General features: G+C 48.8%; 57 protein-coding genes, 1 tRNA gene, 1 other RNA gene and 1 pseudogene (1 of these 60 running past the window's edge). 43 read left to right on the top strand and 17 right to left on the bottom strand.

Translation table 11 applies throughout. The features are described 5' to 3' along the window. Together G5B47_RS23340 and G5B47_RS23335 are read left to right on the top strand one after the other, a co-directional pair. Positions 1-624, top strand: partial view of a DUF3298 and DUF4163 domain-containing protein gene (locus G5B47_RS23340; RefSeq protein ID WP_165103609.1) — the 3' portion only. Its footprint begins 474 nt before the window's first position; the window shows 624 of its 1098 coding nt (coding positions 475-1098); its start codon lies beyond the left edge, outside the window; it ends in the stop codon at positions 622-624. Positions 625-716: 92 nt separating this feature from the next. Continuing rightward, positions 717-1358 (top strand): GDSL-type esterase/lipase family protein, encoded by a 642-nt coding sequence (locus tag G5B47_RS23335; protein WP_165103606.1) that lies wholly within the window; start codon positions 717-719, stop codon positions 1356-1358. A 61-nt stretch (positions 1359-1419) separates the two neighbouring features. Here the strand turns inward: G5B47_RS23335 and clpP are convergent, their stop codons facing one another. Further along, complete coding sequence (clpP, locus tag G5B47_RS23330; RefSeq protein ID WP_025332704.1) at positions 1420-2016, bottom strand: ATP-dependent Clp endopeptidase proteolytic subunit ClpP; 597 nt, start codon at positions 2014-2016, stop codon at positions 1420-1422. Positions 2017-2197: 181 nt separating this feature from the next. Then, positions 2198-2272 (bottom strand) — tRNA-Arg (locus G5B47_RS23325). Between the two features lie 272 nt (positions 2273-2544). Between G5B47_RS23325 and G5B47_RS23320 the strand changes: the two genes are divergently transcribed. The 12 genes from G5B47_RS23320 (at position 2545) to ssrA (ending at position 16506) form a co-directional block, all read left to right on the top strand. After that, positions 2545-3609, top strand: coding sequence for a sugar-binding transcriptional regulator (locus G5B47_RS23320; RefSeq protein ID WP_165103604.1), 1065 nt, complete (start codon positions 2545-2547; stop codon positions 3607-3609). 102 nt (positions 3610-3711) lie between these two features. After that, positions 3712-4722, top strand: a complete 1011-nt coding sequence (gap, locus tag G5B47_RS23315) for a type I glyceraldehyde-3-phosphate dehydrogenase (protein ID WP_165103601.1) — start codon at positions 3712-3714, stop codon at positions 4720-4722. 236 nt (positions 4723-4958) lie between these two features. After that, positions 4959-6140, top strand: coding sequence for a phosphoglycerate kinase (locus G5B47_RS23310; protein WP_165103598.1), 1182 nt, complete (start codon positions 4959-4961; stop codon positions 6138-6140). Between the two features lie 27 nt (positions 6141-6167). Beyond that, positions 6168-6923: a triose-phosphate isomerase gene (gene tpiA / locus G5B47_RS23305; protein WP_165103595.1), complete on the top strand. Its 756-nt coding sequence runs from the start codon at positions 6168-6170 to the stop codon at positions 6921-6923. Beyond that, positions 6923-8467 (top strand): 2,3-bisphosphoglycerate-independent phosphoglycerate mutase, encoded by a 1545-nt coding sequence (gpmI, locus tag G5B47_RS23300; protein WP_165103592.1) that lies wholly within the window; start codon positions 6923-6925, stop codon positions 8465-8467. Before tpiA ends, gpmI begins: the two co-directional genes overlap by 1 nt. A gap of 74 nt (positions 8468-8541) precedes the next feature. Further along, the gene (gene eno / locus G5B47_RS23295) at positions 8542-9828 is read left to right on the top strand and encodes a phosphopyruvate hydratase (protein WP_025332710.1); all 1287 of its coding nucleotides are present in this window, start codon (positions 8542-8544) and stop codon (positions 9826-9828) included. A gap of 266 nt (positions 9829-10094) precedes the next feature. Continuing rightward, on the top strand, positions 10095-10328 hold the full coding sequence (gene secG, locus G5B47_RS23290) for a preprotein translocase subunit SecG (RefSeq protein ID WP_025332711.1): 234 nt from the start codon (positions 10095-10097) through the stop codon (positions 10326-10328). 170 nt (positions 10329-10498) lie between these two features. Beyond that, on the top strand, positions 10499-13252 hold the full coding sequence (gene rnr / locus G5B47_RS23285; RefSeq protein ID WP_165103589.1) for a ribonuclease R: 2754 nt from the start codon (positions 10499-10501) through the stop codon (positions 13250-13252). Between the two features lie 279 nt (positions 13253-13531). Further along, positions 13532-14053 (top strand): sigma-70 family RNA polymerase sigma factor, encoded by a 522-nt coding sequence (locus tag G5B47_RS23280; RefSeq protein WP_165103587.1) that lies wholly within the window; start codon positions 13532-13534, stop codon positions 14051-14053. Continuing rightward, positions 14050-15183: a DUF4179 domain-containing protein gene (locus G5B47_RS23275; RefSeq protein WP_165103585.1), complete on the top strand. Its 1134-nt coding sequence runs from the start codon at positions 14050-14052 to the stop codon at positions 15181-15183. The genes G5B47_RS23280 and G5B47_RS23275 overlap by 4 nt, the downstream gene beginning before the upstream one ends. Before the next feature lie 249 nt (positions 15184-15432). Then, positions 15433-15912: an SsrA-binding protein SmpB gene (gene smpB, locus G5B47_RS23270; protein WP_165103583.1), complete on the top strand. Its 480-nt coding sequence runs from the start codon at positions 15433-15435 to the stop codon at positions 15910-15912. Between the two features lie 230 nt (positions 15913-16142). Then, positions 16143-16506, top strand: a transfer-messenger RNA (tmRNA) gene (gene ssrA / locus G5B47_RS23265). A gap of 151 nt (positions 16507-16657) precedes the next feature. Here the strand turns inward: ssrA and G5B47_RS23260 are convergent. The 7 genes from G5B47_RS23260 to G5B47_RS23230 form a co-directional block, all read right to left on the bottom strand. Continuing rightward, the gene (locus G5B47_RS23260) at positions 16658-17053 is read right to left on the bottom strand and encodes a VOC family protein (RefSeq protein WP_165103581.1); all 396 of its coding nucleotides are present in this window, start codon (positions 17051-17053) and stop codon (positions 16658-16660) included. Between the two features lie 302 nt (positions 17054-17355). Beyond that, on the bottom strand, positions 17356-18120 hold the full coding sequence (locus tag G5B47_RS23255; RefSeq protein WP_165103579.1) for a DUF817 domain-containing protein: 765 nt from the start codon (positions 18118-18120) through the stop codon (positions 17356-17358). A 16-nt stretch (positions 18121-18136) separates the two neighbouring features. Further along, positions 18137-18355: a helix-turn-helix domain-containing protein gene (locus G5B47_RS23250; RefSeq protein WP_165103556.1), complete on the bottom strand. Its 219-nt coding sequence runs from the start codon at positions 18353-18355 to the stop codon at positions 18137-18139. 10 nt (positions 18356-18365) lie between these two features. Next, complete coding sequence (locus G5B47_RS23245; RefSeq protein WP_165103577.1) at positions 18366-18839, bottom strand: DUF2975 domain-containing protein; 474 nt, start codon at positions 18837-18839, stop codon at positions 18366-18368. Between the two features lie 374 nt (positions 18840-19213). Continuing rightward, entirely contained in the window at positions 19214-20713 is a 1500-nt protein-coding gene (locus G5B47_RS23240) for a tripartite tricarboxylate transporter permease (RefSeq protein WP_165103575.1), read from the bottom strand. 24 nt (positions 20714-20737) lie between these two features. Continuing rightward, the gene (locus tag G5B47_RS23235; protein ID WP_165103573.1) at positions 20738-21199 is read right to left on the bottom strand and encodes a tripartite tricarboxylate transporter TctB family protein; all 462 of its coding nucleotides are present in this window, start codon (positions 21197-21199) and stop codon (positions 20738-20740) included. 11 nt (positions 21200-21210) lie between these two features. Further along, positions 21211-22041, bottom strand: a complete 831-nt coding sequence (locus G5B47_RS23230; protein WP_165103571.1) for a Bug family tripartite tricarboxylate transporter substrate binding protein — start codon at positions 22039-22041, stop codon at positions 21211-21213. Between the two features lie 537 nt (positions 22042-22578). Here G5B47_RS23230 and G5B47_RS23225 point away from each other — a divergent pair. The 5 genes from G5B47_RS23225 to G5B47_RS23205 all read left to right on the top strand — a co-directional run bounded on the left by G5B47_RS23225 (position 22579) and on the right by G5B47_RS23205 (position 26010). After that, on the top strand, positions 22579-23025 hold the full coding sequence (locus G5B47_RS23225; protein ID WP_165103569.1) for an Lrp/AsnC family transcriptional regulator: 447 nt from the start codon (positions 22579-22581) through the stop codon (positions 23023-23025). Between the two features lie 207 nt (positions 23026-23232). Beyond that, positions 23233-24498, top strand: coding sequence for an acyltransferase (locus tag G5B47_RS23220; RefSeq protein ID WP_165103566.1), 1266 nt, complete (start codon positions 23233-23235; stop codon positions 24496-24498). A gap of 167 nt (positions 24499-24665) precedes the next feature. Then, complete coding sequence (locus G5B47_RS23215) at positions 24666-24959, top strand: AbrB/MazE/SpoVT family DNA-binding domain-containing protein (RefSeq protein WP_165103564.1); 294 nt, start codon at positions 24666-24668, stop codon at positions 24957-24959. 1 nt (position 24960) lies between these two features. Beyond that, on the top strand, positions 24961-25353 hold the full coding sequence (locus G5B47_RS23210) for a type II toxin-antitoxin system death-on-curing family toxin (protein WP_165103562.1): 393 nt from the start codon (positions 24961-24963) through the stop codon (positions 25351-25353). A 93-nt stretch (positions 25354-25446) separates the two neighbouring features. Next, positions 25447-26010, top strand: coding sequence for an RBBP9/YdeN family alpha/beta hydrolase (locus G5B47_RS23205; protein WP_165103560.1), 564 nt, complete (start codon positions 25447-25449; stop codon positions 26008-26010). Between the two features lie 341 nt (positions 26011-26351). On the opposite strand, the gene G5B47_RS23200 is transcribed toward G5B47_RS23205, so the two are convergent. From G5B47_RS23200 to G5B47_RS23190, 3 genes are read right to left on the bottom strand one after another with little or no spacing between them, the layout of a single operon-like run. Continuing rightward, on the bottom strand, positions 26352-27116 hold the full coding sequence (locus G5B47_RS23200; protein WP_165103558.1) for a DUF817 domain-containing protein: 765 nt from the start codon (positions 27114-27116) through the stop codon (positions 26352-26354). Positions 27117-27132: 16 nt separating this feature from the next. Continuing rightward, entirely contained in the window at positions 27133-27351 is a 219-nt protein-coding gene (locus tag G5B47_RS23195; protein ID WP_165103556.1) for a helix-turn-helix domain-containing protein, read from the bottom strand. A gap of 10 nt (positions 27352-27361) precedes the next feature. Continuing rightward, positions 27362-27835, bottom strand: a complete 474-nt coding sequence (locus G5B47_RS23190; protein ID WP_165103554.1) for a DUF2975 domain-containing protein — start codon at positions 27833-27835, stop codon at positions 27362-27364. Positions 27836-28002: 167 nt separating this feature from the next. Between G5B47_RS23190 and G5B47_RS23185 the strand changes: the two genes are divergently transcribed. Next, positions 28003-28302 (top strand): hypothetical protein, encoded by a 300-nt coding sequence (locus G5B47_RS23185; RefSeq protein ID WP_165103552.1) that lies wholly within the window; start codon positions 28003-28005, stop codon positions 28300-28302. Here G5B47_RS23185 and sstT read toward each other — a convergent pair. After that, on the bottom strand, positions 28299-29528 hold the full coding sequence (sstT, locus tag G5B47_RS23180) for a serine/threonine transporter SstT (protein WP_165103549.1): 1230 nt from the start codon (positions 29526-29528) through the stop codon (positions 28299-28301). The two genes, G5B47_RS23185 and sstT, sit on opposite strands and share 4 nt — an antisense overlap. 137 nt (positions 29529-29665) lie before the next feature. Next, positions 29666-30028, bottom strand: coding sequence for a winged helix-turn-helix transcriptional regulator (locus G5B47_RS23175; protein ID WP_165103546.1), 363 nt, complete (start codon positions 30026-30028; stop codon positions 29666-29668). 140 nt (positions 30029-30168) lie between these two features. Between G5B47_RS23175 and G5B47_RS23170 the strand changes: the two genes are divergently transcribed. The 3 genes from G5B47_RS23170 (at position 30169) to G5B47_RS23160 (ending at position 33006) form a co-directional block, all read left to right on the top strand. Then, positions 30169-31041, top strand: coding sequence for an alpha/beta fold hydrolase (locus tag G5B47_RS23170; protein ID WP_165103543.1), 873 nt, complete (start codon positions 30169-30171; stop codon positions 31039-31041). A 14-nt stretch (positions 31042-31055) separates the two neighbouring features. Beyond that, positions 31056-31571 carry a dihydrofolate reductase family protein gene (locus tag G5B47_RS23165; protein WP_165103541.1) on the top strand — a complete coding sequence of 172 codons (516 nt, stop codon included), beginning with the start codon at positions 31056-31058 and terminating at the stop codon, positions 31569-31571. A gap of 169 nt (positions 31572-31740) precedes the next feature. Then, entirely contained in the window at positions 31741-33006 is a 1266-nt protein-coding gene (locus G5B47_RS23160) for an acyltransferase (RefSeq protein ID WP_165103538.1), read from the top strand. A gap of 110 nt (positions 33007-33116) precedes the next feature. Here G5B47_RS23160 and G5B47_RS23155 read toward each other — a convergent pair whose 3' ends face one another. Then, on the bottom strand, positions 33117-34904 hold the full coding sequence (locus G5B47_RS23155; RefSeq protein WP_165103535.1) for a helix-turn-helix domain-containing protein: 1788 nt from the start codon (positions 34902-34904) through the stop codon (positions 33117-33119). Positions 34905-35150: 246 nt separating this feature from the next. Here G5B47_RS23155 and G5B47_RS23150 point away from each other — a divergent pair, with 246 nt between their 5' ends. Next, positions 35151-35603 carry a hypothetical protein gene (locus G5B47_RS23150; RefSeq protein WP_165103532.1) on the top strand — a complete coding sequence of 151 codons (453 nt, stop codon included), beginning with the start codon at positions 35151-35153 and terminating at the stop codon, positions 35601-35603. 105 nt (positions 35604-35708) lie between these two features. Then, a pseudogene (locus G5B47_RS23145) lies at positions 35709-35981 on the top strand (aldo/keto reductase); the annotation flags it as partial. A gap of 82 nt (positions 35982-36063) precedes the next feature. Here the strand turns inward: G5B47_RS23145 and G5B47_RS23140 are convergent. Next, positions 36064-36918 (bottom strand): HDOD domain-containing protein, encoded by an 855-nt coding sequence (locus G5B47_RS23140; RefSeq protein WP_165103529.1) that lies wholly within the window; start codon positions 36916-36918, stop codon positions 36064-36066. Between the two features lie 296 nt (positions 36919-37214). Here G5B47_RS23140 and G5B47_RS23135 point away from each other — a divergent pair, with 296 nt between their 5' ends. The 16 genes from G5B47_RS23135 to G5B47_RS23060 all read left to right on the top strand — a co-directional run bounded on the left by G5B47_RS23135 (position 37215) and on the right by G5B47_RS23060 (position 55746). Further along, positions 37215-38180, top strand: coding sequence for a S8 family peptidase (locus tag G5B47_RS23135; RefSeq protein WP_165103526.1), 966 nt, complete (start codon positions 37215-37217; stop codon positions 38178-38180). Then, positions 38177-38980, top strand: a complete 804-nt coding sequence (locus G5B47_RS23130; protein WP_165103523.1) for an endonuclease I family protein — start codon at positions 38177-38179, stop codon at positions 38978-38980. The genes G5B47_RS23135 and G5B47_RS23130 overlap by 4 nt, the downstream gene beginning before the upstream one ends. Before the next feature lie 331 nt (positions 38981-39311). Continuing rightward, positions 39312-40298 (top strand): ABC transporter substrate-binding protein, encoded by a 987-nt coding sequence (locus G5B47_RS23125; RefSeq protein ID WP_165103520.1) that lies wholly within the window; start codon positions 39312-39314, stop codon positions 40296-40298. A 70-nt stretch (positions 40299-40368) separates the two neighbouring features. Beyond that, positions 40369-41379, top strand: a complete 1011-nt coding sequence (locus G5B47_RS23120; protein ID WP_165103518.1) for a FecCD family ABC transporter permease — start codon at positions 40369-40371, stop codon at positions 41377-41379. Next, positions 41379-42416, top strand: a complete 1038-nt coding sequence (locus G5B47_RS23115; protein ID WP_165103515.1) for a FecCD family ABC transporter permease — start codon at positions 41379-41381, stop codon at positions 42414-42416. The genes G5B47_RS23120 and G5B47_RS23115 overlap by 1 nt, the downstream gene beginning before the upstream one ends. 19 nt (positions 42417-42435) lie before the next feature. Beyond that, a complete protein-coding gene (locus G5B47_RS23110) occupies positions 42436-43260 on the top strand; it encodes an ABC transporter ATP-binding protein (RefSeq protein ID WP_165103512.1) in 825 nt (274 codons plus the stop codon). A 97-nt stretch (positions 43261-43357) separates the two neighbouring features. Next, positions 43358-43942, top strand: a complete 585-nt coding sequence (locus tag G5B47_RS23105) for a glycerol-3-phosphate responsive antiterminator (protein ID WP_165103509.1) — start codon at positions 43358-43360, stop codon at positions 43940-43942. 143 nt (positions 43943-44085) lie between these two features. After that, a complete protein-coding gene (locus G5B47_RS23100) occupies positions 44086-45453 on the top strand; it encodes an alkaline phosphatase family protein (RefSeq protein ID WP_165103506.1) in 1368 nt (455 codons plus the stop codon). Continuing rightward, positions 45447-46400, top strand: a complete 954-nt coding sequence (locus G5B47_RS23095; RefSeq protein WP_165103696.1) for a carbohydrate ABC transporter permease — start codon at positions 45447-45449, stop codon at positions 46398-46400. The genes G5B47_RS23100 and G5B47_RS23095 overlap by 7 nt, the downstream gene beginning before the upstream one ends. Before the next feature lie 30 nt (positions 46401-46430). Next, on the top strand, positions 46431-47258 hold the full coding sequence (locus G5B47_RS23090; protein ID WP_165103503.1) for a carbohydrate ABC transporter permease: 828 nt from the start codon (positions 46431-46433) through the stop codon (positions 47256-47258). A 59-nt stretch (positions 47259-47317) separates the two neighbouring features. Further along, complete coding sequence (locus tag G5B47_RS23085; protein WP_165103500.1) at positions 47318-48625, top strand: ABC transporter substrate-binding protein; 1308 nt, start codon at positions 47318-47320, stop codon at positions 48623-48625. A gap of 18 nt (positions 48626-48643) precedes the next feature. Then, positions 48644-49465: an HAD-IIA family hydrolase gene (locus G5B47_RS23080; protein ID WP_165103497.1), complete on the top strand. Its 822-nt coding sequence runs from the start codon at positions 48644-48646 to the stop codon at positions 49463-49465. A gap of 303 nt (positions 49466-49768) precedes the next feature. Then, on the top strand, positions 49769-50485 hold the full coding sequence (locus G5B47_RS23075) for a hypothetical protein (RefSeq protein ID WP_165103495.1): 717 nt from the start codon (positions 49769-49771) through the stop codon (positions 50483-50485). Beyond that, positions 50454-51170, top strand: coding sequence for a response regulator transcription factor (locus tag G5B47_RS23070; RefSeq protein ID WP_407945242.1), 717 nt, complete (start codon positions 50454-50456; stop codon positions 51168-51170). The genes G5B47_RS23075 and G5B47_RS23070 overlap by 32 nt, the downstream gene beginning before the upstream one ends. 1 nt (position 51171) lies before the next feature. Next, positions 51172-52503, top strand: a complete 1332-nt coding sequence (locus G5B47_RS23065; RefSeq protein ID WP_165103492.1) for a HAMP domain-containing sensor histidine kinase — start codon at positions 51172-51174, stop codon at positions 52501-52503. 126 nt (positions 52504-52629) lie between these two features. Further along, entirely contained in the window at positions 52630-55746 is a 3117-nt protein-coding gene (locus G5B47_RS23060; protein WP_165103489.1) for an MMPL family transporter, read from the top strand. Positions 55747-55822: 76 nt separating this feature from the next. Here G5B47_RS23060 and G5B47_RS23055 read toward each other — a convergent pair whose 3' ends face one another. Next, positions 55823-56131, bottom strand: coding sequence for a TetR family transcriptional regulator C-terminal domain-containing protein (locus G5B47_RS23055; RefSeq protein WP_165103487.1), 309 nt, complete (start codon positions 56129-56131; stop codon positions 55823-55825). Positions 56132-56587: 456 nt separating this feature from the next. Between G5B47_RS23055 and G5B47_RS23050 the strand changes: the two genes are divergently transcribed. Together G5B47_RS23050 and G5B47_RS23045 are read left to right on the top strand one after the other, a co-directional pair. After that, positions 56588-56983, top strand: a complete 396-nt coding sequence (locus G5B47_RS23050; RefSeq protein ID WP_165103484.1) for an RNA polymerase factor sigma-54 — start codon at positions 56588-56590, stop codon at positions 56981-56983. A 26-nt stretch (positions 56984-57009) separates the two neighbouring features. Then, on the top strand, positions 57010-57494 hold a 485-nt coding region (locus G5B47_RS23045), incomplete at its 3' end, for an RNA polymerase factor sigma-54 (RefSeq protein ID WP_456238597.1).

Here is a 57494-nt window from a genome sequence, read left to right as displayed (position 1 = left end):
AACCGGCCGCTGAACAAGGTGACGGTAACGACGGAGACGTATGCCAAGGAGATCGGGGACTCGGCCATCAGGCTGGATTATCCGCAGATTGCGGGCCTTCCGGAAGCCTCCGCGCAGAAGAGCATTAACGATACGCTAAGACAAGCCGCAATGAGCTTTGCCGAAGACGCCGACAGGGCGATTGCCGAGAAAAGCGAGCAGGACCGTCCGTATGAATTCGACTCGAATTACGTTGTGACCTATAACCAGAACGGTGTGCTGAGCCTGGTCATGGACCAGTACACCTACACCGGAGGCGCTCACGGCATGACGCTGCGCCAAGCCTTTACGTTTTCGCTGAAGGATGGCAAGCGCCTGCTGCTCAAAGACTTGTTCGGAGCCAATCCGAATTACAAAAAGCTGCTGAACGAGAAGGTCGGCAAGCTGTTAAGGGCGGATGAAGGCTATTTTGGCGGTTTCACCGGCCTGAATACGGAGAAATATTTTTACCTTAAAGACGGCCGTGTGGTGCTCTTCTTTCAATTATATGAATATACCCCGTATGCTGCAGGCTTTCCGGAGTTTACCTTTACCTTTAATGAGCTGCTGCCAGACGGAAGCAATCCGTTCACCCGTTCAAAATAGTTGACTGGACTGGATATTCTCCCGTTGCGAGAACGGCTTGCCGTTCATATGCTGAATGGTGACCGAGCCATAAGCGGGGAGGGGAGAATGTAATGGTTTACCACTATGCGGCGATTGGCGATTCGCTGACCACCGGCTTTGGAGCAATGCCCGGAAATGGCTTTGTTCCCGTCTACAGGCGGATGTCGGAAATATCGCTCCGTACTTTTGTCGCTTATACGAACCTGGGAATCAACGGCTTGACTACAGCCGAGCTGAAGAAGCTAGTAAAATACAACCCGCTGTTTCGCCAATCGCTGCGCGAGGCGGATATCATTACGATTTCGATCGGCGGCAACGACCTGATCCAAGTTGCGAAGGCGGGGGGGCAGTCCCACTTGCCGTCTTCGGTCTATCAAAAAGCCCTGAAAGAATCCGGGCGCCATTTTGCCGGTATCATGGGGCAGATTCACCAAGTGAAGGCAGGCGCCGGCAAGCCCTATATTATACGAATTGTCGGATTGTACAATCCGTATCCTACGCTGGAAGAGGCTTCGGGCTGGGTCCGGCAGTTCAACCGCCAACTGGCGCAGTATTGCAGCAAGGAATGCGGTTTTGCCGATATTTACGAAACATTTGCCGGACACGAGCGGGAATTGCTCTCGATCGACCATCTTCACCCGAACGGAAAAGGCTACCGCGTGATTGCCGAGCGGCTGCACTCGATGGGGTATGGAAATCTGCACTCCAATTAACAAAACAAAACACCCTTTGCCCACAATTGTGAACAAAGGGTGTTTTCATTTTTATGGAAGGTTAGGCGCCGACGGAGGTTGTATTCTCGATGACTTTGTCGACAAGGCCGTATTCGGCTGCGTCCGCTGCACTCATGAAGTAGTCGCGGTCCGTGTCCTTTTCGATGCGCTCTAGCGGTTGGCCAGTGCGTTCCGCCAGAATCTTGTTCAGCTTGTCGCGCATTTTCAGGATGCGACGGGCGCGGATCTCGATGTCCGTAGCTTGTCCTTGGGCTCCGCCCAGCGGCTGGTGAATCATAATTTCGCTGTTCGGCAGCGCATAGCGTTTGCCTTTGGCTCCGGCGTTGAGCAGGAAGGCGCCCATGGAAGCGGCGAGACCGACGCAGATCGTGGAGACGTCAGGCTTGATGTACTGCATCGTATCGAAAATCGCCATGCCGGCGGTGATGGAACCGCCCGGACTGTTAATGTACAAGGAAATATCTTTCTCCGGGTCCTCGGCGGCCAGGAAGAGCATTTGTGCGATGATGGAATTGGCTACCACGTCATTGACCTCGGTTCCAAGGAAAATGATGCGGTCCTTCAGCAGGCGGGAATAGATGTCATACGCCCGCTCGCCGCGGTTGCTTTGTTCTACGACCATAGGAATGTAACTCACGTGGAAAACCTCCTTAGAATTAGATCTTCAAAATGGATGTTTCTTCATTAACTCTTACCGTATTACCCACATGATAAACAAATTCAAACAAAAAGTCAAAGAAAGTCAAACTGTCCTCACAAAAAAAGCGCCATCTCATGGCGCTGGGTTAAATACACAAGGTTTGGTTAATCAAATAATGTGGCGCGCCCGCCAAGAATCGAACTTGGATCTCAGGCTTCGGAGGCCTACGTCATATCCATTGGACCACGGGCGCAACAGAAATTATTATAATATAAAATTCGAAGCATTGCAACTCCCAATTATTGATACAGATCTCTGGCAGCGATCTTTCGTCAACGCAATGCCAATGTCGATGCGGATGTCGATGCATAAGAAGAAAAGAGGTTGTGAATTCTAGTTTCGGAGCCCTTGCGTTCAGGGCAATATTTGGGTAGAATATTGGTGGGACTTAAAAAGTTAACCCGGGACGTTTTAAGACCATAGAGAAGGGGAAGACGAGAAAGACGAAGTTGCAGGAGTGAAAGCATGCGTAATTTATTGGAAATCCAAAAGCAGCTTCTGCCTGATCTCATGGAAACCCTCAAAAGACGGTATACGATTCTTCATCAGATCCTGTTGTCGGATATTATCGGCCGCAGAACGCTTGCCGCTTCGCTTGATATGACCGAGCGGGTGCTTCGTGCGGAAACGGACCTTCTGAAGTCGCAGGGGCTCATTGAGATCGAGAGTGTTGGCATGCGCATCAGCGATGCCGGACGGAAACTGCTTGATTTGCTCGAGCCTGTGGCCAAAAGCCTCTTTGGCCTTGATGATCTGGAAGAGAAAATTCGTTCAAGCTACGGTTTGAAGAAGGTTATCGTGGTGCCGGGAGATTGTGAGGCTTCACCTTTTACCAAGAGAGAGCTGGGAAGAGCCGGGGCCAGAGCGCTGCTGAGCGTGCTGAATACCGACGATACGGTTGCCGTTACCGGCGGTTCGACATTGTACGAATTGGCGGAGCAGATGACCTCTCCAATGTCCTTGTCTTACAAAGAAGTCTTGATTGTACCGGCAAGAGGCGGGCTTGGAGAGAGTGTGGAATTTCAGGCCAATACCATCGCTTCAACGATGGCCAAGCGGATCGGAGCGCATTACCGGCTGCTGCATGTGCCGGACTTGCTAAGCGAGGATGCCTATCAATCGCTGGCGCATGAACCGAATATTTCAGAAATTGTACAGATTATCCGCCGTTCGAGAATTATCGTGCATGGAATCGGAGATGCTGTGGAAATGACTCGCCGCAGAAACCTGGACGAGGAAACCGTTAGTAAGATCAAGGATGCGGGCGCCGTTGCCGAATCCTTCGGTCACTACTTTAACGAACAGGGCAAGGTCGTTCATTCCATGCTGACCATGGGACTTCGTCTTGAGGATATTCTTCGGACGGAAGTCGTTATCGGCATAGCCGGAGGAAAGCGCAAGGCTAAAGCCATCCACGCCGTGCTAAGGTTCGGCCAAGAGGACATACTCGTCATAGATGAAGCCGCAGCGGCTGAAATCGTCAGGGAGATCGACGAATATAGCGCTGCCTCCGAGCAGATTCGGCATTAGACGAGCATTGGCATTTTTTATGCTTTATACTTAACTTGTTGTCTTGATAAGCCTTAGGCTTGTCTTGAATAAATAAAAACGAATTTTAGGAGGAACTATTCAATGACTGTAAAAGTAGGTATTAACGGATTTGGACGTATTGGCCGCCTCGCATTCCGCCGTATTCAAGACGTGGAAGGAATCGAAGTTGTAGCGATCAATGACCTGACCGATGCCAAGATGCTGGCGCACTTGTTGAAATATGATACAACTCAAGGCAAATTCCAAGGCGAAGTTGAAGTTCATGACGGATTCTTCAAAGTGAATGGCCAAGATGTTAAGGTTCTGGCTAACCGCAACCCTGAAGAACTGCCTTGGGGCGACCTGGGCGTAGATATCGTTCTGGAGTGCACAGGCTTCTTCACTTCCAAAGAAAAAGCTGAGCTTCACCTGAAAGGCGGAGCGAAAAAAGTTGTTATCTCCGCACCTGCTACAGGCGACATGAAAACTGTTGTATACAACGTTAACCATGACGTTCTCGACGGTTCCGAAACTGTTATTTCCGGCGCATCCTGCACAACGAACTGCCTGGCTCCTATGGCCAAAGTTCTGAACGACAAGTTCGGTGTGGTTGAAGGCCTGATGACTACAATCCACGCCTACACTGGCGACCAAAACACACTGGACGCTCCGCATGCCAAAGGCGACTTCAGACGTGCCCGCGCTGCTGCCGAGAACATTATCCCTAACACGACTGGCGCTGCAAAAGCAATCGGCCTGGTTATTCCTGAGCTGAAAGGCAAACTCGACGGTGCCGCTCAACGCGTACCGGTACCTACAGGTTCCCTGACAGAGCTGGTTACTGTTCTGGAGAAGAACGTAACGGTAGACGAAATTAATGCGGCAATGAAAGAAGCTTCCGATCCGGAAACTTACGGCTACACGGAAGACGAAATCGTATCCTCCGACATCAAAGGCCTGACTTTCGGTTCCCTGTTCGATGCTACGCAAACTAAAGTTCTGTCCGTTGGCGACAAGCAGCTCGTTAAGACTGTAGCTTGGTACGACAACGAAATGTCCTACACTGCCCAGCTCGTTCGTACGCTGGAACACTTCGCAAAACTGACTAAATAATTTAAAGATTTTAAATAGCATCATCCATAGAGCGGAAACAGCAGTTCATTGTTTCCGCTCTTTTCCGAAATACAAGACAATCGCAGCACATTTCGCCTAATCGTATGTTATAGTTCTTTCGGAAAAACGGATGCCATCCTTTAGAAGGTCGCAGCCGTTTCTTCTTGATGCAAACTCTATGCGGTGCCCCTGTAATTCCAAGAGTGGAACAATTTCGGGTGTGGAGGTTAAAAGTCATGAGCAAAAAAAGTGTCCGTGATGTAGAAGTAACAGGTAAACGCGTATTCGTGCGCGTGGATTTCAACGTGCCGCTGGAAGATGGCAAAATCACCGACGACACGCGTATCCGCGAGACGCTGCCGACGATCAAATATTTGATCGAGAACGGAGCCAAAATCATTCTGGCGAGCCATATGGGCCGTCCTAAAGGCCAATTCGTCGATTCCATGCGTCTGACTCCGGCTGCGGAGCGTCTGTCCGAGCTTCTGGGCAAACCGGTTGCCAAAGCTGACGAAGCGGTTGGCGATGCGGTAAAAGTGAAAGTTGCCGAACTGAAAGACGGCGACGTTCTGGTACTTGAAAATGTCCGTTTCTATCCGGGCGAAGAGAAGAACGACCCGGAGCTTGCTAAGCAGTTCTCCGAGCTTGCCGATCTGTTTGTCAACGACGCATTCGGCGCGGCGCACCGCGCGCATGCTTCGACCGAAGGCATCGCCCACTATCTGCCAGCTGTGTCCGGACTTCTGATGGAGAAAGAATTGTCCGTACTCGGCAAAGCCCTGTCCAATCCGGAACGTCCTTTCACCGCAATCATCGGCGGTTCGAAAGTTAAAGACAAGATTGACGTTATCGACAACCTGCTGACGCTGGCCGACAACGTGCTGATCGGTGGAGGTCTGTCTTATACGTTCTCCAAAGCTCAAGGCTATGAAGTCGGAAAATCCCTGCTTGACGAGGAAAAAATCGACACCGCTCTTGGCTTTATCGAAAAAGCTAAGAAGCTCGGCAAGAACTTCCTGCTGCCGGTTGACGTTGTAGTGGCCGACAAATTCGGAGCCGATGCGAACACGAAGACCGTCGACATTAACGAAATCCCTGCTGACTGGATGGGCCTGGATATTGGTCCGAAGACCGCCGCACTGTATGCGGACGTCATCAAGAACTCCAAGCTGGTCGTTTGGAACGGACCGATGGGCGTATTTGAAATCGATATTTTCGCAGAAGGTACGAAAGCAGTTGCTGAAGCCTGCGCGAAAACCGAAGGCTACACCGTTATCGGCGGCGGCGACTCCGCAGCTGCGGCTGAGAAGTTCAAGCTGGCCGATCAAATGGACCATATCTCCACCGGCGGCGGCGCATCGCTTGAATTTATGGAAGGCAAGGCTCTTCCTGGTGTAGTGGCGCTGAACGACAAGTAAGAGTTATAAAGGGAGGCAAGCTTTGCTATGAGTAGAACACCAATCATTGCCGGCAACTGGAAGATGTTCAAGACAGTTCCGGAAGCTGAAAGCTTTTTCGCCGAGGTTAAAGGCGCGGCGGAAGTTGAAGGCGTAGAGACGGTAATCTGCGCTCCATTCACCAATCTGCCGGCTCTGACGAAAGCGGCTCAAGGTACGAGCATCAAAATCGGCGCCCAAAACCTTCATTTCGAGGACAACGGCGCTTACACAGGCGAAATCAGCGGTGTGATGCTGAAGGATCTTGGCGTGGACTATGTTATTCTCGGTCACTCCGAGCGCCGCGCTTACTTCGGTGAAACCGATGAAATCGTGAACAAGAAAATGCATGCGGCATTCCGCCACGGCATTACTCCAATCGTATGCGTAGGCGAGAAGCTCGAAGAGCGTGAAGCCGACCAAACGAAGGAAGTTTGCAAAGTGCAAACTGAAGGCGCGTTCCAAGGACTGAGCGCGGAGCAGGCAGCTCAAACCGTTATCGCTTATGAGCCAATCTGGGCGATCGGTACCGGCAAATCCTCCACTTCGGCGGATGCCAACGAGGTTATTGCCTATATTCGCAGCCTGATCAAGGATCTGTATGATGAAGCGACTGCCGAAGCGATCCGCATCCAGTACGGCGGCAGCGTGAAGCCGGAGAACGTTACTGAATATATGGGCCAAAGCGACATCGACGGCGCTCTTGTCGGCGGCGCAAGCCTGCAGCCAGCTTCCTTCATCCAATTGGTTGAGGGGGCGAAGTAATGTCAGCTCCAAAACCTGTAGCGCTGATTATCATGGACGGGTTCGGTCTGCGTAATACTGTAGAAGGCAATGCCGTAGCACAGGCGAACAAACCTAACTACGACCGTTACCTGAAGCAGTATCCTAATACGACCCTTACCGCCTCCGGCGAAGCCGTAGGACTTCCGGAAGGCCAAATGGGCAACTCGGAAGTGGGACATCTTAACATCGGCGCAGGCCGAATTGTTTATCAAGATTTGACCCGTATTGATAAATCCATTCGCGAAGGAGAGTTCTTCGAGAATGAAACGCTGGTGGCAGCGGTAAGACACGCCAAATCGACCGGTAAGAAGCTTCACCTGTATGCGCTGGTATCCGACGGAGGGGTACACAGCCATATCAATCACCTGTTCGCTATGCTGGAGCTGGCCAAAAAGGAAGAGTTGAACGATGTATTCATTCACGCCTTCATGGACGGCCGCGACGTACCTCCAAGCAGCGGTCAGCAATTCATTGAAGCTCTTATTGCTAAAATCGAAGAGGTTGGCGTAGGCAAAATCGCCACAGTATCCGGACGTTACTTCGCGATGGACCGCGACAAACGCTGGGACCGTGTGGAAAAGACCTACCGAGCCATGGTGTATGGCGAAGGGCCGAAATTTTCGGACGCATTGCAGGCGATCACAGCCTCGTACCAGAATTCCGTGTATGATGAATTTGTTGAGCCTTGCGTAATCGTGGACAGCGAAGGCAAGCCGTTAACGACTGTTGAAAGCGGCGATTCTGTTGTGTTCCTGAACTTCCGCCCGGACCGTGCTATCCAGCTGTCTCAGGTATTCACGAACGCTGATTTCCGCGGCTTTGACCGCGGCCCGCTGTTCCCGGAAAACCTTCATTTTGTCTGCTTGACCACGTTCAGCGAAACGGTTCAGGGCTATGTTGCCTACAAACCGAAGAATCTGGACAACACGCTGGGCGAAGTGCTCGTTCAGCAAAACAAGAAGCAGCTGCGTATTGCGGAGACCGAGAAATATCCGCACGTAACCTTCTTCTTCAGCGGCGGACGTGACGTAGAGCTTCCGGGTGAGACTCGTATTCTGATCAGCTCCCCGAAAGTAGCGACTTATGATCTGCAACCGGAGATGAGCGCTTACGAAGTGGCTGCGGCTTGTGTGGCTGAGATCGAAGCGGACAAACACGATGCTATCATTCTGAACTTCGCCAATCCCGACATGGTCGGCCATTCCGGCTTGCTGGAACCGACGATCAAGGCGGTCGAAGTGACGGACGAATGTGTAGGCAAAGTGGTAGAAGCCGTTCGTGCCAAAGGCGGCGTAACAATTATTATTGCCGACCACGGCAACGCCGATATGGTATTCGATGAAGAGGGCCGTCCGTTTACGGCACATACGACCAACCCGGTTCCGTTTATTGTAACGGATGAGAATGTGGTGCTTCGCGAACACGGCATTCTCGCGGATGTGGCGCCAACGATTCTGGATCTGATGGGCCTTCCGCAGCCTGCGGAAATGACCGGTCAATCCATGATTGCCAGCCGCAAGTAATACGGGCAAGCTTTTACGATGTACCGCAAGGCTTATTAAGACTAAATCTTTGTTGAAAAGGAGATTGAATTGAAATGACTATTATTTCCGACGTTTACGCACGCGAGGTACTTGACTCCCGCGGTAATCCTACTGTAGAGGTTGACGTTTACCTGGAATCCGGCGCGAAAGGCCGCGCTATCGTTCCTTCCGGCGCATCCACAGGCGCTCACGAAGCCGTTGAGCTTCGCGACGACGACAAATCCCGCTACCTGGGCAAAGGCGTTCTGAACGCAGTTAAGAACGTTAACGAAATCATCGCTCCTGAAGTGATCGGCATGGACGCTCTGGACCAACTGGGCATCGACAAAGCCATGATCGCTCTGGACGGAACGCACAACAAAGGCAAACTGGGCGCCAACGCTATCCTGGCTGTTTCCATGGCCGTAGCCCGCGCTGCAGCCGCAGCTTTGGACGTGCCTCTGTACACTTACCTTGGCGGATTTAACGCTAAGCAGCTTCCGGTTCCGATGATGAACATCGTGAACGGCGGTGCTCATGCCGACAACAACGTTGACGTGCAAGAGTTCATGGTTCTGCCGGTAGGCGCTCCTTCCTTCAAGGAAGCTCTGCGTACAGGCGCTGAAATCTTCCACAACCTGAAATCCGTACTGAAAGGCAAAGGCCTCAACACTGCGGTTGGCGACGAAGGCGGCTTTGCTCCTAACTTCACCTCCAACGAAGACGCATTGTCCTCCATCATGGAAGCCATTGAAAAAGCCGGCTACAAACCGGGCGTTGACGTATTCCTGGGCATGGACGTTGCTTCCACCGAATTCTTCAAAGATGGCAAATACCACCTGGAAGGCGAAGGCAAATCCTTCACTCCTGCTGAATTCGTAGACCTGCTCTCTTCCTGGGTTGACAAATACCCGATCATTACAATCGAAGACGGCTGCTCCGAAGACGACTGGGAAGGTTGGAAGCTGCTCACCGAGAAACTGGGCAACAAAATCCAACTGGTTGGCGACGACCTGTTCGTAACCAACACCGAGCGTCTGGGCAAAGGTATCGAAGAAGGCATCGGCAACTCCATCCTGATCAAAGTTAACCAAATCGGTACGCTGACTGAAACATTCGACGCAATCGAAATGGCAAAACGCGCAGGCTACACTGCTGTTGTATCCCACCGTTCCGGTGAGTCCGAAGACAGCACAATCGCCGACATCGCCGTAGCTACCAACGCTGGCCAAATCAAGACGGGTGCACCTTCCCGTACAGACCGTATCGCCAAGTACAACCAATTGCTTCGCATCGAAGACGAACTGGGCGAACTGGCTCAATACAACGGCCTGAAATCCTTCTACAACCTGAAAAGATAATAAGGTTCTCCGAACCTTTGATTCGGTTTAGAATCCAAGAGACTGCTTCCCGGTCATTTCATGATCGGGGGCAGTCTTTTTTTATAAAAATAGTCTGCAGCGTGTACTGCCATTCAGAAATTGGAAGAGACCGGGCAAGTCCGTTTGTTTTGCCATCAATTAAGTTGTCTTGCTTTGGGCTGTATGGTACAATAAAAGTGCTGTTTATGAAACGTGAGTAGTGAATATCCATAGATAGTGATGCTTAGGCGTAGGGGGTGGAAGGAATGGATATTTTTCTGAAAGTGCTGCTTCTGATTTTTTCTATTGGTCTGATTACGGTGGTTCTGCTGCAAAAGGGCAAGAGCGCAGGCCTTGCAGGCGCCATCTCCGGCGGTGCTGAGCATCTGTTCGGCAAGACGAAAGCGCGCGGCATGGAGCTCGTACTGCAGCGTGTAACGGTTGCACTGGCGGCGGGATTCTTTATTCTGTCCATTATTGTTGCCGTCGTGGTTAAATAACATAGACGAATGGAAAACCTTCGCTCTTCACGATGGAGCGGGGGTTTTTTTGTAACCGGCGGGAAGGGATGCCGGGGATTGATTTCGTGTATACTAGGGTATGAAGTATATAAGACATAAAGTACATACCAGCCGTCGGCCTCCCGCCGCGGCGGGCCGAGGTGACGAAGATGATAACACAAGAGAATCTGCTGAATTTCATGCGGGAAACCGCTTATAAACCAATGACGTATGAGGAATTGATCGACCATTTTCATTTCGCGGAAGAAGAGAAGCTGAAGGAGTTCAACGTGCTGCTGAGCACCCTGGAGCAGGAGGGGCGGATCGTGCTGACCCGTACCCGGCGCTACGGCGTGCCGGAGCGGATGGACTTGCTGCGCGGCCGTCTGCAGGCCCATGCGAAGGGCTTTGCTTTTCTCATTCCCGACGACCGGGACCATCCCGACGTGTATATTCATGCCAACGATATCAAAAGCGCCATGAACGGCGACATCGTGCTTGTCCGGATTACATCGCGCAGTCATGCCGGTGGCCGGATGGAGGGCGAAGTGGTGCGTATTGTGCGCCGGGGCGTGCTGCAAACGGTCGGCGTGTTTCAGAATCTGGAGACTTATGGCTTTGTGCTGCCGGATGATAAGCGGATCAACCGCGATATTTTTATCCCGAAGGAATCGTTTAACGGTGCGGTAGACGGTGAAAAAGTCGTGGTCCGCATCGTGAATTATCCGGAAGGCCGTGCGGCGGCGGAAGGGGAAATTATCGAGATTCTGGGACATAAAGACGATCCCGGCGTCGATATTTTATCGGTTATCCGCAAGCATCAGCTGCCGGAAGCTTTCCCCGAAGAGGTTATGGCCGAAGCGCTTACCGCTCCCGACTCCATTACGGAAGAGGAAATTGTAAGACAGAACCGCCGCGACCTGCGGGGCCTGAATATCGTCACTATTGACGGAGAAGACGCCAAAGACCTGGATGACGCGGTCAACGTCGCCCGTCTGGAGAACGGCCATTACAAGCTTGGCGTACATATTGCCGACGTCAGCTATTATGTGCGCGAGAACTCGGCGCTGGATAAGGAAGCATATGACCGGGGCTGCAGCGTCTATCTGGTCGACCGGGTAATTCCGATGCTCCCGCATCGTCTGTCGAACGGCATCTGCTCTTTGAATCCGCAAGTGGACAGGCTTACCATGTCGTGCGATATGGAATTTGACGAGAATATGAAGGTTGTCAAGCATGATATTTTTACCAGCGTGATCCGCACCAAGGAACGCATGACTTACACCAATGTGCGCAAGATTCTGCTGGATGAAGATCCCGAGCTGCTGAAGCGCTACGCCCCGCTGATTGAGGACTTCCGGCTGATGCAGGAAATTGCGATGAAGCTGCGGGATGCGCGGATGAAACGGGGAGCCGTTGACTTCGACTTTCAGGAAAGCAAAATCATCGTCGACGAGAACAGCAAAGCGGTCGATATCGTAAAAAGAGAACGTTCCATCGCCGAGCAGATCATTGAGGAATTCATGCTGGCAGCGAACGAGACGGTGGCGGAGCATTTCCACTGGCTGAAGGTGCCGTTCCTGTACCGGATTCATGAGGACCCGGACCCTGAGAAGCTGCAGAACTTCATGGCTTTTGCGGCCAATTTTGGTTATCACGTTAAGGGCCGGGGCAATTCCGTCCATCCCCGCGCGCTGCAAAAGCTGCTGGAGGATATTCATGGCACGAAGGAGCAGACGGTCATCAGCACGATGATGCTCCGTTCCATGAAGCAGGCGAAGTACGATGCGGAGAGCACGGGGCATTTCGGGCTGGCTGCCGAATATTATTCGCACTTCACATCACCGATCCGGCGTTATCCCGACCTCGTGATTCACCGGGTCATCCGCGAGGTGCTGGAGAGCGGCGGAGCGCTCGGCGAGAAGCGCCATGAATATCTGGCGAGCCGGATGCCGGATATTGCCCAGCAGTCCTCCGAGCGCGAGCGCGTCGCGGTGGAAGCGGAGCGGGATACGGAGCAGCTCAAGAAGGCGGAGTACATGCTGGACAAGGTCGGCGAGGAATTCGAGGCGATGGTCAGCAGCGTGACCAGCTTCGGCATGTTCGTCGAGCTGGAAAATACCGTCGAAGGGCTGATCCGTCTGAGCAACCTGACGGATGATTACTACCACTTCGACGAGGGTCATATGGCGCTCATCGGGGAGCGCACCTCGAAGGTGTTTCGCATCGGCGACGAGGTGAAGATCCGCGTCGCCAAGGTGAACATGGACGACCACACGATCGACTTCGAGCTGGTCGACATGAAGCCGCGCGCGGCTGGCGAGCGGCGCAGCGGAGGTTTTAGCGGCGGCGGCCGGAACGGCAAAGGTGGCCGCGACCGCAGAGGCGGCCACGGCGCGGCGGCCGCAGGCGCCGGGAGCGGCAAGAGCCGCGGCGGCGGTAAGGGCGGAGCCGCCGCCGCAGCGGGCGGCCGTGGCAAGCGTGGCCGTGGCGGGCGCGTGCACGGCGGCGGCCAGGCCGGAAGCGGCGCGGCATTCGGTGGCGCCGAGCGTGGCGGCCGGGGCAATGGCGCCGTCGCCACCGGCGGTGAACCGGGCGCCGGGGCTCGCGGCCGGAAGGCCGAAGCTGGGGATGCCGGCGGTTCCCGCGGCGGCATCAGCTTCAGCTTCGGCTCCGGCAAGGGCGGCTACGGCGCGCCGCCAGGGAGCCGCGGCGACGTGTACACCGGTGTCGACGGTGAAACGAAGTTCCGCACCCGCGAGGATCTCGGGGGCGATTTCGGCGGCGGCGGAGGCAAGAGCCGCCGCAAGAGAAAATCCCAAAACGGCGTCTTCATCGGCGACTCCGTAACCCCGGGCAACGTGGAGCTGTCGGCTCCGCTCGGCGAGAAGCGAAAGAAAAAGAAGAAGAAGAAGCAAAACTAACCCGAACATAAAAGCGGAAGCGCCAAGCTCCGTATGAGATCCCGTAACGATTGCGTGCCTCTTGGATAATGACCGCCGCCGAGGAGTCGGGCGGGTCATTGGCCGCGAAAGACCCCATTTACCGTCGCTAGATGGATAATGGGGTCTTTGTTTTGTACTGTCATCCGATGTGGGATGGCGGAGGACAGCCGTCTTCATGATGTTTTTTAGAGTATGTACAACGTTTTATGGCGCTGCTCCGTCTTATCTGTAGAAAGGCTGGAGAGAGAGGGGGAGGCCATGTTCAGTGGGGAGATGACAAAGGTCACTTTGGCCAGCGTGGGGACCGAGGCGCAGTTTAGCGATGCGGTCAGGCTTCACCGGGAGCTGCTGTATGGGATTGCCTGCAGCTACTTGCGCAACCGAAGCGACGCGCTGGAAGCGGTCCAGGAGGCGATTTGCCGGGCTTGGATCAAACGAACAACGCTGAAAGATTCCAAGGCGTTTAAATCATGGATCATTCGGATTCTAATCTACGTCTGCATCGATGAGCAGCGGCGTAGGAAGCGAATGGTTCCGTTGGAGGACAAGGATCTGGCCGGACAGGTGACGGATATCGGACACGGGCGGCTGGAGATGCTGTCGGTGCTGGAGCGTATCAGGCCCAAGTACCGGCATGTGCTGCTGCTCAAATATTATAATGACCTGACGATCCCGGATATAGCGGCGATTCTGCAGAAACCGGAAGGAACGGTGAAGACCTGGCAGCATAAAGGACTGAAGCAGCTGCGTGCGATTATGGAAGAGGAGGAACGAGCATGACGATGAACCGGGAAGAGCGGGCGATGCTCGCGGAGGCGGCGGATCTGCATGGAAGCAGGCCGCATGGGGACGACGCGATTCAGATGCGGGACATTGAGGAAGCCATCCGGCGGGCCGGAGAAAGAGTAAGGAAACGGAGGCGTGCCGGGGGTCTTGCGGCGGCGGTCGTCACGGCAGCGGTGGCAGCTGGGTTGTTCGCAGGGCCCGGTAGCCTTTTGCCCGCAGCGTTCCAGGCTACGGAGGCCGGTCCAGCCAGTGATGTGCCGAAGGGGCTGGCGCCATTTTTCTCGTGGAATCCGGATGCCATTCCGAGTACGCTGACCTACGCCTGGAGGCATCGCTATGTTCAGCCGCTTGATGTAAAAGCCAGTCAGGACGGATACGGCATTGTCGTCCATGGCGTGATTGCCGACCGCAATCAAATCATGCTGCTGTATACGGCGACGTCCGCGCCCAATCGGGAGATCTACGGCATCTCTAATCTGAAGCTGAGCAGCAGCTCCACCGGAGCGGCGATGGGCAACGGGAACTATGGCTCATACAGCAATCAGCGGGAGCGGAGCAGTCTGCAGTCTTACCGGGGCATCAGCAAAATCAGCCTCGACCCCGCCGCCATCGCCGACCGGCCGAGCCGGATTTGGGCCGATTTTCAGATCGGGGCGGTGCCGGCCGGCCGGACGAAGGGCTGGAACCACTCGGACATGTCCATCGTCAAATTCTCGCCGAGGCTGAAGGTGGCGATCGACCTCGATCCGAGGTTCTGGCAGGCCGAGCCGGTGACGGCGCTGTCGGAGCAAACCGTGACCATTCAGGGTCACGCCTTCCGGGTCAAACTGGAGGCGTACCCGATCAGCACCAAGGTAACCTTCCTGATGGATGATACGCTGCTTAAGGATGCTGATTTCAAAAAGTCCTTCGTGCTCTCCAACGAGCTCCAGTTCTCGATATATACCCGGGATAAGGGGAATCGGGAAGTGCAGCAGATCGGGTCCCAGACCGGCGGCTGGATGGAGGAAGGGTTCCAATTCGTGATGGACAGCCGTTTTTCCATGGATAAGCCGAAGTCGGTCCGGCTGAACTTCCCGAAGGTTCCGGGAACGCCGGATCTGATCTTTAACCTTAGCCCGTAAACCGGCGCTGCTTGCTGTGGTGAGGCATTCATGCCGAAGTGATATGGCTACCTTACCTGAGGCGAGGTAAGCCCATGCTCCCTGTAATCTGGATGCTGTCCGGATGCCGCTGGCGGGTTAGGGCTTTCCTTGCGTTTATGGGAACGCTTTTGATACAATATAATTCTAGTGCCTACGGTCCTTAACGTATATGAAGCGACTGGATGTGGGGGCGGCTTGTTTTAATATTCGATTCAAGGAGTGATTGTCATGGGTAAAAAAGCAGACGGGAAAGTGCTCGCCCAGAACAAAAAGGCTTCCCATGATTATTTTATCGAGGACACCTACGAGGCGGGCATGGTGCTGACGGGAACGGAGATCAAATCGCTGCGCAATGGCCGTGCGAATATCGGGGATGCGTTTGCCACGATACGCGGCGGCGAGATTTTTGTGCATAACATGCATATCAGTCCATTCGAGCAGGGCAACCGCTCCAACCCGGACGACCCGACGCGCACGCGCAAGCTGCTGCTGCATAAAGAACAGATCAGCAAGCTGCTCGGGCATTCCAAGCAGGAAGGATATACGATTGTGCCGCTCAAGGTCTACGTGCGCAACGGCTACGCCAAGCTGCTGCTTGGCATCGGCAAAGGGAAGAAACAGTATGACAAACGCGACTCCGCCGCCAAACGCGACGCGCAGCGCGATATCCAGCGGGCACTACGCGAGAAGCAGAAGATCGCAAGATAAGCGGCAATTCTGGGATGGAACCTCGGGCGCTCTCTTTGTTCGGGCAGCGTCGGTGGCAATCTAAACCTAAGTTTCCTGCAAGATCTATGTGATTAAGCTGCAAAATGTGATATACTCTTTTATGTAAGACTTAATGCTTCAGTTTATCTTTTGGCCTTATGGCGTGAAGGATAATGGATATGGATCGCTCTTGCCGGCGGTTCCCTTGATCCAGGAAGCCCTTTTAATGAGGGGCCGTTTTTGGATTCGACGGGGGTAGTTCGAGCATGGGTAGCGAGTAGTGGGGACGCGTCCGCTTCATCAACGCTAAAGCCAATTAAACGGCAAACAAAACAACAACTTAGCTTTCGCAGCTTAATAACCTGTGAGCTAGCTCCTACCTTCCATCGCCCATGTGGCGGGCTAGGGGCTCAACTTTAGTGGGATACGCCGCTTGGTCTCCGCCTGGGGTCAACGGAAGAAGATAATCAGGCTGACCTGAAGGGAATCCGGTGACAGGGAGTCTCTAGGGTGACATCAAATCTGTCACTACACTCGTAGAAGCTTATGTGGCGTTATCTTCGGACAGGGGTTCGACTCCCCTCGGCTCCATATGGAGAAGAAAAGACACCTTGAGGGGTGTCTTTTTTGATAGCTACAGGGTTTGAATCGTTTAAGCTTGCCAAGACTTCATCTGTCGTTTCCGCGGAGTGGAAAGGACATGGGGACTCTCCGGGACGGTCTCCCGTGCATGGATGGTTTAACTCTATTTTGCATGTTCATCTGGCTGATGAATACCAAAAAGGTTCCCTTCGGTATCCATGTAATACCCTTGCCACGCCATTCCGGGCAGAGCATACTTGGGCAAGGCGACCTGGCCTCCGAGCCGGAGGATTTTGGCTTCAGTCGCATCATAATCTCCTACTCCCATGGTACATGCATATCCATTCACAGCCTGACCGGGTTGTGGGGAAGCACCTTGACGCTGCATCAAAGCCCCGTTGATTCCGGGTTCCTTTGCATCACCTGTTACGGCTCCCCAATAAGGCATTCCGGCATAGTCACTCCAGTCCTCAAAGGTCCATCCAAATACTTCGCCATAAAACTTCTTAGCACGCTCCATGTCATCTACATGAATTTCGAAATGAATGAGTCTGCCCATGATTTCCTCCTATAGTTTGACTTCCTGCCTTCTTCTATTATACTTTCCTTTTTTGTAAAATATATAAAATTTAATTCAAAATATATCGTGGTCCGTGCGAGAATGTGTAATAGGTCATGAGCATCTCCTCATGTAAAATATGAATGAAATCAATTTGCTTTACTGTATAATGAAAATTATCTTAAAACAAGAAGAGTAAAAAGATTAGCAGAATCGAGAATGATGCAGTCATAATTTTAAACGGGGAGCGGATTTTTGACATGTAGGGCCTTAGAGACACCGAATTGTCGCAGGCGTACCGATCATGGATTTCTCCCCTTAACCTGTTTTAACGCCGCTACAATAAGAAAGCTAACAATCACTAATAAGAGCCATGAACTCACCTTTCCCAGATGAACGAGACTCCATGCCTCGGTTTGGTTCGGGTATTGCCAGGCTCCGAAGAACGTTGCGATATTTTCGGCGATCCATATAAAAAATCCGATAAGCACAAAAGAAAGCGCGAGCGGAATACGGTAACGGGCTTCGCCAACCTCATATATGACCCAAGACTTCCAAAAGACGATAATCACAAGTCCGGATAACCAAAAGCGGACGTCCATCCAATAATGGTGGGTAAAAAAGTTCAAATAAATCGCTGTTGCAAGAGGTACAACTATCCAAAACCGTGGCCACTTCACCAGTTCAACTTTAAATCTCCTCCACGCCTGGCATAGATAACTCGCTACGCTTGCGTACATGAATCCGCTGTACAAAGGGACTCCCCTGATTTTGAAATAGCCTTCCTCCGGATACGACCAAGAGCCCATATGTACCTTGAAAAGTTCAAGAGTAAGCCCGATCAGGTGGAACAAGGTGATCACCTTTAGTTCATCCCGTGTCTCAAGACCGGAACGTACCATCCACCACTGCATCAGAAGACAGAGGATGAGCAGCCAGTCATACCGCGGCAGGAAGGGAAGCGGCAGGTTTTGTGTCAAAGCCAAAGAGGAAAAAATCACGACAGGAAACAAACAGGATTGGGCCTGCTCTGAGCCAAAACGAACGAGTTGTTTTAGTGCTCTCATGATTTGGGTCTCCAGCTTACTGTGTGTCTTCATCGCTTCGGTATTCTAAAAGATCTCCGGGTTGACATGCCAAAGCCTCGCAAATCGCCTCTAAAGTGGATAATCGGATCGCCTTTGCCTTTCCATTTTTCAATATCGAAAGATTAGCCATCGTGATTCCGACCCTCTCCGAAAGTTCGGTAACGCTCATTTTCCTTTTAGCCAGCATCACATCAATATTGATGATAATCGCCATTGTTTTCACCTCAGACCGTTAAATCATTTTCTGATTTTATATCGATGGCATTTCTCAATAGCTTTTGAAGAACGGCAGCAAAGACCGCAACCACAATGGAGGCAAAAACAATGACCAATCCGAGTACGATGAGACCCGGGGCGTCGTCTTTCTCCGCTATGAGATATACAAGTGGCATGCCTGCCGCATACAAGATGCTGATTGTGATTGCACAGTATTTGATAATCTTTAGAGCACTTACGGATCGTTCCGAGAAAGCCTTGTTCTTGTCAATATAGCTTAAAAGTCTTAAAGCCTGAGCCAAGGCAACGAAAAACGGTATCGCCGATGCATACATAACGCTTAAAAGGGGATATACCCAATAAGCTGGATAATGTTCTACTGCTTCATTAGCGATGGAAGGCAACCCCAATATACACAAAGCAAGAATTGGCAATCCAATAAGAAACACAGCTGCCTTTAAAAAGAGTGTTTCCCGTTTCATAAAAAGCACCTCACTTGTTTATTGTCAAATAGGACTTTAACACATTATTTATCGATTTACAATAAATAATTATTGATTTTAATTACATCATTGTTGTTATTAAATAGTTTAGACGACAGAATGAAACCATTTTTGAAAGGAGGGTGTGGCGGGATAGGGGCGGGGCTTTAGTGGGACACGCTTTCTAGTCTCCGCCAGGGGTTATTGCTGTTCATTTTTTCTTGCGCCTGCAGGGAATTGTTGAGCGTATCACGGCGAGTGATCAATCCGGGTAACAGCAGACTTAAATAAACAAGCCCAGATTCATCTGGGCTTGTTTATTTAAGTCTAAAAGTCAACCTGCATCGAAACCGCATTCCCGCTGCAATGGGAGTTTATTCTTCTTTTATTATCGTTTTACTCTTTCTGCTTTTCCAAATGGTAACCACAATGGAGGAAACGGTTAGAAGCAAAAAGATTAATGAAATGGGATGAGTGAAGAAAGGGGTGATTTCCGAATTGATCTGCAAAGCCTTCATTAGTTCCTCTTCCGCTTTTGGACCCAGGAGCAGGCCCAAAATGATCGGACCTATAGGGACGTCTATTTTATCCAATACATAACCAATTAATCCGAAAATGACGACCATCCATACATCAACCATCTGGTTGTTCAATGCAAATGCTCCCAAGCAGCTGAACACAATAACGCTCGGAACGAGTACCGCCATCGGAATGTAGGAAATGCGGACCAGTAAAGGCAGCAAGGCGGTTTGGGTAATCAGCAGCATAAAGGCGCTGAGCAAGAGGGCGACGAAAATGGATTGGGCCAGAACCGGCTGGGCTTGAAACAATCCGGGTCCTGGTGTAATTCCGTGCAAAATCAGGACACCCAGCATGACCGCTGAGGCCATGTCTCCGGGAATGCCAAGCGTAATCGAAGGGATAAACGATCCCCCGGCGTTTGCATTGTTGGACGCTTCAGATGCGATAATTCCGCCCGGATGCCCTGTGCCGTATTTTTCCTTGTCTTTGGCAAACTTTTTAGCCTGGTCATAGGCAATGAAGGCGGCGGTTTCCGCTCCGGCGGCAGGCAGCGCTCCGATCAAGACGCCGATAATCGATGATTGTACGACGACAAATTTCTCCCGAATCATATCTTTACATACTTGCAGCATCGGGATGCGAATGTTTGCTTTCGTTTTGGGTTTACTAATTGGATTTCGCAATTCTTCTATATTTTTCAGCAGCGTGGATAATCCAAAAAGTCCCATGAGAGCGGGCAGTGGTGCAATTCCCGAAGCCAGACTGTCCATACCGAAGTCGAATCGGAGCTGACCGTTCGGATCATATCCGATTGTGGCAATCAATAAACCGAACAATCCCGCGATTAGCCCCTTAAGTAGCGATGCACCGCTCAACCCGGCAATGAGCGTCAATGCGAATACCATGAGAGAGAACACTTCCCAGGGACCGAATTTAAGTGAAATTTTTGCCACCAGAGGACCAAAGAAAAACAAAATGATCGCTCCGAATATTGTACCGAAAACCGACGCTATGATGCCCAGGCCAAGCGCCCGTCCCGACTCTCCCTTCTGAGACATGGGGTGTCCGTCGAACATGGTGGTCACCGCCGACGGCGTTCCGGGGATACCGATAAGAGTGCTTGTTACCAAACCGCCGGACGCGCCGCCGGTATAGATGCCGATCATCAAGGTCAAGCCTGAGATCGGGTCCATGCCAAAAGTAAAAGGCAAAGCAAGTATGATAGCGGTCGTAAAGGTGAGCCCCGGTATGGTGCCGGCAATGATTCCAGCTAACGTTCCGATAAACAAATAAAAAAGATTGGCCGGTTTAAGGACCTCATAAAAAGCCTGTAGGACGTGTACGTAATCCATGCGTATTCACTCCTGTGTATCATACTAAGGCAGGATAACCTGCAATTCATTCTCGAAAATAAACTGAATGACAAAAGTTAAAATCAAAGACAAAGGAATATATAAGAAAAGCTTTTTCTTGACAAACGAGACATTGAGTACAAGATATCCGACAAAAAGGAACAAAACCGTGCTTGGAAAAAATCCTAGAGTCGGCATCAAGATCAAATAAATCATAAACCATGCGAACATAAAAGGTACGCGCCAATGATGCCGCAAGAAAGCGATTGAAGCTCCTTTAGCGCCTTTGCCCTGTTGATTACTTTTTTTTAGGAAGCTTGATACTAGAAGGATTAGCGAAGAGAAGATGAGCGCATAAATGATTATTCTTGGGAAAAAAGCGGAGGAAACGGCTTGTATGCCAGATTTCTCCGCAAAAAGCCGGGAATTGAAAAGAAAAATCCCGGCTATGGTTAATGTAACGATTGAAAAGATTTTGTCTGCCATAGAAATACCCCTTACTTCATTTTGTCTGCAAGCTTGGCCATTTCCGCGTCGAGATCTTTCACAAAGGTGCTGAACTCGTCATGCGGCACGAACTTCGGATTGCTGCCCAAGTCTTTAATTTTCTTCTGCAGCTCCGGATCTGCCAAAGCTTTCTCGTATGCGTTGTCCAGCACATCGAGAATTTCGGCCGGAGTTCCTTTCGGTGCAAACATTCCACGGGATACCGGAAGGGAGAAATCGATACCCTGTTCAATCATTGTAGGCACATTCGGCAATGCGGCATCGCGCTCCGTGTTTACGATACCGAGCGGTACCAGATCGCCCGACTCAAAATACCCTTTACCGGATGCGTAGTCGGCAACCATACCTTCGACCTGATTGGCGACCATGGCGGCATATTGTGGCCCGGTACCCGGATAGTTTACGTATTTCAACGATTTCGTATCTACGCCCGCTTTGTCCAAAAGCGACGCAATGGTGTAGTGGTCCTCGGATCCGACCGTATAGGCCCAAATCACTTTACCGGGATTTTTTTTCACATAATTGATAAAATCGGTCATGTTTTTGACATTGTTCTTTTGGGAGAATTCTTTGGTGACTGCAGGAATGTGCGGGGTGGACGTAATCTGGGCGATGCCTTCGAAAGAAGAAAAGCCGTAATCTACAATTCCGGTATGCTGCGCTGCGGCAACAACCTGGTGAGATCCGAGAATCGTATAGCCGTCCGGAGCGGCATCTTTTACATACCTGGAACCAACAGTTGCCGATGCGCCTGCCATATTGACAGGTACAATCGGTTTGCCCAGATGCTTCTCGGCGTAAGAGGCGACCAACCGGAACAATACATCGGAACCACCGCCCGGCGGATAAGGGATAACCATTTTAACGGGTTTTTCAGGAAACTTAGTGCTAGTCTCTTTTGCAGACCCGGCTGCAGAACCTGTCCCAGAGTTAGATCCCCCGGATGATACTGAGTTATTGGAACAAGCGGTAATAAGAATCAAGCACAAAACTAACATACCAACCAGCTGCAACCTCTTCATGAGTGTACCATCTCCCCTAAATGTGATATTTATCATTACAATATAAGTCATATTACATTACGTCAATACTTTTTTGATAAAAAGTAACCAAATTTGAAAAAACACATACATTTTGATTGATATATAATAAATTTATTACAAAAGGTAACCGTTTTCATATATTTTGTTTCATGTTGGATATAAATGGTTGATCGATATTGGTCAAAATGTATAAATAAGGTGGCGGTAATGGTTTGAATGTGATAGAAAACATGACATTATAGAGAACGCTTCTTTTCAACTTCCTTCTTTATTTGCTACAATCCTAAATATGAGGATAATGGGGTGATACCAAATATGTTGGATCAAATAGACACGCTTATTTTGCACCAGCTTTCCAAAAACAGCAGATTGTCTTACGTCGATCTAGCCAAAGAAGTCGGTTTGTCGAGGGTGGCAGTCCGGGAACGGATCGACAGGCTTATAGAAGAAGGAATTATTGAGCAGTTCTCCATCGTCATCAATGCGGAGAAGTTAGGAAAGAAGGTTTCCGCTTTTCTGGAAATTGATGTAGAGCCGAAATATTTCGAAAGTGTAGCGGAAATGTTGATGGCAAACCAGAAGGTTGCCGTTCTGTATCAAATGACAGGCCCCTGCACGCTCCATATGCATATCCTTGTGGAAGATCATCAGGCTTTGGATCGATTTCTGCGGGATTCGGTATATTCCATCGAAGGAATTGTCAGAGTGGAAAGTCATATTTTGTTGAGGAGATTCAAAGCTCAGGATGGTCTTAATATTTGAGGGAGTGAATCGTGGATTTAAGATTTGGCTCCATACCATGCGAAAAACACCGATCCGTTGGACCGGTGCTTTTTTGCATCTAAACTAGTAGAGGGGAATTTTTTTTGCGGGGATTATTTAATCGAATTCCGTTTTTTAAGCTTCTGCTAATATTGATAGGTTAGAATCGTTGAATGTTACCCAGAAATAAGGGGGGAGGACAATAAAATGCCGCAACGAACCTTGACGACATTGGATTTGCAGGCTGCCCCGCAGACCGACTTGCTCCCGACGAAAAAGAAAGAACGGATCGAAGAAATAACCCTGTTAAGGGCGTTTGCGTTTCTCGCCATTACCATGCAGCACAGTATAGCGGAATATATTTACCGAAGCGATATTTTACAGTCCGATGCTATCATGCTGACGATGCTTTTTGATTTCACACGTTTCGGGACGCCGACATTTGTGTTTCTTTCCGGGCTGCTGCTGTTTTACAAGAACAACGGCAAGCTTTCCTATTGGCCTTTTGTTCGAAAAAGGCTGGTGGATATTTACTTACCGTTTGTATGCTGGACGGTCATTTATTGGATCGCCGTACAGGGGGTTGCATTCGGTCAATTGGGAAATCCGGCAGACTGGCCGAGGACGCTGCTCCATGAGCTGTTCCTGCCGACCTACGGTTATCATCTGTGGTTTATTCCAATGATTTTCCAATATTATCTCTTATTCCCGCTGTTTGTGCTTGCAATCCAGAAGGTGCGCCAAAAGCTTCAAGCGATGCCGGGAGGAGCATCCTTCCCCCGCGTGTTTATGATCGTTGCCGCGATAGGTGCGTTATACGGCATCCTGATGTGGTTATCCAGTAACCGGATGCCGGACTGGGCGACCGATTGGGGCGGGATCTGGGCGAGCGTACTCTCTTACCGGTCGTACTATTTTGTTTTTTACTTTTTCTACTTTCTGCTTGGTGCGGTTTGCGCCTTTGGACTTCAGCGCTGGCGGCGTTTTGTGGAAGATGGCTTTATCTGGTACGGATTTGCATTTATTGCTCTGTACATCTGGCAAGGTTATGAGATCCTTAACCATTCCACGGAAACCATAAACCTGAACTATGCCGGATACTTGAGGCCTTTTACCTTCGTTCTTATCGTGTCCCAGCTGCTACTGCTGTACGGTATTATACGGTTCGTGCAGACAAGGGGAGGAGCAGCGTGCAGTATCTTCCGCTTTATCGGCACGTATTCCTTTGGCGGTTTTCTCGCGCATGCCTTCGTTCTGATGCTGATCAGCTTCATCACCAGGCCGCTTTCGCTCACCGGGTACCATCTGCCTGCGGCTGTCCTTACCTTTGCGCTAACGGCGGCGGGTTCGATCGCGCTTGCCAAGCTGCTCAGCAAGCTGTCTTTCGGGCGGTGGCTTGTCGGACCGACAGGGAAGCAGGCGAACCGAAACCAGGTAAACGCCAGGCCAGCGCAGCAAACCTTTCCTCAATAAAGGCCACGCCCCGGCTCCATATAGCAGCGAAAGACACCCGGAAGGGTGTCTTTTTTTGTTGATTTCTTTTTCGGACATGATAAACTATACAAAAAGTTATAAAGTTATAACTGTTATAAGGTATAACTTATTAGAGTGTGATCATAATATGAAGGGAGGGTATCAAAGTGAATGGAGCGATCAAATTGAGCCAGGAGAAATCGGTAACGAAACGTTATTCCCGAAAAATAGGTCGAATGGGAAATAGCCTTGGTGTGAGCCTCCCTAAAAGTCTTGCCGACAAAATGAATGTGGTGCAAGGCGATGAGATCGAGTTTATTGAGACGGACGAAGGTGAGGTTTTGCTGAGAAAAGTCCGGCATGTGGAGCTGCCTGAACATGTCCGCCCTGAGGTGCTTGAGGCATTCTACGATATTTTTGAAGAAGATAGACAAATATTTGATGATCTAAGGGATCGGTAATATGACTATTTTTTTGACGAAAGAAGAAATCGTTGCAGCCCACTATTATATGATGAGAAAAATGAATGACGCGGATCAGGCAGGCATTAAAGATCATGCCTTGCTTGACTCTGCTGTACATAGACCTGAGCAAAGTCTGTTTGGTGAAGATGCTTACCCGTCATTGTTTGAAAAAGCAGCCGCTCTATTGGAATCCTTAGTTAAAAATCATTGTTTTCATAATGGGAATAAGCGAACGGCTTATCTTGCAGTTAAGTCTTTTTTGATGGTAAATGGATATCTTTTAAGGATGGAGCGTTTGTTTGCTGTTGAGTTCATCGTGGATATTGCCAAAGGCGAATATACATTTGGACAGATAGCCAGTATTCTCCGTGAACACTCGATAGAAATATAGTAGTTCTATTAGGCTTGGGTAAAACCACAACTTAGCAGAATCGAGAATGATGCAGTCATAACTTTAGACGACCATTGTGGAGGTATTTTTATCATGAGTAGAAGCTTTCTCATTTTGTATGGAGTCGGCGGCAGTGGACCCGATCATTGGCAAACATGGTTGCAGCAAGAGCTGGTGAAGCAAGGTGAAAAAGTCCGGTTTCCTGACTTTCCAGACAAAGATCAACCAGACAAGGATGTTTGGCTCGACTATTTATCTTCTGTTTTTGAAGAAGTTCCGCAAGATGAAGAAGTAATCGTTGTGGCTCACAGCTTAGCGTGCATCATGTGGTTTCACTACGTGGCTTCACATCCGAAACGAAAAATTCAGAGAGCCATTCTGGTAGCGCCACCTTCACCATTTTTGGAATATGAGCCTGTGATGACGTTTTTTCCTGTACCGGAAAACTTGGTTGAGATTGCAACGGTGGCGGAAAAGACGCTGTTTGTTTTATCCTCAACAGACCCTTATTGTTCGGTAGAAGATGCTTCTCAATATTTAGATTTAGGGATTCCTTGCGTTATGCTGCCTAAAATGGGACACATCAACGTAGAAGCGGGCTACGGTCCATGGCCGTGGATTCTCGATGTATGCTTGAACCAGCAGGTTACTCTATGAAAGAGAGGATGAACAAGCTGCTTAATGATCAGTGATTATGATCAAGAGGTTACAGCCGGGCATTGTAAAAAAACTTTTGGTAAAAAAACGAGTCGAACAATTAAGTTTAAATGCTGGGTTTAGGCATTTTTTGCACAAAGGGACCTTTAAAAACCATCGCACGCTCGTTGATTTCGGCGTATTTTCAAGCAGCCTTGGCTTGACCCTGCGAATTGTGGATTTGGTACACCACGATTTCGGCCCCATACAAAAACCCGCTCCGGGAGCGGGCTTTTTACATGTAAGGACTCAAAATATAACCGGATTGTCGCCCCCAGATTGTCGGAGTTCCAACGTACCTATCATAGATTTTTCCCCTTAACCTGCTTTAACGCTGCTACGATAAGAAAGCTGACAATCACTAATAAGAGCCATGAACTCACCTTTCCCAGATGAACGAGACTCCATGCCTCGGTTTGGTTCGGGTATTGCCAGGCTCCGAAGAACGTTGCGATATTTTCGGCGATCCATATAAAAAATCCGATAAGCACAAAAGAAAGTGAGAGCGGCATACGGTAACGGGTTCCACCAACCTCATATGTGACCCAAGACTTCCAAAAGACGATAATCACAAGTCCGGATAACCAAAAGCGGACGTCCATCCAATAATGATGGGTAAAAAAATTCAAATAAATCGCTGCTGCAAGAGGTACAACTATCCAAAACCGTGGCCACTTCACCAGTTCAACTTTAAATCTCCTCCACGCCTGGCAAAGATAACTCGCTACACTGGCGTACATAAATCCGCTGTACAAAGGGACTCCCCCAATTTTGAAATAGCCTTCCTCCGGATACGACCAGGAGCCCATATGTACCTTGAAAAGTTCAAGAGTAAGCCCGATCAGGTGGAACAAGGTGATCACCTTGAGTTCATCCCGTGTTTCAAGCCCGTAATGCACCATCCACCACTGCATCAGAAGGCAGAGGATGAGCATCCAGTCATACCGGGGCAGGAAGGGGAGCGGCAGGTTTTGTGTAATAGCCAAAGAGGAAAAAATCACGACAGGAAACAAACAGGATTGGGCCTGCTCCCGGCCAAAACGAACGAGTTGTTTTAGTGCTCTCATGATTTGGGTCTCCAGCTTACTGTGTGTCTTCATCGCTTCGGTATTCTAAAAGATCTCCGGGTTGACATGCCAAAGCCTCGCAAATCGCCTCTAAAGTGGATAATCGGATCGCCTTTGCCTTTCCATTTTTCAATATCGAAAGATTAGCCATCGTGATTCCGACCCTCTCCGAAAGTTCGGTAACGCTCATTTTCCTTTTAGCCAGCATCACATCAATATTGATGATAATCGCCATTGTTTTCACCTCAGACCGTTAAATCATTTTCTGATTTTATATCGATGGCATTTCTCAATAGCTTTTGAAGAACGGCAGCAAAGACCGCAACGACAATGGAGGCAAAAACAATGACCATTCCGAGTACGATGAGACCCGGGGCGTCGTCTTCCTCCGCTATGAGATATACAAGTGGCATGCCTGCCGCATACAAGATGCTGATTGTGATTGCACAGTATTTGATAATCTTTAGAGCACTTACGGATCGTTCCGAGAAAGCGTTGTTCTTGTCAATATAGCTTAAAAGTCTAAAGGCCTGAGCCAAGGCAACGAAAAACGGTATCGCCGATGCATACATAACGGTTAAAAGGGGATATAGCCAATAAGCCGGATAAGTTTCTACCGCTTCCTTCGCTATGGCAGGCAGTCCCCATACGCACAAAGCAAGAATAGGTAATCCAATAAGAAACACAGCTAACTTTAAAAAGAGTGTTTCCCGTTTCATAAAAAGCACCTCACTTTTTTTGTCAAATTAACTTTAGCACGATATTTATTGTTTTGCAATAAATTATTATTGATTTTAATTACATTATTGTTGTTATTATTTTTTAAATGGAGGGTGGGCTGCGCCAGCAATGCTTTTAGGTGACATCGAATTCAGGGTGTGCGAATATGGATATGCCCTATTCCAATATTTTGAAGGAGTTGTTGGGAGTGCCAGTAGAGTTTGAAGGGTTCTCTATTAAACAAGTATTTATAGATAACTTGATGAATGGATCTCTTGCGGGGCTGCAAGTCATACCGAGGCGAGTGGCCAATGTTAACATTCAACCGCCGGTGGAGCCATTTCAATCGCTGCATGGAATGCAGTTTTTTGGGGCACATTGTAGCCGTTTTGGGGAGGATAATTGGAAGCGGCAAAAAAAGCAGGGACCCAAGGGCCGCCTGCTTTTTCTCAACATTTTGATCTAGGTATTGATCACAAATTCCTTACTTTCTTTACGTTCTTTTGCAAATTCAGCTGTTGCTGTAAACAGTAAGTCGGAGGAGGAATTAAGAGCGGTTTCGAAAGAGTCCTGCAAAACACCGATGATGAAACCTACGCCAACGACTTGAATCGCAACATCATTCGGAATGCCGAATAAGCTGCACGCTAAAGGAATCAGTAAGAGAGACCCGCCGGCAACACCTGAGGCACCTGCAGCAGCTACGGCGGACAGGAGGCTAAGCATGAACGCCATCCCAAAATCCACTTGAATTCCAACCGTATGAACCGCAGCGAGAGTCAAGACAGAAATCGTAACAGCTGCACCCGCCATATTAATCGTAGCACCTAATGGGATGGACACCGAATACGTATCCTTATCCAGCTTCATTTCTTCACATAATCTCATATTGATTGGAATGTTGGCCGCTGAGCTGCGAGTAAAGAATGCGGTAATCCCGCTTTCCTTCAGGCAATAAAGAACAAGCGGATAAGGATTTCTCCGGATATTCAGATATACGATCAATGGATTAATAACAAAAGCCATAAATAGCATACATCCAATAAGAACAAGAAGCAGCTTACCGTAATCGAGCAAGGATGAAAGCCCATTTGCTGTAATGGAATCAAAAACAAGTCCCATGATGCCTAATGGTGCCAAGCTGATTACCCATTTGACGATTTGTGAAACCGCATCTGAAAAATTAGCGAGCAAGTCCTTTGTATGATCCTTGGCATTTCTTAAAGCTATGCCTAGAAAGATAGCCCAAGTCAGGATACCGATATAGTTGGCATTCATCAGGGCGTTAATCGGATTGTCGACAACCTTAAACAGCAAAGTCTTAAGTACTTCTATAATCCCATCAGGGGGAGTCAGGTCGGTGACACCCGTTACAAGCGACAAGCTTACCGGAAATATAAAACTGGCAACAACTGCGATTAGACCTGCCAAAAATGTACTTAAACCATACAGAACAAGAATCCTGTTCATATTCGTTTCGTGGCCCTTTTTATGTCTGGAGATGGCTGACATCACGATGAGCAGGACCAAAATGGGCGCAACCGCTTTTAATGCAGATACAAACAAGGAACCGAAAATGGTGATCCCTGTTGCATTAGGAACCGCTAAAGCCAAGACTATACCAGCTATAATCCCGACAAGTATTCGTTTTACCAGGCTTGCTTGGTTCCACTTGAATATTAATGTCTTCATTTATTCCCTCCGGTTTCAATATGGAAATATAACTAAGCCCAGTCATTATGCTTTATTGAGGCAAGTTTATATTTACGTCAGTTAGTTTATCACGAAAATTGCCGATTGTGTGCCGGGTGTAAAAAAACTATGCATATTCAAAGACTTCCTGCTTCTTCGGGGCTAATATTTTCCGCCTCTTTCCCGGGGCAGACGCCATTCTCCTGAACCCACGCCCACATCGCGGCAAAAATAGGCTGCAGACGCTGCCCGCGTTCGGTAAGTTCATATTCGACGTGCAGCGGTACACCAGGATAAAGCGTACGGGTGACAATTCCCTTATCCTCTAACAGCCGCAACCGGTCTGTCAACGTTTTCGGACTGATGGGGTGCAGCTTACGGCGTAATTCCCCAAACCGTTTGGTACCGTTAAACAGTTCGAGTAATAGTAAAAGCGTCCACTTTCCATCTAGAATCTCAAGGATGGGTTCAATAGCACCTGGACAAGATCGATCTATCATACGGCTTTCCCTCCATAGTTCATTTTTTGAAACTATTGCACTTTTCTGTAACTACTTTTCAAATGTACCATACTGCGATTACTATTGAAATCAAGGGAATAAAAAAATTGAAAAGAGTGGCGGAGGGGAGGAACCCGCAAATGGAAAGACCGTTTGAAGTGGACCGGATGGAGTATCCATTCACCGATCGCTGGCTGCCTTACCGTGACGGTTATATTCATTACGTCGATGAAGGGCAAGGACCGACAGTTCTTCTCTTGCACGGTAATCCGACGTGGTCTTATCTCTATCGGAACGTCATCAAAGAGCTGCGCAGGGAATACCGTCTTATCGCTCCGGATTATCCCGGGTTCGGTATGTCGAAGGCCCCTGCCGGCTATCGCTTTACGCCGCAAGAGCAATCGGAAGCCATTCTTAATCTGATCCGCCGCTTGAATCTTAAGGATTTTGTATTAGTGGTTCAGGATTGGGGAGGTCCGATTGGCTTGAATTACGCGGTTAGGCACAGGAAAAACCTCCGGGGTATCGTCGTGATGAACACCTGGGCCTGGCCTGCAAAAATATTGCCGATGAAAATGTTCTCGCTCGCCATGGGAGGTCGGCTATTCGGGTACTGGCTTCAGACACGGCGCAATTTTTTCGCCAAAGTCATTGTTCCTCACGGTATTTACCATACCGATAAAGTTACGGACAGCTTGAGAAAAGCTTATACCGACCCATTCCCGACCCCGAAGTCCAGGATACCGACATGGGTCTTTCCCGGGCAGATCCGCAAGGCGCGATCATGGCTCGCCGACATTGAATCGAAACTGCCGAATTTGTCCGATTTGCCCGCACAAATTCTATGGGGATCGAAAGACAGTGCCGGCTTCCCGCCCGAACAAATGGCCAAATGGCAGAGATATTTACCGATGAACGAAACCGAGATTCTGGACGATGCCTCACACTATGTGCAAGAGGATCGGCCGGATCGGGTGGCCGCTTCAATCCGAAGAATATGGATAAGAACATAAGGAGGCGTACGATTATGAAAACGACTTTGTGGGCAACATTAACCGCTAACGGCAATTATGCGCAGTCCAGCTCCGAGAACCCGCCGAAAAAGGAAGCGCTGGACGACTTCGCGGCACACGCCATAGCAGCAGGAAACTTCATTGTCGGACGCCGGACTTTCGAGGGTATGCTCGAAAACGGGAGTGTCGGCGGTGGGCCCTTTGCCGATCTAGATATCGTAGTGGTATCCGGGAACGCTGGAGACCTTCCGGGGGTAACGGTTGCGAGATCGCCGCAGGAAGCCCTGAACTACCTGCAGCAAAAAGGACATCAAACCGCTCTCATAGGGGCCGGCGCTGATCTGCACAATGCCTTTTTAAGTAAAGGGCTTGTGGACGAAGTGATTTTTAATGTTGTACCTGTGATGGAGGGTAAGGGGTTAAACCTTCTGATCGACAAAGATAACTATCAATATAAACATGTGCAATTGCTGGACTGCAAGCCTCTTGGCAGCGGCGTGATACAACTGCGCTATGCGATGGACCGGTAAATGGGTTAAACTTAACGGAGAAAAGAGTCATTTCAGAGTATCTTCTGGGATGGCTCTTTTTTATAGCGGCGATTATTTATTGGAATTCGTTCTTTTAAGCTTCTGCTAATATTGGTAGGTTAGGATCGGTTAATGTTATGCAGAACAGAAATGAGGGGGAGGACAACAAATGCCACAACGAACTGTGACAACATTGGATTTGCAGGTTGCCCCGCAGACCGACATGCTCCCGACGAAAAAGAAAGAACGGATAGAAGAAGTAACTCTGTTAAGGGCGTTTGCGTTTTTCGCCATTACCTTGCAGCACAGCATAGCGGAATATATTTACCGGAGCGATATTTTGCAGTCCGATGCAATCATGCTGGCGATGCTGTTTGATTTCACGCGTTTCGGGACGCCGACTTTTGTGTTTCTGTCCGGGCTGCTGCTGTTTTACAACAACAACGGTACGCTTTCCTATTGGCCTTTTATTCGAAAAAGGCTGGTGGATATTTACTTACCGTTCGTATGCTGGACGGTCATTTATTGGATCGCCGCACAGGGGGTTGCATTCGGTCAATTGGGAAATCCGGCAGACTGGCCGAGGACGCTGCTCCATGAGTTGTTCCTGCCGACATACGGTTATCATCTGTGGTTTATTCCAATGATTTTTCAATATTATTTCTTATTTCCGCTGTTTGCGCTTGCGATCCACAAGGTACGCCAAAAGCTTCAAACGATGCCAGGAGGAGCGTCCTTCCGCCGGGTGTTTATGATCATTGCCGTGACGGGTGCGTTATATGGCATCCTGATGTGGTTATCCAGTTACCGGATGCCGGACTGGGCGGCCGATTGGGGCGGATTCTGGGCGAGCGTACTCTCTTACCGGCCGTACTATTTTGTTTTTTATTTCTTCTACTTTCTGCTTGGCGCGGTTTGCGCCTTTGGACTCCAGCGCTGGCGGCGTTTTGTGGAGGATGGCTTTATCTGGTTCGGATTTGCATTTATTGCTCTGTACATCTGGCAAGGTTATGAGATTCTTAACCATTCCACGGAAACCATAAACCTGAACTATGCCGGATACTTGAGGCCTTTTACCTTCGTTCTTATCGTGTCCCAACTGCTGCTGTTGTACGGTATTCTGCGGATCGTGCAAACGAGGGGAGGGGCGGCATGCAAGATTTTTCGCTTTATCGGCACTTATTCCTTTGGCGGTTTTCTCGCGCATGCCTTCGTTCTGATGCTGATCAGTTCCATCACCAGACCGCTTGCGCTCACCGGCTACCATCTGCCTGCGGCTGTGCTTACCTTTATGCTAACGGCGGCGGGTTCGATCGGGCTTGCCAAGCTGCTCAGCAAGCTGCCTTTTGGGCGGTGGTTTGTCGGACCGACAGGGAAGCAGGCGAACCGAAATCGGATAAAAGCCAGGCCAGCACAGCAGACTTTTCCTCGATAAAGGCCGCGCCCCGGCTCCATATAGCAGCGAAAGACACCCTCTCGGGTGTCTTTTTCAATTTCAGCGCCTGTTTTGTACTGTACAGGGGAAGGCTGCACTTCAAAAATGTCTTAGATCTTTCCCGCAGCCGCCAAGATTCGCTTGGCCAACTCATCCCCTCGCTGTTCCAGAATCCCGATGGATTGGAGTAAATCCGCTTGCAGCTGCCGCTGCTCCTTCGTCCAGGCTTTTTTCGGAGAATCGTAGGTGTCCAAGGATTTCGCATCGGTCAGACTTGCGTAGAAAGGTCGAAGCTGGGCATGCATTTTCTCGTAGACATCGACCATTTCGCTTAGGTATTCGGTTAGAGAGGACGCCGGGAATGAAAGTGTATGTTTTAAATAGATAGCCGCGCTTCTTCTGGCATCGGTCAGAGCCATTAGGCAGAAGTGGTTGACGCCGAGTCTTCGGGCAAAATCCTGTGGGTTCGCTGTTTGATACCATTGTTCATCCAGCAAACCTTCCCGCCATGCTTGCAGGGCTTGATAACCCAGTTTATATCCTCTGTTTTCCTGGGCGTACATGGAGTCTAATTTGACCTGAAGCGAAGCGTAGAGATTGTCCAGAGCGGATGGCTTGGCGGCTTCGCCGTTAAAACGAATGAGGATGAAAGGCCATTGATCTACATTCAGGTAACCTTTGCTAATTTTCATGTACTCTTGAAATTCCGGGTCATCTTTATGCTCTTCAAAGGTCTCATCGTCAAAATAACTGCGGCACAGCAAGGTTTCTCCGCCATTTAGATAGCCTGTAATGATTCCCCACTCGGGAGCAACCCGCAGATTAATGGCAATCGGCAAGTGGTGTTTTTTGATGCTTTCCTTGATGAGCTGTTTTTCCAATTCACGTTCTTTGGATGTGATCCGGTCTGTCCAGCTGACCTGAAGGCCATAGGCTTTAAATGCCGGAGCGGCATAGTCGTAAGCAACCAGAGCATCCGCGGAGCTATAATCCCAAATGGGGGTAAAAGCGACTCTCCAGCACGCCCCTGACACGCCCATTACGGTTTCATAAGCGGTTTCCTGTCCCATGGTTTTTAGTGACAGATAAAGAGCGCCTGCCCATGAACAATCCATCCCTTGACCAAAACCCAGATGGCCGACATCCTGAACAATATAGCAATCATCCACGGAGTCACTTCTAAAAAGTTGCGTCCGGTCCGGAGTGTAATGAATCGTATCGCCTTCCGGGCAGCTTATGGCGTGTATACCGGTGGCGTTTACATAAACAAGCAAAAGATAATCCTCACCCTGATTGTCGATCGGACTTGGGAACAGCTCATGAGTTACGGTGAAATGCTCCCACTGAAAATATTGATAATGTTTCATTTTATTCATGATGTTCTGATGCTTCCGCTCATTGCCGTATGCAGAAAATACAAATTCCAGTTCTCCAGAAGGTAGGCTGCAGCCCTCGCTATCGAGATTGATGGCTAACAGGCTATCCTGCAAAACATAATCGGCATAGGTGCCCGAAGGGATCTGGTATTTGATTAGCAGCAGCTTTATCCGATTGCTTTGAATGCGATGGGGCAGGGTCTGGTCATTCAGGAAAAATGTCAAATGATTGTCGATAACGAACTGGTTTATAAAATGAGTGACATCGTGGCTTTCACAACCATCGGTGTAGATGGCTTGGAGAACCACCAATTGCTGCGGCATCAAAATGCGATCGATCGATTGACCCAATATATGTGATAGTAAAGGAAGCGTAGAGGTTTCGGGCAAGGATTTACCGGTCTCCCATTTTGAAACGGCTTGGGCGCTGACATTTAATTGTTCAGCCAATTGTTCTTGTGACAATTGTTTTTCTTTGCGAAGTGTAGAAATCCGTTTCCCGACTGCGTCAGCACTTATCATTAATCACATCTCCTACGTTTGGATTGCGACGTCGTTGCTCTTATTATAGTAGCTCGAAAATGGGAGTACCATTTATCCAAAGATGAGTGTGGCTGATATTCTGCAACTGCGGGTTGAGTGGTAGATGTGGAAGGACAGGAGCATTAGCCGTCAAAATGATATAATAACAACGATAGAGCTAAGCCGTTAGATTTACCGATACACTCAATAACAATCATCCATTTTTCGAAAAGGAGCTCTAACAAAGTGAACGATTTCTGGGGATTTTCGTGGGAAGGGCTTGTCGTTTTCGTATTGGTAATGGTGCCGAATCTGTTTTATTTTTGGCTTCCAAAGTCGAGTGGGGCGGGAAGAGCCGGAAGCCATCATTGGATGCTGGATGTAATTGAGCATGCGAGCCAGGCCATTTTCGTTTTGCTTTTAGTGTTTTGGGGAAGCCGTCACGATTCTCCTATGCTAAGTCCATATACTTTAGGTATGGCGGTATTTCTGTTTGTATATTATTTGCTATGGATACTCTATTTCAGAGGCTTCCGTAATTTGACCGTGCTGCTTGGAATGGCGGTTGCACCTGTGGCGTATTTTATTTTGGCGGAAATTTGGCTTCATAAAGGGCCGGCGATTGTGCCGACCGTCATTTTTGGAGTCACGCATATCATCATTACCTATATCGATTACCGATCGGTACATAAAAGTTAGATTATTTGCTTCGCTGTACAATGGGACCATCCCCGGCAAATAAAAAAGCCAACTTAGGTTCAGCCTATATGGTTACAGCATTCTTCACTCACAACCTCCGAATCAATCGAGGCATGGGCCCCGCTGATCCGGGGGCAGTTAAATATTCCTCTGCTGTGGGAGCTAGGAAGAAAATACGGCAAGACGCCTGCACAAATCATACTCCGCTGGGACTTGCAGCACGGCTTCGTCACCATTCCGAAATCGGTTCATAACAGCCGGATTCGGGAGAATGCCGACATTTTTGATTTTGAACTTGCCGAGGAAGATATGAGAGCCATCGATGCGCTGAACCGAAATGCCCGCTGGGGTCCGGACCCTGACAATTTCAACTTTTAAGCTGCCATCAAATACGAACTCTGAAAAAAACAAAAGGAGCCCTGCCGCTGCATAAGCTGGCGAGCTCCTTTTTTCTGTACAATTAGGCGAATATCCGGCTGACTTGCTCGACTTCGTCCGGAAGCGATGCTCCTATTTCCTCCACCATATCCTTGGTGATGCCCAGGTTTTGCATGACTCTGGCATTGATCGGATGGCGAACATCCAGTCCAATCAGCCTTTGATAGTATTCCGTGCTGATGCAGTCGGCTACGTGAATAAGTTCGATTTCGCTTAGATTGTCTGTGGACAGCAAAGGCGAATGGTGGTATTTAACGACCAGCCCGAGATCTTCGGGAAGCCCCCATTTTTCGCAAATCCAGGCTCCGATATCCGCGTGAGTCTTTCCGCCCAGGGCGATTTTTTCCGCCACAATATGGTGGACGCCTCTATTCATCGTTTCAAATATCTGATCAACCGGGTCCGGAAGACACGCGTTGAGAATGGCGAAACCAATATCATGACAGAGGCCATAGGAGAAAAGCTGAAATCTGTCGCCGATCTTTAATTTGGACGAGAGCAAATTGCAGGCTACCGCGGTTCCTAGATTATGTTTCCAGTATTGATGGCTTGAAAAAAGCGTGGATTTTCCTAATTCATCGTGGAATAACAGCTCGGTAATAAAATAAATCAGCAAGTTTCGCATCGTTTTCATGCCGAGGAAGACAATGGCTTCATTAATATTCTCGATCGTTCGGGAAATTTGATAGTATCCGGAATTTACATTGGCCAGACTTGCTTGGTTCAATCCATCGTATAAAGCGACTTTTTCCGCAAGCAGATCGACATCCAGCAGATCCGGTTGCCTGATCATTTCAAAAATATCGCTGATTTCCGGGGGGATAACGGGCATTTTTGGGGAAGTTTCAAGCGCCTGGTACACGTCTATTTGATTCATCCTTTTCACCTCTTCCAATACTTTGGCGATATTTATCGACATTTTTTGTGAACGTGAAATTTCAGCCAGACGAATTCATTATATAATATCTGGAATTGCAGTCCGTCGATAAAATGTTACAAATATCGGGCGTCTTCTTCGTTTTGTATGAATTTTTGGCGGAGACGGCGGGTATGTATCGGCTTGTTTTATTTGGTAGTATATGCTAAACTATGAAAATGACAAGAACAAACGTTCTGTATATTTGAAGGTGGCTGGAGATTTTCATTTTTACTCTTAGGAGGAGGAGAGAAGAAATGGAACGACGGAAAATCAAGCTGTTTCCTTATCGAGTAGAAGCTCAGGCTGAGCAGGTGAACGAAATTCCCAAAGGCATCGAGATGATTCAGGCACCGGCGGTGTGGGACCAGACAAAGGGCGAAGGCATTACGGTAGCCATTCTGGATACGGGGTGCGAAGTCTCGCATCCGGATTTGAAGGGGCGAATTGACGGCGGGCGGAATTTTACGGATGATGATAACGGCAACCCTGACATATACGTGGATTATAACGGACACGGCACACATGTAGCCGGAACGATTGCGGCGATCAGTAATGGTACCGGGGTCGTCGGTGCGGCGCCGGAGGCGAAGCTGCTGATCCTGAAGGTGCTGAACAAGGACGGCTCGGGCCAATATGAGTGGATTATCAACGGGATCAATTACGCGGTTGAGCAAAAGGCCGATATCATCTCCATGTCGCTTGGCGGACCGGAGGATGTGCCGGAAATGCATGAAGCGATCAAACGGGCGGTAGCGGCGAATATCCTCGTGATCTGCGCGGCAGGGAACGAAGGCGACGGTAATTACGCTACCGACGAATTTGGCTATCCCGGCTCCTACAACGAAGTCATCAGCGTGGGCGCCGTCGATTTACAGCGGAACTCGGCCAATTTCACGAATTCGAACAATGAAGTGGACCTTGTTGCGCCCGGAGCAGGAATTTTGTCAACCTACCTGAACAAAGGCTACGCGACGCTCAGCGGCACCTCCATGGCAACGCCGCATGTCTCGGGTGCGATGGCGCTGATCAAGCGGATTGCAAGCGAAAGCTTCGGCCGTGACCTCACCGAACTCGAGCTGTACGCGCAGCTCATCAAGCGGACGATTCCGCTCGGCAACTCGCCGCGGCTGGAGGGAAACGGACTCTTGTACCTGACGGCTCAGGAGGAACTGGCCAAAATCTTCACACCCGCTGTCGTCGCGAAGGTATTAAGCCTATGACGCGCAGGATGCGGATGCTGGCGCTTGAGCTGGAAGAGGCCAAGAAAATACACCTCACGATGACCGGCGAACGTCCTTACTACGACGAAACGCGGGATAACGAGCTGAGAAATAGCTATTACAGCGGCAGTGTCATGAATCGAAATGAGCTTCAGCAGCTGCTGGAGCGGACTCACGACCATAGGCTGCCTTACAAGCCCTACCGCTATGTCTATCCGTGGGTCGACCTGCAGGAGAATGGGCAGCTCAAGAGCCTGTACTCCGGCCGCGGCATGTCCCCGCTTGAAGCGATTGAAGCGGACATCCGGCTGCTTGAAGCGGTGGATGCGGTAAGCCTGGCGGGGGAGGTTCAGCTGAACTGCGAGCATGTCGTACCGCAATCATGGTTCGGGAAGCAAGAGCCAATGCGGGGCGACCTGCATCATCTGTTTGCCTGTGAGCCGGGTTGCAACAGCCGGAGAGGGAATCATCCGTATTATGATTTTTTGGATTATACGCCGGAAGTGAGTGCGCAGAGTGTCATTGCGGACTGCGGGAAGCAGGAGGACGACCGGTTTGAGCCTGAATACGGCAAAGGCATTGTTGCCCGCGCAACCCTTTATTTCCTGCTGCGCTACCCGGGGGCGATTGATCGCAGCCAAGTTGATGTAACGCTGCTGCTAGAATGGCACCGCAGTTTTCCTGTTACGCGGTATGAATTGCACCGGAATCTAGCGATATTCGAGCTGCAGGGCAACCGCAACCCGTTTATCGATTTTCCGGAAGAAGCAGAGCAGTTGGCGGGAAGCGGCAGGAACTAAGGTATCTGTCAGCAACCTGAAAACCGCTCAACGTGAGCTTAACTCCATATAAAAAACCCGCTCCCAGAGCGGGTTTTTTACGTTTAAACTTCAAAACTATAGTCTGAAAAATATTCCGCCTTTTTTTGGTCTTTGCCCATACAACAGAGCTTAGCCTATGTTAGGGGAAGCAGGAATCTCACGAGCTATGTGCATAACGATGTGCATGGAATTGAGTATGAAAAATCATATTGACACATTCATTGATAATGATTATCATTACATCAACATTGATAATGATTATCATCTAGATAATCTCAGAAATACAGCGGAATAGGGGAGACTGAAAAAAATGAAGAGGTCGTTAATTGTATTAAGTTGTTTCTTGTTATTAATGGTTCTTGTCGCTGGTTGCGGAGGGCAATCGGAGAATGCCGGTAATCAGCCGGAAGCTGCAAAGCCAGATGTTCGTATCATTAAACATGCTATGGGTGAAACAAAGGTTGAGGGCACTCCTCAACGAATCGTGACTTTATACCAAGGCGCAACAGATGCAGCAGTAGCTTTAGGCATTATACCGGTTGGTGTAGTAGAGTCTTGGACGCAGCAGCCTATGTATGAATACTTAAGAGATGAGTTGAAGGATGCAGCTATTGTTGGTTTAGAGACTCAGCCAAACTTGGAGGAGATTGCCAAGCTTAAACCTGATTTGATCATCGCCTCCAAGCTTCGTAACGAAAAAGTGTACCAGCAGCTTTCCGAAATCGCTCCTACAGTAACGCATGAAACGGTTTATAAATTTAAGGATACCGTTGAGCTGATTGGACAAGCGGCTAATAAGGAAGAGAAGGCTAATGAATTGCTTGAACAATGGAATCAAAGAACGGCCGACTTTAAAGCTAAAATATCCGCAAAATTAGGCTCTGAATGGCCTGTTGAAGCATCTGTGCTTAACTTCAGATCCGATCATGCCAGAATCTATGTTACAGGTTTCGCAGGCGATATTTTAAGTGAACTTGGTTTTGTACGATCTGAAGTTCAACAAAAAGCAGCCGATGAAGGAAACGTGGTGCTTAAGTTAACGGACAAGGAAAGCATTCCATCAATGAATGCAGATGTATTCTTTGTTTTTAATGCCGATGGACACAGCCCTGATGCAGCTATGATCCAAAAAACTTATGACGAATGGACAAATCATCCTTTGTGGAAGAACTTGGATGCCGTTAAAAACGGTCAGGTAACGGTCGTTGACGAAGTGCCGTGGAATATGGGCGGCGGCTATATAGCTGCTAATACTATGCTGGATCAAATTTACGATTATTACAAATTGGAAAAATAATCTCTAAAGAATAGGGGGGGTATCCCCCTATTTTTACATATTTAAATTTATCTTGAAAAGAGTGACTTTTATGGACCCGTTACTTCCCCGGACTTCACTTAAGATACTTGGCCTTTGGATCGGGCTATGTATCTTAATGGCGTCTTTTATGTCCAGTATGATATTTGGTCAGACACCGACACCTATTAAAAAGGTAATCGAGGCATTTATGCAATTTGATGAAACCTCAACGGAACATATCATCATTACGACTACTCGTCTTTCCAGGGCAGTCATTGCAGTAGTCATTGGAGCCAGCCTTGCCATTGCCGGTGCGCTGCTGCAGGCGCTGACAAGAAATCCGCTGGCTTCTCCAAGTATATTTGGAATCAATGCCGGTGCTTTATTTTTTGTTGTATTTGCTACAGTTTCGTTCTCAGTTAGTTCTCTTATTCATTTAATGTGGTTTGCATTTCTGGGAGCAGGCCTGGCGTCCATCCTGGTTTTTTTGCTTGGTTCTCTTGGAAGAGACGGTTTATCACCGATTAAGATTGTATTAGCGGGAGCCGCACTAACCGCTCTCTTTAATTCATTCACTCAAGGATTATTGGTTCTTAATGAACAGAACCTAGAGGGCATATTATTCTGGCTGGGGGGTTCTGTTTCGGGGAGATCCCTGGATATGCTTCAGCCGGTTTTGCCGTTTATGATAGGGGCAGGTGTTTTGTCTCTGTTTCTGGGGAATTCCATTAATATTTTAACTTCAGGGGAAGATATAGCTAAAGGATTGGGACAGCAAGTGATATTAGTTAAACTCTTAATGGGGACTGCTATTGTTATGTTAGCTGGAGGATCAGTTGCAGTGGGCGGTTTCATCGGATTTATAGGTTTAATTGTTCCTCATATTGTTCGTTTCCTTGTCGGTACTGATTATCGATGGATTATCCCTTACTGTGCAATTTACGGTGCCAGCTTATTATTATTGGCTGATGTAGGAGCAAGATTTGTCATAATGCCTGAGGAAATGCCGATTGGTGTAATGACAGCTATGCTTGGAGCTCCATTTTTCATCTACATGGCACGGAGGGGGACCAATAAGTAATGAGGAAACATACGACTATACGCAATCGTTCAGGCACAATTTCTTTTTTAATTGATCATAAATCAGTTCTTGTTATCCTCGGATTGTTTAGTGCATCTCTGTTATTAGTTGTTATAGGATTATCCGTTGGGAGCACCATGATCAATCCTTTGGAAGTCATTCAACATCTTCTGGGGATGGGCAATAAAGAGCATGCTTTTGTTATTGAGACGCTTAGACTCCCTAGAATCGTTCTTTCATTTCTTGTAGGAATTTCCCTGGGTGTTTCGGGACTACTTTTACAAGGGATTGTACGAAATCCGCTGGCATCTCCTGATATTATCGGAATAACCGGCGGAGCGGCAGTAACTGCCATTTTGGTGATTACCTTCTTTTCAGAGCTAAGTATACGTTGGATACCGGTAGCAGCAATTACAGGCGCAGGATTGATTTCTCTCCTGATTTATGTTTTGGCTTGGAAAGGGGGAGTTACCCCGATTCGGCTTGTGCTGATTGGAATTGGAGTTCAGGCTGCAACGGGTGGAATTGTAACGATGATGATCGTTTTAAGCCCTACATACTCTACGAGTGAAGCGTATATTTGGTTGACCGGGAGTGTTTATGGAGCGAATTGGAACAATGTTAAATCAATGCTCCCTTGGGTATTGGTATTTGTTCCGCTTTCATTGGTATTATCTCGAAAAGTAAATGTACAGGAACTGGGAGACGATATGGCTCTTGGCTTAGGGACAAAGGTGCAAACCGATCGCTTTATCTTACTCTTTGTTAGTGTAGCATTAGCCGGTTCTGCAGTAGCATTTGCAGGCGGAATAGGCTTCGTAGGATTGATTGCGCCTCATATTGCAAGAAAACTGGTAGGCCGGTCATTTGCCAGTTTGGTGCCTGTGTCGGCTCTACTCGGAGGACTCATCGTGGTTTTGGCCGATGTTGTTGCCAGATCAGCTTTTCTCCCGCTCGATTTGCCTGCCGGAGTTTTTGTGTCGGGGATAGGAGCTCCGTTTTTTATATATTTGCTGTATCGAAATCGTCATGCTTGAAGAAGGAGTGAAGATGAAAATGACCGCTTTGGAAACGAAAGATTTAACATTGGCCTATAGAGAAAAACCTGTTATAAACGGCTTGAATTTAAAACTGCCCAAAGGTGAAATCACGGTATTTGTCGGCAGCAACGGTTGCGGCAAATCTACGCTGCTCCGATCCTTGGCTCGTTTATTGAAGCCGCTAAGAGGCGCGATCGTGTTGGACGGACAGAAGATCTCCTCCATGCCAACCAAAGAAGTGGCCAAGCGATTGGCTATTCTCCCCCAGGGGCCTATTGCCCCAGAGGGATTAACCGTGCATCAGCTCGTTAGGCAGGGGCGGTATCCGCATCAAAATTGGCTGAAACAGTGGTCTCAAGAGGATGAAAAGAAAGTACAGAAGGCATTGGAGGATACCAATTTAACAGCATTCGCCGATCGTTCCGTTGATTCGCTGTCGGGGGGACAGCGGCAGAGAGCCTGGATTGCGATGACTCTTGCACAGGACACCGACATTATTTTGCTGGATGAGCCTACAACTTATTTGGACATGACTCATCAAATCGAAATCTTAGACCTGCTGTATGATCTGAATGAGGAGGAACATCGGACGATCATCATGGTTTTACACGACTTGAATCTCGCTTGCCGGTATGCACATCATATTGTGGCTATTAAGGATCAGCAAGTGTATGCACAAGGTCAGCCAGAACATGTTATTACAGAAAATCTGGTAAAAGATGTATTTCAATTAAATTGTGAAATCGTGCAGGATCCTCTTTATGGATCGCCTATGTGCATCCCTCATGGTAAAGGCAGAATCAAAAAATCCAATGAGTTTATTGAACCTCGGCAAGCTTAAGCCCCCCTTTTACAAATTTCGACACTCCATTTTATTATCATCGAACAATTGGCCGTTAGTATGAAGGAGAAGTCAGGAAGGAAAGGAACAATACCCGATGTCCTTGCTTTATAAGATTGGAAACAATCCCATTATCGCAGCGGTACGCAAGCCGGAAGATATCGAGGCTGCACTAGACAGTCGGGTGGAGAACCTGTTTTTCATGGGCTGCAATGTCAAAGAAATCATTCAAGCGGTCCGGCTGACAAAGGAATGCAAGAAAGGCGCATTTGTTCATCTTGATCTGATTCGCGGTCTTTCGAGCACCGATAAGGAAAGCGTCGATTTCATCTCGGATTACGTGGGCGCCGACGGGATTGTGACGCCGAAGAGCCATTTAATCAAGGAAGCGAAGAGGGTCGGACTTTACGGCATTCTGCATCTGTTCGTCATTGATTCGGCAGCTCTGCATAACGGCCTGAAAGCAGCTGGAAATGTGGAGCCTGACGCCATTGAGCTTATGCCAGGGGCAATTCCCAAGATTATCCGTTCCTTTGCCGAGACGCTGGAACATATTCCGATTGTCGCAAGCGGTCTGATTCAGACGAAAACGGAAGCTGGAGAAAGCCTGCAGGCTGGTGCGACTTCACTGTCTGTCAGCGATCCGGCGCTCTGGAACTGTTCGTTTGACGATCTTCAATAACCTGTTCATCCGTACAATTTCATAGAATGTCTGTTAGAGTGAGGGACGAGAGAAAGCTCTAAGACAATGAACAAGGGACTTCATACCCTGGTTTATTGCCTTGCGCTTTCTCTTTTTGCATTTTAGAACCTAGGAGGTAGTATATGGAATCCGCTAATCATCCAAAGCCCGATAAGTATGTGCTCATCATCAGTATCGACGGCATGGCCAACTACTATTTGCAGGACCCGAACGTCCGCATGCCTAATTTGAGGGAGCTTATCCGCGGCGGCGTCTGCGCGGATGGGATGGAAAGCGTCTTTCCGACAGCGACCTGGGCGATCCATTCCAGCCTGGTGACCGGGAATTATCCGCGCAAGCACGGCGTTCTGGGCAACTGGGTCGTCGACCGGCCGAACCGCCGGGTAGGCGAGCACTTTGGCGACCGCATGTGGGACATGCGTGATGTGCTGCGGGGAGAAACCTGGTACGACGCCGCCAAGCGAATGGGCTGGACGACCGCTTCGGTCTGCTGGCCGGTTACGCGGGGCGCGGACATGATCGATTACAACATTCCCGAGTTTTACGAGCAGGAGATGTTCGAGTCGCACTGCACCCTTTCTCTCTGGAATGAACTGAAGGCGGCAGGGCTTCCGGTGGAGTGTTACGGCGAATGGAGCCGGGACCATGCCCGCGGTCCGATGCAGGACTGGCTTACGACCGAAATCGCCAAACACCTTATCGACCGGCACAACCCCAATCTCCTTCAGCTTCACTACTTGCTGCCGGACAGCTACCAGCATAATTATGGTGTCCGGTCAAAAGAAGTGTACTGGTCACTCGAGTATGTGGATGAGCGGATCGGTGAGGTGCTAGAGGCATTGGACCAGAAGGGGATTTTGGAAAAGACGGATGTGTTTGTTTTGTCGGACCACGGATTTGTAAATACAACCAGGACGTTCTATCCGAACGTGCTGTTCAAACATAAAGGGTGGCTCGCCCCCAATTTGAACGATGAGCATGAATTTAAAGACAGCAAGGTCGTCGCCGTATCCAACGGAGGCTCGGGATATGTCTATGTGCTTGAAGACGATGCCGAAGCGAAGGAGCTGCTTATGATCGAGGTGCGCCGCGCTTTGGCCGACAGCGATGGAGTCGGACGGCTGTTTGAGCAAGAAGACTTTCCTTCATTAGGTCTGCCGGCTCCTGGAGAAGTGGACGACCACTGCCCGGATTTCGCCTTTGAGGCCGAGCCGGACTGCTTCGTTCACTTCGACTGCAGCGGTGAGGAGGTTACCGGGAGCTTCACCAAGTTCAAAGGGATGCACGGCTTTCTCCCGCATCGGGAAGAGCTGAAGGCCGTGTTCGTTGCGGCCGGTCCGTCCATTCGGCCCGGAGCGAGTCTTCCGGAAATCCGTATTGTCGATGTTGCCCCGACCATCGCCCGTCTTCTTGGAACGGAACTGAAAGATACGGACGGCCGCGAGCTGGATACGATTTGGAAAGAGGAGGTGCGGCTGTGGTCATGCTGAACCGGTTAAACGGAAAGCGGAGCGAGGCGGAGTCCGTTCCAGGCGAACGGGGGAAAAGCAGAACCCGCAGACGCGGCAAGCTTAACAAACTGTGGCTGCCGTTGGCCTTTTTACTCCCGGCCCTTGGCCTGTATGCCGTATTTTTTGTTTATCCGTTCCTGTTCTCGCTGAGCCTGAGCTTTCAACGATGGAATTTGATCAGCCCGGACAAGGAATTTGTCGGACTGGCGAATTATGCCCATCTGATGCATGACGAGGTGTTCTGGATTTCGCTGCGCAACTCGGCCCTTTACGTTCTGATGACCGTTCCGCTGGCCGTAGGAATCGGTCTTGTGATGGCGCTGCTGGTCGAAAGCTTGTGGAAGGGCAAGCGGCTGTACCGGCTTGTGTTCTTTCTTCCGGTCGTCTCTTCGATCGGGGTTATCAGCATCGTGTGGGGCCTGATGTATAATCCGCAGGACGGCGCCGTCAATAAGCTGCTTGCTTTCTTCGGTATCCAGGGGCCGAACTGGATTAACGACCCGGCAATGGCGCTCTGGGCGCTGGCCATCGTCGGAATTTGGAAGGGCTTCGGCTATAACATGGTGCTCTATATTTCAGGGCTCAAATCGATTGACCGCAGTCTGTACGAGGCGGCGGCCATAGACGGCGCGGGCCGGCGTTCCCAATTCCGTCATGTGACTTTGCCGCTGCTGTCGCCGGTGACCTTTTTCATTCTCGTGATGAGCATCATCTCTTCGTTTCAGGTGTTCGCGACCATCCAGATCATTACACGCGGCGGTCCGAACAATTCGACCAATGTGCTAGTGTACCAGATTTACCAGGAGGCCTTTCAATTCTTCAATATCGGGGCGGCGGCGGCTTCATCGACTCTTCTGCTTCTTATTGTCGGAACCCTTACGGTCGTACAGCTTCGGCTGTCGCACAAGATGGTCCATTACCAGTAAACCCGCGCTTTCGGAAAGGAGGTATTTGGAATGCAGCGTACGCTTCGTTTGATGGAGGAAGGGGGAAAGCATCTCCTGTTGATCGCCATCGCTTTTATTATTCTGATTCCGATTTTATGGATGCTGGTCACTTCGGTAAAAGCGCCGCAGGAGGTATTCTCCGGTCATCTGTTCTGGGCGGAACACTTTAACCTTAACGGTTATCTCCGGGTGTTCCGGGATATTCCGTTCACCTTGTGGGCGTGGAACAGCTCGGTAATAGCCGCGGCGCAGACACTTGGTCAGCTTGTTGTCGGCCTTGCAGCGGCCTTCGCTTTCGCGCATTACCGCTTTCCCGGACGTGACGCTCTGTTCTTCTTTGTGCTGATGACGATGATGATTCCCCCGCAGGTAACGATGGTTCCGGTCTATATGATCGTGAATGAGATGCATCTGCTGAATACGTTTGGCGGCGTCATTATCCCGCATCTGGCGAGCGGTTATGCGATTTTCCTGCTCCGGCAGACGTTCATGACCATTCCCCGCGAATTGGGAGAAGCGTCTGTCATCGACGGCTGCAGCGCTTTCGGCACGATGTGGCATGTGTACCTGCGTTTATCGGGGACCGTTCTAAGCGCCTTGGCGGTGATTCTCTTCGTCGGCAATTGGAACGATTATCATTGGCCGCTGCTCGTCCTGGCCGAGAAGAGCCTGCAGACGCTTCCGGTCGCTTTCGTGCAATTCCGCGAGGAGGAGTCTCTGGAATGGGTACCGACGATGGCGGTAGCCACGCTGTCCATGCTGCCGATTCTTGCTCTGTATCTTGCGGCGCAAAAGCAATTTATTGAGGGATTCATGAACAGCGGACTGAAAGGCTAATCCGTCTTATTGCCATTACGTTGATTTTGCAACACCACATATAGGGAGGTAAATAACACATGAAAAAACAAATGAAAGTGTGCTTGCTCGCAGTAATCATGCTCCTGACGGCTGTTTTATCGGCCTGCGGAAAAGACGGGCAAGGGGGAGCAGCTGCGGATTCGGGTAATACGAATGGAGCGGTGTCCGAAGACGTTGTCGAAATCGAATTTCTGCATCAGCATTCCGGCGATATCATCGACAGGCTTGTAGAAAAGTATAACCAATCGCAGGATAAAGTGAGAGTAAAGCCGACGTTCGTGCAGGGCTCTTACGAAGGCGTGATTGAGAAAATCCAGACGCAGGCGGCGTCCGGCAAGTTCCCTGACGTATTCACGAACGGGTTCGTGTATAACCGTTTTGCCATCGATACGCTGCCGGTTGTACCGGCCTATACCTTCATCGACAAGGAAAAGACCGATCTGTCGGATTTCTTTCCTTCGATGCTGAATCTGGGCAAAGGCGATGACGGAAAACAGTATATGATGCCTTTTGCCGTCAGCACTCCGCTTCTTTACTACAACGCTGATCATTTCAAGGAAGCCGGACTGGACCCGAACCAGCCGCCCACAACGTGGGAAGAAGTGCGCGATGCCGCCAAGAAGCTGACGAAAGACGGACGCTATGGCATATTTTTCGACTACCAGATTACCGGGAACTGGCTGTATCAGGCGATGACGGAAACGGCGGGCGGGCAGATGATGTCCAAGGATCTGAAATCCGTCGGATTTGATTCGGATGCTGGTCGAAAAGCGCTGCAGTATTGGGTGGATCTGGTGAATCAGGATAAATCGATGCCGAACCTGGACAGCAAGCAGGCTTCCCAAAGCTTCCAATCCGGCGGAATTTCCATGTATGTGACGACGACGGCGGCGCTTACCGGATTCCGCAAGCAGTCGCAGTTTGACCTGCGAACGGCTCTCTTCCCGTCTGTGAACGGCAACCGTACCGTACCGGCGGGCGGCAACAACCTTGTCATTCTCGCCAAGGACCCGAAGAAGCAGGAAGCCGCCTGGGATTTCGTGAAGTATGCGACTTCGCCTGAAGCGACAACGATGATTGCGCAGGAAATCGGCTATATGGTTACCCGCAAAAGCGCTTTGGATAATCCCGAAATGATGGGGAATTTCCTTAAGGAAGTGCCGGCGGCGGAGGTTACGTATAATCAGGTCGATAACATGGTGCCTTGGTATAACTTCCCGGGAACCTCCGGATCGAAGGTATACAAAATTGTTCAGGATAACATCCAGGCGGCGCTCCTGCAGCAAAAATCCGTCGATCAAGCGGTCAAGGACGCGGCAAACGAAGCCAACGCCTTGCTGAAATAGAAGCGGAGGGTATGGATATTGGATCACGGCTTTCTTACCCGCGCAAAAGTGTACTTCTTTGATCTTGACGGCTGTGTCTATCACGGAGACCAGTTATCCCCGGAGATTATCCCGCTCCTCGGGCGGCTGCGGCAGCTCGGCATCGACTACGCATTTCTCACGAACAACTCCAGGCTGAGCGCTGCTGAAATTGGCGGAAGACTTGCCGGCATGGGTTTGGAGGTCGCCCCCGAATGTATTCTTCCGGTAACGGATATTGCCGGAAGATTCATCCGGGACAAGTACGGAACCGTCACCGTGAAGACGATCGGAAGCGAGAGTCTGGAACGCGGAATTTCGGCGGCGGGACACCGGACGGTGAACTGGGATGAAGGGAAGGCCGACATTGTCGTCGTTGGCCGGGATACAGCCTTTCATTACGACAAGCTGCAGCAAATCTCGTCGGATATCCGCTCCGGGTCGCGGCTTGTCGCGACCAATCCGGATATTTACCACCCGGGCGCGGATGGCATAAAAGTTCCGGAGACCGGCGCTCTGCTGGCTTCTATTGAGGCAATGACAGGTACAGCGGCGGAGTGTATCGGCAAGCCTGAGCCTTACATGTTCCTATACGGCATGAAGCTGTTCGATGCGGTACCGGGAAGCTGCGTTATGGTTGGAGACAATCCGGATACCGATATTCTGGGCAGCGTGCGCGCCGGCCTTAAATCCGTATGGATTACCAACGGCGCTCCGGGCGAGCCTTCTGTCTGGAGACGGGAACCGGGAGAGGATCATTTTTGTCCGGATGTCGTATTGAACAGTATGGAGGAGCTTTGCCGCCTTGTCGGCGGTCTCTGAAGATGGAGGCTTGAATAAAAAATAGGATTACCGCTAAAGACACCAAACACGGTGTCTTTTTCGTTTGCCAGATCCGAATGGAAAGCACGGAGATCAGAATCTTTGAGGCACCACCGGTGGGAGTGCTCCGCAAACTGCGACAGGAGCAGAGTTTTATTGTTCGCCGATTGATATCCCATAAATCCTATTAGAGACGCTGGGAATGGCTGGACAGCGCCCACTTTATAAATCTTCATTTTGTTTTATATTTATTTCATAGCTTTCTGGTAATCTATCTGTAATTACAATTCAACTGGAGGAATCATGAAAAGCAAATTATCAGGTATGATCTTAATCTTGATGTTTATCCTATCGGGATGCGCTAAAGGAACAGGTCACTTGTCCATTCATAAAGACGGTAGTTTGGATTTGAATTTAAGTGTAAGGTTAAATCAACGAGCCCAAATGTTCTTGAATCCTGAAATCGAGGGTGAAGTAAGCAGTAAGGCCGAAGCTGCGGGTTTTACTTTTAAGACGAATCAAACAGGGGAAGAGACAGAGTATCAATTGCATAAACATTTTGATACATTGGAAGAAATGGGTTCCAGTTTAAATGCGGATAACGAAAAGACATTTGAAGCAGATATAACCGAAACATTTTTCTATACCAAATATAAGGTCAGCGGTCAAATTAATATGCCTAACTATGAAACGCTGCTGTTGCAGAAGACTGATAATAACAGCTTGCCTGAACCGTTAATGAAATTGATTCTGCAAAAGGCGTCGTTTGATTTTAAATTGACACTTCCCGCCAGCACGATAGGAAAGCACAACGCAATGGGTGCTTCAGGCACAACATTAACATGGGATGTGTCCCTTGAGGAACCGACTCCAATCCGGTTCGAATTTTATGCTCCTCATATGAAGAATATCGTAATCGCCGGTCTGGGTTTAATAATTATAGTGACGTTGATTGTGTTTATTTTATTAAATAATAAGAAGAAAAAGGGTGATACCCATAAAAACGGTATTGGTCGTTGATGATGACCGGGATATCGTGAGGCTGCTGTCGGACGCATTGAAATATGAACAGTTTGCAGTTATCCCAGCCTATTCGGGCGAAGAAGCATTGCACCAAATCAACGAAAATAAGATCGATTTTATTATTTTAGACATCATGATGCCCGGATTGGATGGGTTGGAAGTATGCAGAACCGTACGTCAACAATATAATATCCCGATCCTGATATTAAGCGCAAGAGACCGGGACGTCGATAAAGTGATCGGACTGGAAATCGGTGCGGATGACTATATGACGAAGCCCTTCAGCATTCAGGAACTGACTTCCAGAGTCAAAGCTCATTTTCGCAAATTAGAGCGACTGCAAAAAGAGTGGTCCACCATGCAGGATGAGAGCCAGCCTCAAGCTCAATGCATTGTAGATGGACCTTTGGTACTGAATGAAGCCACCTTTGAAACATTTCTTCATGGGAAGAAGATTGAACTGTCGACGAAAGAATTTCAAATTTTATTGTATCTTTCTTTACACCCGAACCAAGTGCTAAGCCGAGAACAAATTTATGAGAACGTTTGGGGAGACGAGTATGGAGAAATAAACACGGTAACGGTGCATATCAAAAATATTCGAAAAAAATTGGACAAAGAGCTGGATTGCATTAAAACCGTTTGGGGTATAGGTTATAAATTTGTAATGGCAGGTAATTAAAATGAAGCTCAAAATAAAATTACCGTTGTTGTTTTCGCTTATTATTTTGATATTATCTGCACTGATTGCGGTTTATATCAAAACCTCTGTCATTGACAGTATTATCGGGAATATCATCGATTTTCGAGATCAAATGGACAAGAAAAATGAAGGGGTTTCATTAAGGGCCGAAGAACTGTATCCGAATTTTGCTGCCATGGAGAACTATTTACAGGCGCTTGCGCAAGAAGAGAGGATTAGTCTTACTTTATATGATTCGGAATTTCAAAAAATGAAAGAATTTTCAGGCGGGCCGAGATTAGAAAACCCAGGAGAACGATGGTATCCGATTCATGATGAGGACGGGCGAGTGGTAATGCTTATCCAAATTACAAGGTCGTTACACTCCGAAGACATTATCTTAAAGACTGCTTTTACAAAGACGTTTATATTTTTACTCTTTTTGTTATCAGTCATTTTCATTTTGCTGACCATTTACCTGCATTATTTTATTACAAAGCCCATTCAAAAATTAAACCGCAGATTAGGGAAAATTAAGGTTACCCACATTCCTGTTCATTTGACCGTCAACCGTAAAGATGAAATAGGTGAATTGTATAAGCATGTGCTGGACATGGAAGAGCGGCTTCAGCAATCCAATAAGGATCAAGTCAATATGGTTGCAGCCATCACCCATGACATTAAGACGCCGCTGACTTCCATCAAGGGATTTATCGAGCTGCTGCTGACCAAGCCCGCATTAACCGAAAAGGACAAGACGGATTATCTCCATCTGATTGAAAAAAAAGCCGACCACCTTACAGAGCTGATGATTGAGTTCTCGTCCTACACGAAAAACGAGTTGCTGCTGCCTTCAATAACCTTTCAGCCGGTGAAAATCAAGGCTTTTTTTGAGAGTATAGCAATAGAGTATGAGGCAGAGCTTTCAGGGCTTGATTATGATTTAGACTGGGAACATTCCTTCAAAGGGCATGAGATCATCCAGATTCATGAACCGATGCTGCGAAGGGTGTTCGCCAATTTGATAAGCAATGCGGTACGATATGGCTCCACGGATAAGCTTCACATTGATATGAGGGGGTACATCAGGAACGGGAATGTTGTTTTTGTCATTGAGGACAACGGCATCGGAGTGCCTGTCCAACATATGGACTCTCTGTTCCAACGATTCTTTACTGTCGATCAGTCGCGCCAAAGTAAAGAAGGCGGCACAGGTCTCGGCTTGGCAAGCTGCAAATCAATCATTGAAAGACATGGGGGAGAAATCGAAGCTTTTCAATCTGCCGGTGGAGGATTGGGAATTGTAATTTGTATTCCCCAGGAATCAGAATGAATAAGGCCGTGGCAACGGTCTTTTTTTATTTGAGGTCTTTATAATTTTTTATTTTTATTTTATAGCCATTTCATTTGTTGTTGATAGCATGAGGCCATATCAGAATAACGAAAGAGAGCTGGTTTCATGAAGACGTTGCTTAAACTGAAATGGCCGATATTTATCGCATGGATAATAATGGCGGGTGTTTTATTTGCCTCCATGCCCAATTTAGGTGAGCTTGTACGGACCAAAGGGCAAACAAGCATCCCGGAAGCATATAAGTCCTATCAAGCGAATCAATTAATTCAGGAATTGAACAATAATACCGGTCAAGAGAAAGAAATGCCCGTAATTATTGTTTTTCATGAAGATGTGAAGCTAAACGATCAGCAGATAGATGACATTGACCGAGGAATTGCCGAATTGGAAAAACGGACAGAAGCACTGGGCATTACGAACATTCTGTCCCATACATCAAACGAAGATGCTAAAGATCAGTTGATTGCCAAGGATGGCACAACGATTCTTACTGGTGTCTCGATCCAAAGAGGTGAACGCAGCAGCGAGGAAGTCAGGAATCAATTATCAGATGTTTTGACGGGTGTGAAGGTGCCTCATTACTTGACGGGTTCCGATCTCATTACCGAAGATTTCATCAAAACAACCCAATCCGGTGTTAAGAAGACCGAGGGCGTGGCCGTCCTATTCATCATCGTTGTATTGATTATTATTTTCCGGTCTCCGGTAGCGCCAATCATTTCGTTGATCTCGGTAGCGCTGACTTACTTAGCCTCATTAGGTATTGTCTCACAATTAGTGGATAAGCTGAATTTTCCGTTCTCGAACTTTACGCAAATTTTTCTACTACTGGTTCTGTTTGGTATAGGGACGGACTATAATATTTTATTGTTTATGCGATTCAAGGAAGAATTGACAAAGCAGGCAACCACGCTGGACGCCATTACTCAGACTTATAAAACGGCCGGGAAAACCGTACTCTATAGCGGAATGGCCGTATTTATCGGTTTCAGCACCTTGGGACTTGCCGAATTCAAGTTGTTTAAGTCTGCTTCCGCCGTAGGCATTGGTGTAGGTGTTCTAATGGTGGCATTGTTCACGGTCGTCCCTGTCTTCATGGGCTTGCTTGGAAAGAAGTTATTTTGGCCTTCCAACGCAGCATCGGGTCATAAGGAAAATAGATTAACGTCTGCCATCACTAAAGCTGCTGTCAAAAAGCCGTTGATCGGTATTCTCGGTTCTTTGGTCATTTCCCTATCGGCGATTCTCTTCTATAACGGACAATTGAGTTATAATTCCCTGGAAGAGATTAAGGAGTCATACCCCTCTGTTAAAGGGATAAACCTGGTTTACGACCATTTTCCGCAAGGACAAGCGCTTCCGAGCACCTTCGTGCTTAAGTATGACGAGCCTCTTGACACCAGCAGTGCTTTGGCCTTTGTTGACAAGGCGACGGAAATGATAGGCTCCATTGACGGTGTGGATAAGGTATACAGTGCGACTCGTCCACAAGGCGAGATCATCCCTGAATTGTATACAAATGATCAATCGGCCAAATTAAGTGAAGGCGTCGGCAGAGCAGATGAAGGAATCGGTACCATAAAAACCGGATTGGATCAGGCCATTACCGATATCAATGCGGTCAAGACAGAAGATTTCGATAAGGTAAGCGAGTTGGTCTCCGGTACGAAAGAAATTCAGCAAGGTATTGATCAGGCGACTGATGCATTAAATCAAATCGGCGTGGGCATGAACAAAGGGGTTCAAGGTGCGGAACAGCTTCAGAGCGGTGTTCAGAACTTAAATCTTAAGCTCACCAGTTTGACTCAATCGACAAATTCGCTGGTGGATAAGCTGCAAACCATTCATTCCGGTTACGATATGATCTATTCCCAATATCAAAAAATCGAGAGCTCCCTTGTTGGTATTTTCAATACTTCTCAAGCCGTGAACGAATACATTTTAATATTGGAGGTGTCGAATGAGGAACTGAGCACCAATGCGGATTTTCTGGCTCTAAAGCAAACTTCCGCAGGTTTAAGTGAACAGTTAAAGCTGTTATCTTATGGATTCTCTAAGTTAAATCAACAATTAAATGCCACGAATCAGAAGCTTACCCAAATCAAACAAGGCTTGGAACAAATCAATAACGGTCAGAAAAAAATACTGGAAGGCTCGAAACAAATCGAGGCGAACACCGGAGCGCTTAAGACAGGTCTTTCACAGAGCAGCGAGGGGCAGCAGAAGGTGCTTGCGAGTCTGCCTCAGCTTTCGGACGGGTTACTCCGGATCAATCAAGGCCAAAGCGAACTGGATCAAGGTTTAAGTATGCTAGATGATAATATCTCCAAATTGGCAACCGGATTGGGAGACAGCGTAAATGGGCTAAACGAGATTTCCGACGGGTTAACAAGCGCAACCGATTATTTGGACGAAGTAACCCAAACTGGTTCTTCCGAGACATTTTTTATCCCGGAGGAAGTCCGGACAGGGGTGGAATTTACAAAGTCATTAGATGCGTATATGTCCGAAGACAGGCATTCCATGAAATGGACCGTTATTTTATCGGAAGACCCGTATTCGACAGAAGCTATGCAAACCATCGACCATATTGATCAGGAATTTCAAGCGTTGGTCAGAGGGACACCCTATGAACATGCGTCATACGGAATAGCAGGGATATCGTCGCAGAATCATGACTTGGAAACAGTGAATACCGGCGATTTTACCAGAACGGCCATAATAATGCTGGTGGGAATTATTATTGTTTTGTTCGCTATTACCCGCTCCTTCTGGATTCCGGTTATGATTATCGTATCTCTGGTTCTGGCTTATTATACTTCATTGGCAGTGACCGAATTGATCTTTAGGACATTTACAGCCCATGCCGAATTGACATGGACCATTCCATTCTTTGCCTTTATTATGGTCGTGGCTCTGGGTGTCGATTACAGCATCTTCCTGATGATGAGATATCGTGAGTACAAAAATTTAAGCGCACAAGAAGCAATACTGGAGGCAATAAAGCATACCAGCGGCGTTATCGTTTCAGCGGTGATTATATTATCTGGCACTTTTGCCGCCATGTATCCGTCCGGAGTATTGACATTAATTCAATTATCTACAGCGGTCATTATTGCCTTGATGTTGTTGGCCTTCATCTTCCTGCCGTTATTTCTGCCAGCCTTCATCTCCTTAACCAATCGAACAAAGCCGCATCTGTTGCCGAAGCGACCTGTCTGATTGAAAGAACTACCCCCAAGCGTAGCCGGTTAGGGGCGACGCTTGGGGGCATTCAACCTGTCCACTGCACTCGTAATCATACCAGGTGCTCAATTAACAATTGAGCGGTCTCGCGGGCATGCTGTGCAGCATGAAGATCAGTTTGCAGCATGGCAATCGTGATGGCGCCTTCCACGAGCAAGTACAGCCCGTTCGCTAAGGCTTCGGGCTTTGCGGCTTCGGCCTCTTTTACCAACGATGCAATAAAATCCCGTAAGTAAGTCTTATACTGATGCGCTGCCTCATAATAAGGGTGGGAGTGTTCGGCATATTCCGAGGCCGTCTTGATAAAAGCGCACCCGTTGAAGTTCGGTTCCACGAACCATTCAGACAGGAATATTTGCATGATGAAGCTTCCATGATTGAGGGTGCGAAGTCGGCAGGTATTGTCGAGGGCAAAATGCAAGTAGCTCGGAATATGCTCACTATGGGTTTGGACATTGCTACAATTTCCAAGGCGACGGGTCTAACTGAAGATGAGATCAAATCTATAAGGCTTTAATAATGTACCTCTTGTTGAATATATAGAGAGCCTCAGCGATCCGCTGAGGCTTATAGAATATCAGGAACTCCGTATTCATTCCCCATATTAGGCTTTCCTGGATCAGTTCACTTTCATTATTATTTCGACATCATGTGATAATTGGTGACACGGGATAGACGTATCCTGGTTCTTATGATATGTTATGTTACACGATATTACATTGTTTTTTCACTATTAAAATTTGCAGGTTTATGAGGGTTAATGGGTGAGGCGACCTTTCTCTCGAGGCGAAAAAACTACGCAGGCGGGTGAAACAGCGTGCACTTGAATGCTTCATTGTCACAAGTTCAGTCTGTCCAATTAAATATTTCTCCCAAAATGAAGCAAGCATTATATATTCTGCAGTGCTCCGCTGATGAACTGGGGGCCTACTTGCAGCAGCAAGCTGTTGAAAATCCGGTGCTTGACCTGGATTGGCGGGACAGCTTCCGTAACAGAAAGAAAGCAGCTCTCTATTCAGCGGATAGCGATTTTATAAATGGCATAGGCGGATCGGACGAGTCGCTGGAGACAAGCCTTCTGTCCCAATTGCGTCTAAGCGGATACAACGGGCGCAGCTATTTCCTTGCCGGCTACTTGGCGGGCAATTTGAATGAGTATGGTTATCGGGCATTTCCCTGGAAGAAGTCTGCAATGCATGATCTGTCGGCATAATTGAAGCGGAAGCTGCGCTACGTATCTTGCAATCCCTTGAACCGGCAGGCGTCGGAGCGAGAAATGTACAGGAGTGCCTGCTGCTGCAAATCGGGAGAGATCCGGACGCCGACGGCTCGGCGCAGCGGATTGTCCGTGACTGTTTCAGCGATTTGGAGAGGGGCCGGCTGCCGCGAATCTCCGCGCAATTGGGAATGACACCGGAAGAATTAAAGAAGTCACTCCGGTATATTCGCGCTCTTAATCCCCGCCCGGGTCTTGCGTACGGCTCCGGCGCCGCTCCGTATGTTCAGCCGGATGCTGTCATCGTAAGAAAGCAGGACGGCTACCACGTTGTTATCAATGAGGCGAACTGCCCGAAGCTGTCGCTGAGCGAATATTACCGGAACATGCTCGGGTCTGACGAATATATTTCCGCATACGGTTATCTCCGAACGAACCTCGATTCCGCCGAGTGGCTGCTGCGCAGTCTCGGGAAAAGAAAAAAGACCCTTCAAAAAGTCATCAGGTC

This window comes from Paenibacillus apii (assembly GCF_011043685.1).
Taxonomy (GTDB): Bacteria; Bacillota; Bacilli; order Paenibacillales; family Paenibacillaceae; genus Paenibacillus_AQ; species Paenibacillus_AQ sabinae.
Note: the sequence above shows the minus strand (reverse complement) of the source record. Positions and strands in the feature narration are given on the sequence as shown.

What these genes read in the sequence shown, in the direction of transcription:
- G5B47_RS23335 (WP_165103606.1), top strand. Translation starts at nt 717, where the DNA reads ATGGTTTACCACTATGCGGCGATTGGCGATTCGCTGACCACCGGCTTT.
- G5B47_RS23320 (WP_165103604.1), top strand. Translation starts at nt 2,545, where the DNA reads ATGCGTAATTTATTGGAAATCCAAAAGCAGCTTCTGCCTGATCTCATG.
- gap (WP_165103601.1), top strand. Translation starts at nt 3,712, where the DNA reads ATGACTGTAAAAGTAGGTATTAACGGATTTGGACGTATTGGCCGCCTC.
- G5B47_RS23310 (WP_165103598.1), top strand. Translation starts at nt 4,959, where the DNA reads ATGAGCAAAAAAAGTGTCCGTGATGTAGAAGTAACAGGTAAACGCGTA.
- tpiA (WP_165103595.1), top strand. Translation starts at nt 6,168, where the DNA reads ATGAGTAGAACACCAATCATTGCCGGCAACTGGAAGATGTTCAAGACA.
- gpmI (WP_165103592.1), top strand. Translation starts at nt 6,923, where the DNA reads ATGTCAGCTCCAAAACCTGTAGCGCTGATTATCATGGACGGGTTCGGT.
- eno (WP_025332710.1), top strand. Translation starts at nt 8,542, where the DNA reads ATGACTATTATTTCCGACGTTTACGCACGCGAGGTACTTGACTCCCGC.
- secG (WP_025332711.1), top strand. Translation starts at nt 10,095, where the DNA reads ATGGATATTTTTCTGAAAGTGCTGCTTCTGATTTTTTCTATTGGTCTG.
- rnr (WP_165103589.1), top strand. Translation starts at nt 10,499, where the DNA reads ATGATAACACAAGAGAATCTGCTGAATTTCATGCGGGAAACCGCTTAT.
- G5B47_RS23280 (WP_165103587.1), top strand. Translation starts at nt 13,532, where the DNA reads ATGTTCAGTGGGGAGATGACAAAGGTCACTTTGGCCAGCGTGGGGACC.
- G5B47_RS23275 (WP_165103585.1), top strand. Translation starts at nt 14,050, where the DNA reads ATGACGATGAACCGGGAAGAGCGGGCGATGCTCGCGGAGGCGGCGGAT.
- smpB (WP_165103583.1), top strand. Translation starts at nt 15,433, where the DNA reads ATGGGTAAAAAAGCAGACGGGAAAGTGCTCGCCCAGAACAAAAAGGCT.
- G5B47_RS23260 (WP_165103581.1), bottom strand. Translation starts at nt 17,053, where the DNA reads ATGGGCAGACTCATTCATTTCGAAATTCATGTAGATGACATGGAGCGT.
- G5B47_RS23255 (WP_165103579.1), bottom strand. Translation starts at nt 18,120, where the DNA reads ATGAGAGCACTAAAACAACTCGTTCGTTTTGGCTCAGAGCAGGCCCAA.
- G5B47_RS23250 (WP_165103556.1), bottom strand. Translation starts at nt 18,355, where the DNA reads ATGGCGATTATCATCAATATTGATGTGATGCTGGCTAAAAGGAAAATG.
- G5B47_RS23245 (WP_165103577.1), bottom strand. Translation starts at nt 18,839, where the DNA reads ATGAAACGGGAAACACTCTTTTTAAAGGCAGCTGTGTTTCTTATTGGA.
- G5B47_RS23240 (WP_165103575.1), bottom strand. Translation starts at nt 20,713, where the DNA reads ATGGATTACGTACACGTCCTACAGGCTTTTTATGAGGTCCTTAAACCG.
- G5B47_RS23235 (WP_165103573.1), bottom strand. Translation starts at nt 21,199, where the DNA reads ATGGCAGACAAAATCTTTTCAATCGTTACATTAACCATAGCCGGGATT.
- G5B47_RS23225 (WP_165103569.1), top strand. Translation starts at nt 22,579, where the DNA reads ATGTTGGATCAAATAGACACGCTTATTTTGCACCAGCTTTCCAAAAAC.
- G5B47_RS23220 (WP_165103566.1), top strand. Translation starts at nt 23,233, where the DNA reads ATGCCGCAACGAACCTTGACGACATTGGATTTGCAGGCTGCCCCGCAG.
- G5B47_RS23210 (WP_165103562.1), top strand. Translation starts at nt 24,961, where the DNA reads ATGACTATTTTTTTGACGAAAGAAGAAATCGTTGCAGCCCACTATTAT.
- G5B47_RS23205 (WP_165103560.1), top strand. Translation starts at nt 25,447, where the DNA reads ATGAGTAGAAGCTTTCTCATTTTGTATGGAGTCGGCGGCAGTGGACCC.
- G5B47_RS23200 (WP_165103558.1), bottom strand. Translation starts at nt 27,116, where the DNA reads ATGAGAGCACTAAAACAACTCGTTCGTTTTGGCCGGGAGCAGGCCCAA.
- G5B47_RS23195 (WP_165103556.1), bottom strand. Translation starts at nt 27,351, where the DNA reads ATGGCGATTATCATCAATATTGATGTGATGCTGGCTAAAAGGAAAATG.
- G5B47_RS23190 (WP_165103554.1), bottom strand. Translation starts at nt 27,835, where the DNA reads ATGAAACGGGAAACACTCTTTTTAAAGTTAGCTGTGTTTCTTATTGGA.
- G5B47_RS23185 (WP_165103552.1), top strand. Translation starts at nt 28,003, where the DNA reads ATGGATATGCCCTATTCCAATATTTTGAAGGAGTTGTTGGGAGTGCCA.
- sstT (WP_165103549.1), bottom strand. Translation starts at nt 29,528, where the DNA reads ATGAAGACATTAATATTCAAGTGGAACCAAGCAAGCCTGGTAAAACGA.
- G5B47_RS23175 (WP_165103546.1), bottom strand. Translation starts at nt 30,028, where the DNA reads ATGATAGATCGATCTTGTCCAGGTGCTATTGAACCCATCCTTGAGATT.
- G5B47_RS23170 (WP_165103543.1), top strand. Translation starts at nt 30,169, where the DNA reads ATGGAAAGACCGTTTGAAGTGGACCGGATGGAGTATCCATTCACCGAT.
- G5B47_RS23165 (WP_165103541.1), top strand. Translation starts at nt 31,056, where the DNA reads ATGAAAACGACTTTGTGGGCAACATTAACCGCTAACGGCAATTATGCG.
- G5B47_RS23160 (WP_165103538.1), top strand. Translation starts at nt 31,741, where the DNA reads ATGCCACAACGAACTGTGACAACATTGGATTTGCAGGTTGCCCCGCAG.
- G5B47_RS23155 (WP_165103535.1), bottom strand. Translation starts at nt 34,904, where the DNA reads ATGATAAGTGCTGACGCAGTCGGGAAACGGATTTCTACACTTCGCAAA.
- G5B47_RS23140 (WP_165103529.1), bottom strand. Translation starts at nt 36,918, where the DNA reads ATGAATCAAATAGACGTGTACCAGGCGCTTGAAACTTCCCCAAAAATG.
- G5B47_RS23135 (WP_165103526.1), top strand. Translation starts at nt 37,215, where the DNA reads ATGGAACGACGGAAAATCAAGCTGTTTCCTTATCGAGTAGAAGCTCAG.
- G5B47_RS23130 (WP_165103523.1), top strand. Translation starts at nt 38,177, where the DNA reads ATGACGCGCAGGATGCGGATGCTGGCGCTTGAGCTGGAAGAGGCCAAG.
- G5B47_RS23125 (WP_165103520.1), top strand. Translation starts at nt 39,312, where the DNA reads ATGAAGAGGTCGTTAATTGTATTAAGTTGTTTCTTGTTATTAATGGTT.
- G5B47_RS23120 (WP_165103518.1), top strand. Translation starts at nt 40,369, where the DNA reads ATGGACCCGTTACTTCCCCGGACTTCACTTAAGATACTTGGCCTTTGG.
- G5B47_RS23115 (WP_165103515.1), top strand. Translation starts at nt 41,379, where the DNA reads ATGAGGAAACATACGACTATACGCAATCGTTCAGGCACAATTTCTTTT.
- G5B47_RS23110 (WP_165103512.1), top strand. Translation starts at nt 42,436, where the DNA reads ATGACCGCTTTGGAAACGAAAGATTTAACATTGGCCTATAGAGAAAAA.
- G5B47_RS23105 (WP_165103509.1), top strand. Translation starts at nt 43,358, where the DNA reads ATGTCCTTGCTTTATAAGATTGGAAACAATCCCATTATCGCAGCGGTA.
- G5B47_RS23100 (WP_165103506.1), top strand. Translation starts at nt 44,086, where the DNA reads ATGGAATCCGCTAATCATCCAAAGCCCGATAAGTATGTGCTCATCATC.
- G5B47_RS23095 (WP_165103696.1), top strand. Translation starts at nt 45,447, where the DNA reads ATGCTGAACCGGTTAAACGGAAAGCGGAGCGAGGCGGAGTCCGTTCCA.
- G5B47_RS23090 (WP_165103503.1), top strand. Translation starts at nt 46,431, where the DNA reads ATGCAGCGTACGCTTCGTTTGATGGAGGAAGGGGGAAAGCATCTCCTG.
- G5B47_RS23085 (WP_165103500.1), top strand. Translation starts at nt 47,318, where the DNA reads ATGAAAAAACAAATGAAAGTGTGCTTGCTCGCAGTAATCATGCTCCTG.
- G5B47_RS23075 (WP_165103495.1), top strand. Translation starts at nt 49,769, where the DNA reads ATGAAAAGCAAATTATCAGGTATGATCTTAATCTTGATGTTTATCCTA.
- G5B47_RS23065 (WP_165103492.1), top strand. Translation starts at nt 51,172, where the DNA reads ATGAAGCTCAAAATAAAATTACCGTTGTTGTTTTCGCTTATTATTTTG.
- G5B47_RS23060 (WP_165103489.1), top strand. Translation starts at nt 52,630, where the DNA reads ATGAAGACGTTGCTTAAACTGAAATGGCCGATATTTATCGCATGGATA.
- G5B47_RS23055 (WP_165103487.1), bottom strand. Translation starts at nt 56,131, where the DNA reads ATGCAAATATTCCTGTCTGAATGGTTCGTGGAACCGAACTTCAACGGG.